Below are 57,671 nucleotides of genomic sequence, written 5' to 3'. Positions count from 1 at the left end.
CATACTAATGCGGTAATCTTTGCGTTTGGTACCAGTGCTCTGTTTGCAACGTCTTATTATGTTGTGCAGCGTACGTGTCAAACGAGATTATTTGGGGGCCCTCTTGTCGCATTCACCTTTTGGGGATGGCAAGCAATTATTTTAGCCGCTGCAATTACTTTACCGTTGGGTTTCACCTCTGGTAAAGAATATGCAGAATTAGAATGGCCAATCGATATCGCTATTGCAGTGGTATGGGTATCTTACGCGATTGTGTTCTTTGGAACACTTATCAAGCGAAAGACATCGCATATCTACGTAGCGAACTGGTTCTTTGGAGCGTTCATCATTACCGTCGCGGTACTTCATATCGTGAACAGTATGGCAATTCCAGTATCAATGGGTAAATCTTACTCTGTGTACTCTGGTGCCGTAGATGCGATGGTTCAATGGTGGTATGGTCACAACGCGGTAGGTTTCCTTCTTACGGCAGGTTTCTTGGGTATGATGTACTACTTCGTACCAAAGCAAGCTGAACGTCCTGTTTACTCTTACCGTCTATCGATCGTTCACTTCTGGGCGCTTGTTTCTCTGTATATCTGGGCTGGTCCTCACCACCTACACTATACAGCTCTACCTGACTGGACTCAGTCTTTGGGTATGGTGATGTCTTTGGTTCTATTCGCGCCTTCATGGGGTGGTATGATCAACGGTATCATGACGCTGTCTGGTGCTTGGCATAAGCTGCGTTACGACCCAATTCTTCGTTTCTTGATCGTTTCTCTATCGTTCTACGGTATGTCAACGTTCGAAGGCCCGATGATGTCTATTAAGACAGTTAACGCATTGTCTCACTACACAGACTGGACTATCGGTCACGTACACTCTGGTGCTCTAGGTTGGGTTGCGATGGTATCTATCGGTTCGGTATACCACCTAATCCCTCGCCTATTCGGCCAAGAGCGCATGTACTCTGTAGGTCTTATTAATGCTCACTTCTGGTTGGCTACAATTGGTACGGTGCTCTACATCGTAGCAATGTGGATCTCAGGTGTAATGCAAGGTCTAATGTGGCGTGCAGTTAACTCAGACGGTACGCTGACTTACAGCTTCGTAGAATCTGTACAAGCGTCTTACCCATTCTATACCGTTCGTTTCATTGGTGGTTTCATCTTCCTAGCAGGTATGTTCCTAATGGCATACAACGCTTATAAGACAATCACTGCAACGAAAGGTAGCTTGAAAGCTATCCCTCAACCGGCTTAAGGAGATTAAAAATGAGCTCAAACTCTAACAATCGCCATGAAGTCGTTGAACGTAACGTTGGCTTACTGGCTATCCTAATCGTATTCGCAATCAGCTTGGGCGCACTTGTTGAAATCACACCACTGATTTTCCAAAAGCAAACGACTGAACCTGTGAAAAACCTACGTGCGTACAGTGCACTAGAAATGGAAGGTCGCGATATCTATATTCGTGAAGGTTGTAACGTTTGTCACAGCCAAATGATTCGCCCATTCCGTTCAGAGACTGAGCGTTACGGTCACTACTCTGTCGCTGGTGAAAGCGTTTGGGAACACCCATTCCTATGGGGTTCTAAGCGTACTGGCCCAGATCTAGCTCGTGTTGGTGGACGTTACTCAGATGAGTGGCATCGTGTTCACCTAATTGATCCTCGTGAATTGGTTCCAGAATCAAACATGCCAGGCTTCCCTTGGCTTGAGGAAAACGTACTGGATGGCAAATTGACGCAGAAGAAACTTGAGATCTTCCGCAATCAATTTGGTGTTCCATACACGGACGAGCAAATCGCAAATGCATCTAAAGACGTAGAAGGTAAAACAGAGATGGACGCCATCATTGCTTATCTTCAATCTTTAGGCCATGCGATGAAATAAGGAGGGGCTTATGGATATCGGTACTATTCACAGTATTTGGACCATAGTTTTGTTCGCGAGCTTTATCGGTGTTGTGTGGTGGGCTTTCGGTAAAAGTCGTAAATCACGATTCGAAGAAGATGCAAACCTAGTATTCGCTGACGAGCAAAAACCCACCTCCGAAGAAAAAGGAGTGACTAAGTAATGACTACATTCTGGAGTCTATGGATTATTGTCATCACTGTCGGCACGTTGCTTGGTTGCGCAGCTATCCTGTATTGGTGTGTTCGCGACAAAATGGGTGTCGAAGAAGGCGAAGATATGGGACACGAGTACGATGGTATTCGTGAACTAAACAACCCACTGCCTAAGTGGTGGACTTATTTGTTCGTCGGTACGTTCGTATTTGCAGCAATCTACCTTGCGCTATATCCGGGTCTAGGTAGTTATAAAGGCCTTCTAGGCTGGCAAAGTTCGGACCAAACAGTACGTTCGATTGAAGAGTCAAAAGCATCGATTGCCGCTGCACAGAGCAACAAGTCTCTTGTACAGTATGCAAAAGAGCTAGATGACGCAGAAACTCACTTTGGTGAGGCATTCAACCGTCTAGCGAAGTCTTCGGATGGTGCGTTGCGCCCTATCCCAGAAATCGCAGCAGACAGTGAAGCAATCAAAGTAGGTCAACGTTTGTTCCTACAAAACTGCTCTCAATGTCACGGCTCAGATGCGCGTGGTCAAACTGGCTTCCCTAATCTAACGGACGATGCGTGGCTATATGGTGGTGAACCAGAAGCTATCGTAACTACTGTTATGCAAGGTCGTATCGGTCAAATGCCAGCGTGGAAAGATGCGTTGGGCGAAGATGGCGTTCGTGAAGTAGTCAGCTACACACTAAGCCTATCAGGTCGTAAAGTTAACGCACGTGAAGCAGAAGCAGGCAAAGCTCGTTTTGTAGTCTGTGCTGCGTGTCACGGTACAGACGGTAAAGGTAACCCTGCTGTAGGTGCTCCTGATCTGACTGACCAAGTTTGGCTATTTGGCGACTCTCGTGCTGCTGTGACTGAAACAGTCATGAATGGTCGTTCGGGTGTTATGCCAGCATGGAAAGACATTCTAGGTGAAGAAAAAGTACAGCTGGTTTCAGCGTACGTTTGGAGCCTAAGTAATTCCGACAAATAAGTAACATTTCAATAACAGCCCCTTGTAAGGGGCTGTCTTTTCTAGATAAATTATAATTTCTTTCTTAGTTAGCTGTTGAGAACTTTTTTATGGTAAAGCCTTGGTATAAACAATTCTGGCCGTGGTTTCTAATCGCGTTGCCGCTTATCGTTGTGATTGCAACTGTCTACAGAATTTCACTGTTATTAGACAACAAAGTCAATCTGGTTGCCGAGGATTACTATAAAAAAGGCAAGGGAATTAACGTTGATCTAACCAAGATTAATGTCGCTAAAGAATTGGGGCTAAATGCTACGGTTTCGTCTGCTGGAGACACTATTCTGATTACGCTTCAGAAAGGTCAACTGCCCCACTTTCCAGCTCTCACTGCCACTTTTACTCACCGTACTCTGCCGGATAGAGACTTTGAAAAACTCTTAACTGCCGATGCTAAAGGCACTTATCGCCTTGTATTGGACCATGATGTGCAAGGGCCTTGGTTCGTTGAACTACAGCCACATGACCAAGCGTGGATGGTTCAAGGTCGAGTCACTTTTCCAACTGAAACTGATGTAGTGTTGTTAGATTAGATTATGTGTAAGACGTGTTATCACTGCGGTGAAGATGTACCAGCCAACACGAACTTCAGCGTAGACATATTAGGTGCAGAACGGGACATGTGTTGTCCCGGCTGTGAAAGCGTGGCTCAAACCATCGTGGATAGCGGATTAGTCTCCTACTATCAATATCGAACAGCGCCGGCAGAGAAAGCCGATCTCGTCCCAGAACAATTGCGGTCGCTAATTCATTATGACAATGAAGATGTACAAGCTGAATTTGTACGGAACAACGAAGACACCAAAGAGGTGACATTGTCACTTGACGGTGTATCCTGCGCGGCTTGTGCGTGGTTAATAGAAAAACGTATGGCTGTCGAGCCTGGTGTGCTGTCTATTCGCGTTAATACAACCACCAATCGTGCTCTGCTTAAGTGGGACAAAACCAAAACACAACTCAGCCAACTGCTCTCTTCTATCCATTCTTTAGGCTACAAAGCAGCACCTTTTGAGGCCGATAAACAAGAGGCTGCTTACCACGCTACCATGAAGCAGTATCTATATCGCCTGGGTATTGCTGGCCTCGCTACCATGCAAGTTATGATGCTTGCAGTGGCATTGTATCTAGAGGTGTTTGGTGATTTAGAACCGGAATTTAAAAACTATTTCCGATGGGTCAGTTTGATATTCGCAACGCCTGTTCTTCTATATTCCGCCCTACCTTTTTATATCAATGCTTGGAAAAGTATTAGAGGTCGAACACTAGGGATGGATGTCCCTGTCTCCATCGCTCTCATTCTTGCATACGTGGCCAGTTTAGTTGCTACCGTGGCAGAAAAAGGTGAGGTGTTCTTTGAATCGATCTCTATGTTCACCTTCTTCTTGCTCGTTGGACGGTATCTAGAGATGCGTGCTCGTCGTAAGGCAGCTGCAGCAAGCGGTAACCTGCTTAAACTTGTTCCTGCGATAGCCAACAAATTAGATGGCGATCAAGTACCAGTAAAATCGCTACAAATCGGTGACCAGATCAAAGTACTACCAGGTGAACATATCCCAGCAGATGGGATCGTGCTAAGTGGTCGTATTCATATCGATGAGTCGATGCTGACTGGTGAATCTCTGCCTGTCGTTAAAAGCAAAGACGACTTTGTGTATGCAGGTACGTTGAATGGCGATGAAGCTTTCGACTTAGAAGTGCGCTCGACCAAAGCTGACTCCATGATCTCAAGCATTGTGAGGTTGCAAGATGAAGCGCAGTTAACTAAGCCCAAGATAGCTGAAATAGCCGATATCGTTGCACGCTATTTTGTGGCAATTATATTAATTATCGCTGCAGGAACATGGTTCTATTGGCATCAGACTAAGCCAGACGACGCATTCTGGATTATGTTGTCTGTCCTTGTTGCAACCTGCCCTTGTGCTCTTTCGCTGGCGACTCCTACAGCGATTACTTGCTCTAGTTCAAGAATGGGCACACTCGGTATTTTGTCTCGTAGAGGTCATGTCTTTGAGACCTTATGTAAGGTAAATCATCTTGTTGTCGATAAAACGGGAACGTTGACACATGGCGACATCGAAATTGCTAAAACCAATTTGTTTGGTGATTTATCAGAGCAGCAAGCGTTGGAGTTAGCTGCCGCTCTTGAAATTCATGCCAACCATCCTATTGCTCGCGCGTTTAAACCATACTTAAACCGTGAAATAGCGCTGAATAGCGTCGAAAACGTTATAGGTTCTGGGCTGACGGGGTATTTCGGTGATTCCTTAGTTAAAATTGGCAATGCTCCTTTTGTACTTGGTAGAACCGATAATGCTCGTAACAGCGTATACATGTCTATTAATGGTAAACATGTAGCGACATTCATCTACCGAGATCAGATTCGAAAAGAAGCTGCTGAGTTCATTGATAAGATGCGTGCGGCAGGTATAAAAACCACATTGTTAACTGGCGATACGATGGCAAATGCCGAAGTAGTTGCAAAAGAAGTGGGCATCGATGACGTGGTCGCCAGTGCTTCACCAAGTGATAAGCTGGACTATCTTAAATCTTTGGGTAGTAACGATGTATCTATGATGATCGGCGATGGTATTAATGATGCTCCAACTCTGGCGGGCGCTCACCTTTCTATTGCTATGGGTGGCGGTACAGACGTTGCTAAAGCTTCGGCAGATTTAGTGTTGCTAGGAGACCGACTTGATAAGATCTTGACTGCTCGAGAGTTAGCGATAAGAACAAGAAAGATTATTAGAGAGAACCTAGCTTGGTCTTTAGGGTATAATCTTCTCATCCTACCTCTCGCGGTTGCCGGTCTTGTCGCGCCTTACATCGCAGTAGTAGGGATGTCAGCGAGTTCTATCATCGTAGTTTCAAACTCGCTGCGCTTGCTCAAAGAAGAAGGTAAGTAACATGGAAAGCATCTACATATTGATCCCAATTGCCATTGTCTTAGTTTGTGTCGCAGTTGGTATCTTCCTATGGGCAGTAAAGAGTGAGCAGTTTGAAGATCTTGAAAGACAAGGTCACAATATTCTGTTTGATGAAGATGTAGAGCAGAAAAAGGATACCAAGAAGGATTCAAAAGAGTGACATTGGATCTATTAGGCGCCTTTACTATCGGCTTACTCGGCGCCGGCCACTGCATGGGAATGTGTGGTGGCATAGCCTCCCTCCTTTCTATCGGACAACCGAATAAAACCCCTACCACTCTTATCGTCAATTACAATCTTGGCCGTTTGATCAGTTATGCATTGATAGGTAGTGTTGTAGGTGGAACGATTGCAGGGATTGCGTCGCTTTCCCAGTTTAATCATGCACTTGCTATTTTGCGCATCATTGCAGCCGCCTTTATGGTGTTGCTTGCCTTCTACGTAGGGCGTTGGTGGAATGGCTTGTTAATTGTTGAAAAGCTGGGTCAGTCGTTATGGAAACGAATTTCACCTTTCGCAAACCAATTACTTCCTTTAAAGCACAGCAGCTATGCTATCCCCTTTGGTTTTCTTTGGGGCTGGTTGCCTTGTGGACTTGTTTATTCAACATTAACGTGGGCAGCGGTTTCTGGAAGCGCATTGGGCGGCGCCGCCACCATGTTAGCGTTTGGACTAGGTACACTGCCAGCGATGCTACTTGTTGGAACGAGCGCAACAAAATTAAAAAGCCTGCAAAATTCGCTCATATTCCGTAATATCGCAGCGATTTCTATACTTGTATATGGCCTGTATACAGGTTATGAATCGGTGATGATTTTTAACGCAAACTAATAGATGATTGTTTTATCATTGATTTTTTAGCTACCCTTAAGGGGTAATGAATGATAAAATCTTGATGTACATCAAATAGTGAAAGGTTGTTATGATTTCTGAAAAACCTGTAGCAAAACGTATTCAGTCCGGTGGCTGTGCCATCCATTGTCAAGATTGTAGTATTAGTCAGCTGTGTATCCCCTTTACTTTGAATGAATCTGAGCTCGATCAACTCGACCAAATCATTGAACGTAAAAAGCCAATTCAAAAAGGCCAAGAGCTTTTTAAAGCGGGTGATGAACTTAAGTCTCTCTATGCTATTCGCTCTGGCACAATCAAGAGCTATACCATCACAGAACAAGGTGACGAGCAAATTACAGCATTCCACCTTGCTGGTGATCTTGTAGGTTTTGACGCAATTACGGGTGATGAACACCCTAGTTTTGCACAAGCACTTGAAACATCAATGGTTTGCGAGATTCCTTACGAAATTCTAGATGATTTGTCAGGAAAAATGCCTAAGCTTCGTCAACAAATTATGCGTTTGATGTCGAACGAGATTAAAGGCGACCAAGAAATGATTCTACTGCTTTCTAAAAAGAACGCAGAGGAGCGTTTAGCCGCTTTCTTATATAATTTGTCGACACGCTTTTCTCAACGAGGCTTTAGTCCTAGAGAATTCCGTCTCACTATGACTCGTGGTGACATTGGTAACTACCTTGGTCTGACTGTCGAAACAATCAGTCGCCTATTGGGTCGCTTCCAAAAATCTGAAGTATTAAGTGTAAAGGGTAAATACATTACCATTATCGATCACGACGCTTTGATGGAAATGGCTGGCGTTACTAAAGAGTAAACTGACGTTTTTATCAGAACTCTACAACCTTTCAAAAAGTGGCTCTATGATGAGCCACTTCAAATTTCTACCTACCTGTTCTCCAATTTTTCTAAAAAAATTCATAGATTTGCGCTAAAGTTAATTTAGGTTATAGCCCAAATAGGTAGGGAGTATCTATGAGCATTTACAGTAAAATCCTCGTCGTTGCGAACCTCAATAGCGATGAGCAACCTGCCCTTGCTCGTGCGGTTCAACTTGCTAAGAAGAGTAAATCCAGAAGCCATATTTCGTTCTTCTTATCTATCTACGACTTTTCCTACGATATGACATCCATGTTATCTCATGAAGAGCGTGATGCAATGAGACGCGGTGTGATTCAGCAGCGCGAAGAATGGATGCGCAATGTTGCCAAACCGTTTATCGATGACAGTTTTGATTTCGATGTGAAAGTGGTTTGGCACAATCGCCCTTATGTCGCCATCGTAGAAGAAGTGTTTGAAGGAAAGCACGATATCGTCATTAAAGCGACGCGCAAGCACGACATCTTAGAGTCTGTCATTTTCACCCCGACAGATTGGCATTTGTTAAGAAAATGCCCAGTGCCTGTATTACTGGTTAAAAATTCAGACTGGCCAGAACACGCTAACATTATTGCATCAGTGCATGTTGGCTCTGAAAACCCAACCCACATCGATCTTAATGACTGTATGGTCAAACAGCTTGATAGTTTAACTGAACGCCTTGGCGCAACGGGTTATTTGGTTAACGCCTACCCTGTCACCCCAGCAAATATTACTATTGAGCTTCCTGAGTTCGATCCTGCAACCTATACCGATGCAGTTCGTGGCCATCATTTGACAGCGATGAAAGCTCTAAGACAAAAACACGGTTATTCAGAAGAGCATACTATTGTTGAACAAGGCTTGCCGGAAGATATCATCCCTGATGTATCACGTCAGCTTGATGCAGGTATGGTCATACTTGGTACTACTGGACGTACGGGCTTATCGGCGGTGTTCATCGGCAATACGGCTGAACATGTGATTGATAAGATAAACTGTGACGTAATGGCATTGAAACCTGAAGGTTACATCAGCCCATTAGACCCAAGCCAAGCCTGATAAGTACGTTTCCCCTATGCAGGCAGGAATAGACTTGAACAGGACATTGAATCCTTAACATGATTCTGGATTGGGAATGTATAAAGATATAAATTCAGAATGCCTACTACAGAAAAGAAAGCGCCCCTATAACGAGGGGCGCTATTTTGATTAGATTTCGTAACTAAACATTGGTCACATCAATAAACATCGATTCATCGATATTAGTTGAAGAAACTGTCGCTTCGCTAAAGTCATAAGCTTCTCGTTCCCCTTCACGATCAAGTGGGAGGTTGACGAAGTCAAATAATTCACGATCAGCTAACTGGCTTGGGCTAACGTTTTGAATCGATTTGAAGATGCTCTCTACACGCCCTGGAGTTTTCTTATCCCAATCGATCAGCATGGCCTTGATTGATTGACGCTGTAAGTTTTCTTGCGACCCACATAGGTTACAAGGAATAATAGGGAACTCTTTATGCTCTGCGTAGCGAATCAGATCTTTCTCACGGCAGTACGTCAACGGACGAATAACAACGTTACGACCGTCGTCTGAACGCAGTTTTGGTGGCATTGCTTTGAGACGGGAACCATGGAACATATTTAGGAACATGGTTTCTACAATGTCATCTAAATGGTGACCCAATGCTATTTTCGTTGCGCCAATCTTCTCAGCGAAAGAGTATAGCGTGCCGCGACGTAATCGAGAGCATAAACCACATGTTGTTTTGCCTTCAGGGATCTTCTCTTTCACTACTGAGTAAGTGTCTTTATCCACAATGTAATATGGAATGTTTAGTGTCTCAAAGTAGTCAGGCAAAATATGCTCAGGAAACCCTGGCTGTTTTTGATCTAAGTTTACGGCCACAACATCAAACTTGATAGGCGCTGCTTTTTGAAGATTTAGCAGGATATCGAGCATCGCAAATGAGTCTTTGCCACCACTAATACACGCCATTACAACATCGTTCTCTTCTATCATGTTGTAATCTATGATCGCGTTTCCAACATTTCTTCTAAGGCGCTTTTGAAGTTTGTTGAATTCTAGGGTTTCTTTTCTTGTATCTAATTGGGTCATCGCGGGCTCTCACATTGCCGACAGATGTCGACGGTTGGATTTCCTATCAAGGGTTTATCTGGGGCGTGGATTATACGAGCTTTTTTGCCATTATTAAATGGTTGTTTCAAGTTGAGTTGTACTGAGCGGATTTACAAGTGGGTTTGTAGCATAAAGAAGGATTCAATCCTCTCAGGTAAAGAGGATTGAATATTTAGAAGCTTATTTAGCTGCTGGTAGATATGGCAGTACACGCAGTGTCTGTGCTGGAAGCGTGATATAGCCATTTTCACCAATATCCGCTAGTTTGACTTGTGCTTTCCCATTCTCAATCGGTTGTACTTTACCATTAGAAAAAGCGATTGATCCAGATACGTCAGATGCAAACTCAAGTGTCACTCCTTCTACGTCAGGAGTAAACCAACTTGCAAACATGCCACCTAAGTCTTCTAACATAGTCTGCATTTGAGGCAGTAAGTTATTTATTTCACTGTAAGAGACTTCTCCCGATAAAGGCTGTTTGGTCAGTACTACCATAGAGAAATCACATCGCTTGTCCTGCGGCGTATGCACAAACACCAACGGGTTGGCTTGCTTTAGATTACTGTCTAGAGGAACGAGTAATTCATTCGCAGCGCTCGTTTGAAGATCTTCATAATGTTCTTCTTTCTCCATCCAGGCTTTTTCGATTGTACAAAGTGATTTGTTGTCTGCATCAACAAAGAAAAAACCGACTTTCACGTCTTCATGGCCTTCTTTGGCATTATTCTTCATTTGCGAATAAAGCTTTGAGTAGGTAAACATGTATTCTTGAGCTAACGTAGGCAGCGTAAATGTACTCGCCGCCAATCCCAAAAGGGCTAGATTTATTACTTTCATAAGTTATTGTTTTTGTGTCCAGAATTCTTCATTATGACGAATCATTGCTTGCAGGTCTTTGACGTATGCCTCACCTCGCTCTGAGTAACGCAATAATCCGTTCGTCATTTCCAATGCGGCTACTTCCGTTCGCGGATCTTGTCCTTTGTCTCTTATGTTGGCACGAATCTCTCTCAGTTCTTGGTAAGCACGATTACGGTTAACGTTCATAAAGTAACCATGAATTGACCCTTGCGGGGAATCAAACTTTGCAACTTCGTGTGTTTTACCTTCACTTCTTTGTAAAGGAACCAGCCCACAACCTTTGCTATAGCACCACTGACCAAAGTAATTATTGGCCTCTTTAGCAAATCGAGAAGTGCCCCAAGCTGATTCATTTGCCGCTTGAGTAAGTACAAGAGCTTCAGGAAGGACATCGACCCTGTGCAACATATCTTCAAGCCATTCTAAAGTCACTTCTGTGGGTTCGAGCGAATACAGCCTTCCTAATCGTTTAGCGGTCTCAATTTGTTCTGAGCTTAGTGAATTCTCTTGTTGTAGAGCCGTTTTCATATCCAATAATCGTTTGCGCTCTTTTTGTACACGTGCATTTTCTATTTCGACACCCGGACGCAAGTAATCAAAGAAGGTTTTCTTTTTGGTGCGCGTATCGGTAATCGTAGCTGTGTCAGGTTTGGATTCAGAAATCGGCGTTAACGTCGAGTCTAATAGCTCAGTGTCATCCTGTTTTTCATAGAAAAATAAAAAAGCGCTCCCCGACAGGAGAGCGATAATAGAAAGAATTTTGCGTGACTTACGCATCAAATACCTCTGGATTCTTATTTGGCTTGCCATCGTTTCTCGGAGGTGGTGGCGTATTGTCATCGTTATCACGATGATCCGAGTCGTCATTTGAGCCGCTGTCATCTTGAGACGCCACAATTTTCAGTTTGATGCCAAACATCTCTCGGTAAAGGATTCCCTTTACATGGAAGAAGAATGGCAAAACAAAAATTAGACCGATTCCGTAGAACATGGCCCCTGCAATAAACATCAATACTAACAGAATGTAAATTCCTGCTAGTACGAATATCTTTTTATTGACTGCTCGTAATGAAAGTAAAAGCGACTGCAATGGCGGAACTTTCTTTTCACAAATAAGCAGAATCGATTGGCTGAAAGCTAACGATAAATACATAGACAAGAACGGCAGGATCATACTAACCATCCCTTGCAGTACTAGGCTAAACAGAGTTGCAATGATCACTGGGACAGTAAACTGCAGACCTTTTGCTATATGCCGTGGCTTTGTAGTGAGTCCCGCAGCGTGGCTCATTGCCATTAACGAGATACCTGCGTAAACCGGTGCACTCACTACTTCGTAACTAAAGTTGGCGACAAATATGGCTTGAAAAATTTGTTCGTTCAAAAGAGATGGATCTTGGAACGCTTGTAAGATCACTGACGGGTCGCCAAGTTGCAATTGCAGCGCTATATAGAAGATTCCTAACTGCACAAAAATCAGTGCGATAATAGCAGGAGAGAAAGACATAAAATGCTTGGTGGTTTGCTTCCAAGCTTCTTGAAACACCGCTCCGGCTTTAAGTTCATACTGGCCGGACACCGCGCGCTCAATGCTTCCACCTAGATTGAAGTCTCTTTCAAAATCGTTTTTCATAGTATTTCCAAGTTACATCCACATCGCGAATGTGTAATTTCTTCGTTGAAAAGGCTGCGCCATTATAGCGGGAACAACAATGTATTATCACTGCTATAACCTTGCTTTCTTGTCTTTTTGGATGATAATTAACCACTTGATAAGGCGAAAATTTCGACTCAGTAAGTTCTTAACTTAGTATGGTAAATAATCTTTAGTTTTACCTGCAAAATTTTTTCTGTTTCGAGGTAAGAAAATGCTTTGAATTCACTCAATTGGTGATTATGATGCGCGCCTTAAATGTGTATAGCAACCGGCCAATTATAAAATTTCGGCCAAGGTGGAGAAAAACAGACGTTGAACGCTAAACATTCAGTAGGAACACCAGTAGTACAGCTATCAGGTGTAAGTAAAAGTTTCGATGGTAAGGAAATCATCGCGAATCTTAACTTAAACGTTAATCATGGTGAGTTTCTCACTATTTTGGGTCCTTCGGGCTGTGGTAAAACTACCGTACTTCGAATGATTGCTGGTTTTGAAACGGTTGATAATGGCCGAATTACCCTAGCTGACCAAGATGTAACGGACGTCCCTGCTGAACAGAGGCATGTAAACACCGTTTTTCAGAGCTATGCCCTATTCCCTCATATGACCGTGTTTGAAAACGTGGCATTTGGTTTGCGCATGCAGAAAGTACCTAACGCAGAAGTTGAACCACGTGTTCTCGAAGCGCTAAAAATGGTACGTCTTGAAAAGATGGCACAACGTAAGCCGCATCAGCTATCTGGTGGACAGCAACAGCGTATCGCTATAGCTCGAGCAGTTGTTAACAAACCAAAAGTATTGCTTCTCGACGAATCGTTATCTGCTCTTGATTACAAACTGCGTAAGCAAATGCAGATCGAGCTTAAGCAGCTACAACGTCAATTAGGTATTACCTTTATTTTCGTTACCCACGACCAAGAAGAAGCGTTGTCAATGTCTGACCGTATTATCGTAATGCGTGATGGTGTGATTGAACAAGACGGTTCGCCTCGCGAAATCTATGAAGAGCCTAAAAACCTGTTCGTAGCGCGCTTCATTGGCGAAATTAACGTATTTAACGCTATTGCTCGCGAGAGAATTGATGACAAGCGCATCAAAGCAGAGATCGAAGGTCAAGAGAGCATCGTCTATTACGACAAAGCGTTTGAAGCAGGAGAAAAGCTTCAAGTTCTTTTGCGTCCTGAAGATTTGCGCATTGAAGAGATCAAAGAATCTGAGAATAAAGGTATCGTTGGTCACGTTGCAGAGCGTACTTATAAAGGTATGACTTTAGATTCAGTTATCGAACTAGAATCAGGTATGCGTGTCATGGTCAGCGAATTCTTTAACGAAGATGATCCTGATGTTGACCACTCGTTAGGTCAAAAAGTGGCGGTAACTTGGGTAGAGAGCTGGGAAGTGGTGCTAAAAGATGAGCAAGAGATTTAATTTACAAAACGCCATCATCACTCTGATCGTTAGCTGGTTGGTACTGTTTGTACTCATTCCTAACGTGATGATCATTGGCACCAGTTTCTTAACCCGAGACGAAGCCAACCTCATTGAGATGACGTTTACGTTAGACAACTACGCAAGACTGTTGGACCCACTTTATGCCAAGGTGTTGTTCCATTCGTTCTACATGGCGATAGTTGCAACTTTGATTTGCTTAGTCATTGGCTATCCGTTCGCGTATATCGTCGCAAAGATGCCTGAGAAATGGCGTCCGTTTATGTTGTTCCTGGTCATCGTACCTTTTTGGACTAACTCTTTGATCCGTACTTACGGCTTGAAGATTGTGCTCGGTACACAAGGTATCTTGAACAAAAGCTTATTGGCATTAGATATTATCGACAAACCGCTACGCATCATGTACACCGAAACAGCAGTGATGATCGGCCTAGTATATATTCTGTTGCCATTTATGATTTTGCCGCTCTACTCCGCAATCGAAAAACTCGATGGTACATACATTGAGGCTGCAAAAGATTTAGGTGCTAACAAATGGCAAACGCTAACGAAAGTTATTTTGCCGCTCACTATGCCTGGCATTATTGGTGGCTGCTTGCTAGTTCTGTTGCCAGCACTTGGTATGTTCTATATCGCTGACCTACTTGGCGGTGCGAAGAACTTACTAATTGGTAACGTTATTAAGAGTCAGATTTTGAATGCACGTGATTGGCCGTTTGGTGCTGCGACGAGTATCGCTCTTACCGCTGCGATGGCAGTAATGTTGTATGCCTACTACCGAGCAGGCAAGCTCTTGAATCGTAAAGTGGAGCTAGAATAATGGGACGCGTAGTTAGATTTAGTTTTATGTCGGTAGTTTATGCGTTCTTATATCTACCGATCATCGTATTGATTGCCAACTCGTTCAATGCCAATAAATTTGGTATGAAATGGGGAGGTTGGACAACAAAGTGGTATCACGCTTTAGTCAACAACGACAGCTTAATGCAGGCAGCATGGCATTCACTTAATGTGGCTGTGTTTTCTGCAACTGCAGCTACGATAATTGGTAGCTTAACCGCAGTTGCCCTCTTCCGTTACCAGTTTAAAGGTAAAGGTGCGGTTAGCGGACTGCTGTTCATTGTCATGATGTCTCCTGACATTGTTATGGCAATCTCATTGTTGGCTATTTTCCTAGTATTGGGGGCACAACTTGGCTTCTTTAGCTTGTTAATTGCGCATATTACATTCTGTCTTCCTTTTGTTGTTGTCACTGTTTACAGCCGACTAAAGGGATTCGATGTAAAAATGCTTGAAGCTGCGAAAGACTTAGGTGCGGGTGAATGGACAATCCTGAAACAGATAATCCTGCCTCTTGCTAAACCTGCTGTTGCCGCTGGTTGGCTGTTGTCATTTACGCTTTCATTGGATGACGTTATTGTCAGCTCGTTTGTAACAGGCCCGACATACGAAATCCTACCGTTAAAGATCTACTCAATGGTAAAAGTGGGTATTTCGCCAGAGGTGAATGCACTGGCCACCATTATGTTAATTGTCTCTCTAATTCTTGTTGTTGCCTCGCAACTGCTTGCTAGAGAGAAAGTGAAATAAATCAGTAAAATCGCTATTTTATTTGCGGGAGCAGAATGGCGTCGACATTCTGCTCTTTTTCTATCTATGCCTTCGGGCAGCGTTTGTTTTGGAGCTAACGTCAATGAAAAAATGGGCTACTTTATTAGCTGGTAGTGCATGTGCACTCTCTCTACTTTCAGGAGCAGCGAGTGCTAAAGATGATCAAGAATTAGTATTTATGAACTGGGGGCCGTATATCAATAGCAGCATCCTAGAACAATTTACTAAAGAAACTGGCATTAAAGTGATCTACTCAACTTATGAGTCGAACGAAACTTTATATGCAAAGCTAAAAACGCATAACAAGGGTTACGACTTAGTTGTTCCTTCAACCTACTTCGTAGCGAAAATGCGCGATGAAGGTATGCTACAGAAAATTGACAAATCAAAGCTGTCGAATTTCAGCAACCTAGATTCTAACTACTTGGATAAGCCATACGACCCTAACAATGACTACTCTATTCCACACGTAGTTGCGATTACAGGTTTAGCCGTCAATACAGACATGTATGACCCAGAAGAGTTTACTAGCTGGGCTGACCTTTGGAAACCAGAGCTAGAAGGTCAATTGATGCTTATGGATGATACTCGTGAAGTATTCCATATTGCTTTACGTAAACTTGGTTACTCGGGTAACACCACGGATAAAGCACAGATCGACGAGGCGTACACCGAATTACAAAAACTGATGCCAAACGTATTGGTATTTAACTCTGATAACCCAGGTGCACCATACATGTCTGGCGAAGTTGGTGTTGGTATGCTTTGGAACGGTTCAGCCGCTGCAGCGCAAAACGAAGGACTTCCAATCAAGCTTGTATTCCCTAAAGAAGGTGGCATTGGTTGGGTAGACAATTTCGCAATTAGCTCTGGAGCGAGAAACGTCGAAGCGGCTCATAAGATGATAGATTTCTTGCTGCGTCCTGAAATTGCTGAACAAATTTCTCGAGATACTGGTTACTTAACAGCCGTTAAAGCATCAAATGAAAAGTTCAAGGACAGCCCTGCTCTATTCCCTTCTCAAGAAGACTTAGATCGCGTTGAATGGCAAGACGCTGTTGGTGATAAAACTGTGGTTTATGAAGATTATTTCTTGAAGCTCAAAGCTGGTCAGTAACTCATAGCGAAATTGACAAAAAGGTGGCATTTGCCACCTTTTTTCATGATTGAGCTGCTATATCATTCTAAACGTTTAATTTTTGTAAATTCCTACATAGAGTATTCAATCATTGACTGATATAATGTTGTGATGCACATCAAATAATGATGGCGTGCAAAGTAATATAGGAACCCCTACTTTCCTATATTGTCATGTCTCCTAGAGACTCTTTGTCTACCAATACAAACGGAAAAGTAATGAAAAGCAAATTGTATGCAGGCGCACTTTGTGCGGCGACTCTTCTCACTACCCCGGCGTTTGCAGCCAACGAAGAACTTTACTTCTACAACTGGTCTGAATACATTCCTAGCGAAGTACTAGAAGACTTTACCAAAGAAACTGGTATCAAAGTCATCTACTCTACTTATGAATCCAACGAAAGCATGTACGCTAAGCTAAAGACCCAAGGTTCAGGTTACGATCTTGTCGTACCATCGACCTACTTCGTGTCTAAGATGCGTAAAGAAGGCATGCTTCAAGAGATTGATAAAGAAAAACTTACTCACTTTAAAGATTTGGATCCTAATTATTTAGACAAACCTTTTGATCCAGATAACAAATACTCAATCCCTTATATCTGGGGTGCAACCGGTATTGGTATCAATACTGACATGCTTGATAAATCAGCAGTAAGCTCTTGGGATGACCTTTGGGATCCTCAGTGGGAAGGCCAGTTGATGATGATGGATGACTCTCGTGAAGTATTCCATATTGCATTGACTAAATTAGGTTATTCACCGAATACTACAAATCCAGACGAAATCAAAGCAGCGTATGAAGAACTAAGAAAGCTAGTACCAAACGTTTTGGTGTTTAACTCTGATTTCCCTGCTAACCCGTACCTTGCTGGTGAAGTGTCACTTGGCATGCTATGGAACGGTTCAGCGTACATGGCCCGTCAAGAAGGTGCGTCAATTGATATTGTTTGGCCTGAGAAAGGTGCAATTTTCTGGATGGACAGTCTTGCTATCCCTTCAGGCGCCAAAAACGTTGATGCTGCACACAAGATGATCGACTTCTTATTGCGTCCAGAAAATGCAGCGAAAATTGCTTTAGAGATTGGCTATCCGACTCCAGTTAAGACGGCTTATCCTCTACTTCCAAAAGAGTTTGCTAACGATCCAAACGTGTTCCCACCACAAGAAGTGATGGATTCAGGTACATGGCAAGATGAAGTTGGCGAAGCTGGTGCGCTGTACGAAGAGTACTTCCAAAAGCTAAAAGTAGACAACTAAGCACAGTTTTTTCAATGAATAATAAAATAGCCCTCAAGTACGAGGGCTATTTTTATTTAAGTCGACAATCGATGACCTTATGAAGCTGCCTTATCTTCGGTCTGTAACGCTAAAATCTCTCTGACCAGTTTTGGCACTTCTATGCTTGCCTTGCCATAGCGCTTCTCTTCAAACTCACTTTGAACCGCACTAGGTTCTAAGTTAATTTCAATCGTATGCGCGCCATGCATTTTTGCGTCATGGACAAAACCTGCTGCAGGATAAACTACCCCAGAGGTACCTATAGATATGAACAAGTCTGCTTTTTCTAATGCCGCATAGATATCACCCATTTTTAACGGCATTTCGCCAAACCAAACTATATGAGGGCGCATTTGTGATGGAATCTGGCAACAATGGCACAAATCACCCGTTTCGATGTCATTCACCATTTCGACGACCTGCCCTGACTCAGAGCAGCGAGCACGAAGCAACTCTCCGTGCATATGGATGATATTCTCACTACCGCCACGCTCATGAAGGTTATCGATGTTTTGTGTGATAACCGTTACTGTCCCCTCTAACTGCCTTTCTAGGTCCCCAAGAGCAATATGAGCCGCATTAGGTCGGATATCGGTTTGTTGAAGCTTCTGACGTCGTTGATTGTAGAAGCTTTGGACTAACTCTGGGTTTCTCGCAAATCCTTCAGGGGTCGCTACATCTTCGATGCGATGATTTTCCCAAAGTCCATCTTGTGCACGAAAAGTCTGTATTCCTGATTCTGCCGAAATACCTGCCCCGGTTAAAACGACAACATTTTTATAGGGAAACTTCATAAACACTCCTTGTGCTGACTTATCGTTGTTTTAATAAGAGTAACACGGAAGCAATAACAACAGTAGTTTTGGGGATTAGACCATAGTCTAAATTTACTTAGATTCAGTAAGTTAGATAGTGGGAATATGATGAGCACCCAAGTATTTCTTCGGGTGCTCTTATGTACTTAGTCTTCGTTAGTGGCGGATATTCTATGGATCGCCAGATCCGCTCCGTTAAATTCATCTTCTTCAGAGAGTCGTAATCCGGCTACTTTATCCAGAATGCCATATACTATCCCTGCACCGATTACCGCAACGACCACGCCCGTGACCGTGCCAATAAGCTGAGAAGCGAAACTAACGCCCCCTAACCCGCCCAAAGCTTGCTGTCCAAATATCCCGGCAGCAATACCACCCCATACGCCGCAAAGCCCATGCAAAGGCCACACGCCTAATACATCGTCGATCTTAGTTTTATTCTGTAAGTAGGTGAACACCCAAACAAACAATGCTCCAGCAACTGAACCAGTAACTAGTGCGCCAATTGGATGCATCAAATCGGAACCTGCACAAATAGCCACTAAACCAGCTAACGGACCATTATGGATAAAGCCAGGGTCATTTCTTCCGACAATTAGCGACGCCAAGATACCGCCCACCATCGCCATCAGCGAATTCATTGCAACAAGGCCACTGATGCCTTCCAAAGTTTGCGCTGACATCACGTTAAAGCCAAACCAGCCGACACTAAGTATCCAAGCACCTAATGCTAAGAAAGGAATGTTAGAAGGTGCAAAGTTAGTATGCTTGCCCGCACGAACTCGTCCTTTGCGCATTCCTAAAAAGATAACCGCGACTAGCGCGATCCAACCGCCAACGCCATGTACAACGACTGAACCAGCAAAGTCATGAAATCCGGCGCCGAAGCTCTGTTCTAACCAGTTTTGGAATCCGAAGTTACCGTTCCAAATCATACCTTCGAATAATGGATAGACGATACCAACCGTAAAAAAAGTGGCAAGAAGAATTGGGTAAAAACGAGCTCGCTCAGCAATACCACCAGAAACAATGGCGGGGATTGCTGCGGCAAATGTCAGTAAGAAAAAGAACTTCACTAGCTCATATCCGTTGCCTTGTGACAATGTCTCCGCATCTGCAAAGAAAGTGCCCCCGTATGCAACCCAATAACCGATAAAAAAGTAAGCGATTGCCGAGACACCAAAATCGGCGAGTATCTTTACCAAAGCGTTTACTTGGTTTTTATGGCGAACGGTTCCCACTTCTAGGAACGCAAAGCCTGCGTGCATTAAAAACACCATGATGGCGCCCAATAGTAAAAATAGTGTGTCTGAGCTTTGCGTTAGTGTTTGTACGGCTCCATGTACCTGCTCTACCGAAGTGGTCATGTACTAATTACTCCTTTGCAACGATTCAATCCATGTAATGCACAATATCTGTGCTTCTTATTCTTTAAGCACACCAAAATAGGGAGCGCTAAAATCGAACGTTGTATAAGGCAATTAGCATTCCACTTATTGTCCAAACACAAGATAATCACTAAGTTATTGAATATTTGGATAAATACATGTTTGCTAATCAGTAAGGTAGGACGCGCGGGCTTTAAAATCGCACCAATATAGTGAAACAGCACCAAAATGGTACGCACTAATATGTAGCAATGTTGTTATAGCGAGAAATGGGGGATAAAAGAAAAGCTCCTTAAAAGGAGCTTTTCGACGCTATGGTAAGTGTTGTATAGGTTGTTCGGTATTACCAAATGTCATCGCGATATTTTGATTCAGCTTGCTCATTCCCATGAACATGCGAATGATCCACATAACAATCGCGACAGCAGCAAATAACATCCCAATGTAAGGAATAATATTTGCAATTTGGTCTATCCAACTGGCTTTGTACCAGTAGTTAGTCACACCTTTTAATAGCCCGTTCGATGTTGCTACCGTTACGATTAAAACAACAAAGAAAGTTAGGTTTAAAAAGAACGTGCGAATTAAACCATAATAGTGAGAGTTTACTACTTCGCTATCTTCACCTTTGTCTAAACGGTAACCTGCATAGATGATGGCAATCACGCCAGACAGTAACAAAGTAAACGGCGTAAACAAACTTAAGATATACGCCACCCAAATACCTTTATGATGTTGGTGCATAAAGTCCTCTACCCCTTTACGTTAATTTCTGCTCTGGTTTGACGGAATCAGGTTTGGCTTCGTTTGTCGTCGCTGTACCTTCACCACTTTGACCTTGCTTCATTTCCTCGTACCAAAGATCATGGTGTTCTTTTGCCCAAGTTTCGTCAACGTCACCAGTAACCATACCTTCTAACGCCCCTTCCATACCGAATAGACCGATATAGATATGGAATACGAATCCACAAATCAGTATAAGAGCTGAGAACATGTGAACTAAGTTAGATAGCTCCATATCTTTTCTCGTTTGTCCAAAGATAGGGAAATCGAGAATAAGGCCACTCACTGCCGCGATAGCTCCAAAGAAGATAAGCAACCAGTAAATCGCTTTTTCACCACCATTGGAGAATCCAGCAGATGGGTGCGAACCTTTATGTTTACCAACCATCCCACCAAGTTTCATGAACCATTGCATGTCTGTCTTATTAAAGATGGACTTTCTCCACCATTTAAATAGAACAGCAAATAGCAGAATAAAGAATATTGGTCCCATGTAGTTGTGATACTGCTTAGCAAGATACACCGTCCAACCCCAAAGCTCGGTCGGTACATAAGGCTTCATAAAGTGTTTGCCATAAACAAGCATTAAGCCACTAAATGCCAACGTAAGAAAGGTAAACGCCATACTCCAGTGGAGAGCACGGTCCATTCTTGACCAACGACGTAGCTTTTTGCCGGTACGAGCCCCGCTTAGTTTCAAAGGGCCAACTAAGAAGTACATCAATACCACCATACTGATGCTGCCAAAGATTGCGACAGCTGCAGCAGGTGACATCCATTTCTCTTTGAGGATAAACCACGTTTCCCCTGGTGTACTGATTAACACACCATGTTCAGGAGAAGCAGACGTTGTTGTACCTTCCACCCCTTCTTTCACATGACGCCAATAATCCGCACCCGCGAGTTGCGTCATCTCACCTCTAACGACTTGATTGCTTTTACTCTCTTCTGCTCTTACTCCAAACGACAGTACAAGCATCACTGCTGCCAATAAAGGCAGCAGTGAGAGAGCCAATTTTCTAAGCAAACCTTGTTCTTTAAACAAAATAGGCATAGAGCTCTCCATTAGCTTTTCGTTGCGTCGTAAGCCAGATCATTGCCGTCAGTCCAGCCAGCATTCTTAGCACCGCGCTCTACAACACGTTGACGGAAGATATCAGACACTTTTTCCGCATCACCCGCTAACAATGCTTTTGTTGAGCACAATTCAGCACACATTGGTAGCTTGCCCTCTGCTATACGGTTAGCTCCGTATTTTGCGCGTTCCTCTTCAGAGTTGTCTTCTGTTTCAGGACCGCCAGCGCAGAATGTACATTTGTCCATCTTACCGCGTTCGCCAAATGCTGCTTGTTTCGGGAATTGCGGAGCACCAAATGGACATGCAAATAAGCAATAGCCACAACCGATACAAAGGTCTTTGTTGTGAAGCACGATGCCATCTTCAGTATGCTCAAAACAGTCTGCTGGACACACCGCCATACATGGCGCGTCTGTACAGTGCATACAAGCAACCGAAATTGAGTTTTCACCAGGTAGGCCGTCGTTTAATGTTACAACACGTCTACGTTGGATGCCCCACTCAAGCGCATCATCGTTTTCGTTTTTACATGCAGTGACACAGCCGTTACATTCAATACAACGCTTGGTGTCACATAGGAATTTCATTCTAGCCATTTTATGACTCCTTACGCTTTCGTGATGTTACAGAGAGTGACTTTAGTTTCTTGCATCTGAGTCACCGGATCATAACCATAGGTTGTTGCAGTATTCGCTGCTTCACCTATGACGTAAGGGTCACAACCCTCTGGGTATTTAGAACGAAGATCTTCACCTTGGAACTTACCGCCGAAGTGGAAAGGAATAAACGCCAAGCCTGGTTTCACACGAGGTGTCACCATCGCCTTGACTTTGATTCGTCCTTTCTCTGCACCTTCAACCCATACCATGTCACCATCTTTAAAACCGATGTCATTGGCATCTTTAGGGTTAACTTCAACAAACATTTCACGTTGTAGTTCAGCTAGCCAAGGGTTTGAACGTGTTTCTTCACCACCACCTTCGTATTCAACCAGACGCCCAGAAGTCAGTACGATTGGATACTCTTCCGATTTGTCCTGATCCTGAATCGACTTATACATGGTTGGTAGACGGTAAATTGATTCGCTGTCATCCCATGTTGGGTAGTCAACAACAAGATCACGTCTTGGCGTATAAAGCGGCTCACGGTGTAAAGGAACACGGTCAGGGAACGTCCAGACAATTGTACGAGCTTTAGCATTACCAAATGGCATGCAACCATGCTTAATCGCGACGCGCTGGATACCACCTGATAGGTCGGTCTTCCAGTTCTTGCCTTCTGCAGCTGCTTGCTCTTCTGGTGTTAGATCGCCCCACCAACCCAATTGTTTAATGAGCTTGTCGCTGAACTCTGGATAGCCATCCTCAAGTTCACAGCCTAGCGAGTAGCTGTCTTCTGCAAGCAAGCTCTTACCTTCGAATTCCACACCAAAGCGAGCACGGAAGTTACCACCACCTTGCGCCACAGGTTTCGAAGTATCATAAAGAATATGAGTACCTGGGTGTTTCATCTCAGGTGTACCCCAACATGGCCATGGAAGACCGTAGGTTTCACCATTGATAGGACCGCCCTCGGCTTCCAGTGAAGTTTTGTGGAACGTATGCCAGTTTTGTTGATGCAGTTTCAAACGCTCTGGGCTTTGACCGGTATAGCCAATGGTCCACATGCCTTTATTGAATTCACGAGTAATGTCTTCAATGTTTGGCTGGTTATTTTCGACTTTAATGTTCTTGAACAACTGCTGTTCAAAACCAAGCTTCTTAGTCAGAAGGTACATGATCTCGTGGTCAGGTTTTGAGTCGAACAAAGGTTCAATGACTTGGTCACGCCACTGAAGTGAACGGTTTGAAGCTGTTACAGAGCCGTGAGTTTCAAACTGAGTCGTTGCTGGCAGAAGATACACACCATCAGTACGGTTGTTCATAACCGCAGCGTGTGTTGGATATGGGTCAACAATAACCATCATGTCGAGCTTTTGCATTGCTTTTTGCATCTCAACACCACGAGTTTGCGAGTTAACCGCATGACCCCAGTAGAACATTGCGCGAATATTATCGTTTTGCTCGATGTTGTCTTTATTTTCAAGAACACCATCAATCCAACGAGAAACAGGAATACCCATGTTGTTCATCGGTTTCTTGCCGCGATACTCGTTTTGGTCAAAACGTTCTTTGATCCATTCGTAATCAACGTCCCATACTTTAGCCCAGTGTTTCCATGAGCCGTCTGCTAGACCGTAATAGCCTGGTAGCGTATGAGATAGCACACCAAGGTCTGTTGCACCTTGAACGTTATCGTGACCACGGAAGATATTAGCACCACCGCCAGAACGGCCAATATTACCTAACGCTAACTCCAGAACACAGTAAGCACGAGTATTGTTGTTACCCGTCGTATGTTGAGTACCACCCATACACCAAATGATGCTTCCTGGACGGTTTTCAGACAGGATCTTCGCAGCTTTGTAGACATCTGCTTCACTCACACCTGTTACACGCTCGACTTCTTTCGGATTCCATTTCGCGACTTCCGTACGGATTTCGTCCATACCGAATACACGTTGGCGAATAAACTCTTTGTCTTCCCAGTTGTTCTCAAAGACATGCCACAAAATACCCCAGATGAACGCTACGTCAGTACCCGGACGCAGTGAGCAAAAATGATCAGATTTTGCAGCTGTGCGGGTTCGACGAGGGTCCGCAACAACAATCTTACATCCATTCTTTTCTTTAGCGATCAGAATGTGCTGCATTGCAACAGGGTGCGCTTCTGCTGGGTTAGAACCAATGAACAGCATGGATTTACAGTTATGCATGTCATTGAAAGAGTTCGTCATCGCACCGTAACCCCAAGTGTTTGCAACACCTGATACGGTTGTAGAGTGACAAATACGGGCTTGGTGGTCGACGTTATTCGTACCCCAAAGCGATGCCATCTTTCTGAACATATAGGCTTGTTCATTGTTGTGCTTGGCACTGCCCAACCAATAAACCGAATCAGGGCCCGACTCTTTGCGGATTTCAAGAACCTTGTTACCAATCTGTTCGATAGCTTCGTCCCAAGAGAGCTTTTTCCACTTACCACCTTCCAATACCATTGGGTATTTTAGACGACGTTCGCCATGTCCGTGCTCACGCAAAGCAGCGCCTTTCGCACAGTGACCGCCGGCGTTAAAAGGGTGATCAAAAGCGGGTTCTTGGCCGGTCCAAACGCCATTTTGAACTTCTGCGTATACACCGCAACCTACCGAGCAGTGAGAACAGATAGTACGTTTTACTTCTGTTTTCGCATCGATTGGCACTTCTTTCGCTTCGGCTTTTTTAATCATTCCTGGTGCAAACGTATAGGCACCTGCCGCTAAACCACCAGCGGCAATGGATGAATTACGCATGAAAGCTCGGCGGCTTAGACCTAACTTGTTTTCATTTTTGCTGACGCTCTCGGAGCGTTTGGTCAATTTCATGAGATGCTCCTAGAGTGTGTCGTAATAGTCTTTGACGTGTTGCGTTTCACGATAACCACTTTTGTCTTGGTCATCCTGCTTAACATCAACAAGTTCAGTATTTGTTGCTGCTTTCGCAGTGCCAGAAATTACGGCTCCGGCTACAGCCGCTGTCGTTAACCCCTTTAAGAGATTTCTGCGACCTTCATTAAGTTGTGGCTGTTCGCCGTTTTGTTTTGCTTTGCTCATATATTGCTCCCTGAGTGGATGCCTATCCGTGAGATGGCATCTCTAGTTCGCGGACATTACTTTGTGGTTATGTTCTTAACGTCTATCTTCATTTTCGTCTGCGTAGAGCTTATGCTTTCAGCATATTTCACCTGCTCCACATCGAAAAACGCTTCCATAAGTGTAGAAACAGCTCGGTAAAACTGCGCACTTTTTGCGCAATCAATCTGTCTACACAAATCTTGATACCAAGGAGAAAGGTGTTTATTGAAAAACGCCTTCGCTTGCTCTTCTTGGTTTTGACTGATCAAATACGCCATCACTTCACTGATTGCTGAGATATGATCTTCCGGCTCTTTGACGGATTCATCTCGCTCCAAACCCAGTTGATTTAGGTCGTGTCTAATTAGTGCTAAAGGCTTCTCCATCAAAGAACCTGTCAGGTGCCAAGAAGCGAAAGGGACAACTTCACCTCTTCCTACTCCTATAAACAAATCTTGATATTCATCTTCTAAAGCACTGACTTCAGCTTTTTGAGCTGCTTTAGAAAGCAGTTCCCAAGCCGCCGTCATTTGATTGATCCCAACTTCGATTTCTAAGGACGATAGAAAATCGATCGTTTCACGTTCTGGTGCTCCACGACAAAGCGTTGAGATAAGCAAATAAATGTCACTTCTAAGCTCGTTGTATTCGTTATCCATTGACATTTCTTCCTAGTATTTCAGTTGCTCAGATGGGTTTTCTGTCATGCTTTCAAACACATCCACCACTCGACAGTCTTCACACATAGCGATACGTCTTAGTGACTCTTCATTATCAAAATGCGAGTGACCGCGTAACTTATCTTGTAGCATGGTTATCATGGATTGAGGAGCAAATGGTTTACCGCAGCGCAGGCATTCGGCCGCTTTTTCTTCATGAAGCGCCACCGCTGAGCGGCGGGATTCACTGTCCCAATTGATACGTTGGGTTAACGACAAAGCAGATTCAGGACAGGCTTTTTCACACATGCCACACTGAATACAATCTTGTTCTATAAAGTCTAAGGCTGGTCGATCACCATCGTTGTGTAATGCTTTGGTTGGGCACACGGCCACACAAGCCATACATAACGTACATTTGTCTGTGACACACTCTACTGTGCCGTATGGTGCGGTCGTTGGTAGTGGCAAGATGCTCTGTTCAACTTGGCGCTGTTCTACTAAGGCATCAAGAGCGTGGTACAAACGCGCCCTTTTATCACCTTGAATATCACCGAGTCTAAGACCAAGGTCTTCTTCAGTAAGAGTCGGAAGCCCTTCTCTTAAAGACTCAAGATAAAGAATGTCGATGGTTTCACGGGCCAAACCCAAACTATCAAGCAGCTGCTGAGCCATACCCACTTCGCGATTTAACACCGTTTGAATCGTTTCCGGCATATGTTTACTAGCAGCAAACAGTACTTGTGTTGCACCATTTACCAAGGCTGCAAACCAAGTATCTATACCCACAGAAGGTAATTCTTCGACAACAACGGGAATTACATTGTCAGGAAGGACATTCAAGGCCATAACGTTGTAAGATTCGTGGCGAGAGCTGCAGATAAGGACAATCGCTTTCTCCCCACCTTGGTTATGGTAGTTAGCGAGAGTTCGTTCGATAAACTTCTGCGTCTCCTGAGGGGTTGGCAGCGCATAGTGAATGGCTTCGGTTGGACAAGCGGTTGCACAAGTTCCAACGCCTTGGCATAGGTAAGGGTTAATTTCGATCTTATGGCCGATCTTATCATTACCTTCACTACTTAATGCACCTGCTGGACATGCATCCACGCAACGCTCGCAGCCTTTAACGCCTCGAGAGCTATGCGCGCACAAATCCGTATTAAGTCGAAAGAACTTTGGCTTATCGAACGTACCCATTAGCCCTGGTATTTCCTCCAGAGCATCAGCAAGTTTAGGATACCCGCGCCCCACTGGATAATAACCCGGGACAGGCACTTCTTCCGACATACAGCCATTCAGAGATAAGTCCAGAACCACATCAAACACATCACGGCCAATGGAGACTTCAGCAAGATTAACCGCTGATTGATTATTTTGAATGTGGACACTGAAGGTTCCGAGAAACCCGGAAATTTCGATACTATCGGCGTAATAGAGATTACCGTTGTCCGATGGTTCTCCATCTGTCGATAACAAAGTGACTGAATGCATAGTAGACAGCTGCTCAGCGGTACTTGTTATGATGGCAGTAGGACCAACGATTAATGTATCACCGTGACTTTCATAACTCACAGTGGGTGGTATGAGATTCGACAATTCAACGGTATTTTCAAACGCGAAACTTCTGGCGCGCCCATTTTGAGTCGTCGATTGTTGTAATAGTTGTTTTATCATTGCTTGCTTCCAGTGCAGGAGTCTTGACGCTCCATAGCTATTGGTTTTATATGAACCATATATCACTGTTTGCAATATCTGTTCCAACTCGTACAAAAGCCAAATTTACTGATTTATTAGTAAATTAGCTTAAATACCATTGTGAAGATTAGGGAGAAATGTCGCGTGAGACAAAATGTCTCATTTGGTGAGAAAATATTATGAGACAAAATGTACCTATATTTTGTGTGGTAAATTTTGTCTCATAATCAATTGATTACGAAGTCTTGTCATTTGGTTCGTGGTCATCAAAACCTTGGTTGTCGAAATAATCTGCATCCGCCTCAGACTTCTCTATATCATCCTGCCCTTCAGTTTCTGTGTGTAGAGTTTCGATGTCTTTGTGGTCTTGTTCAGGTTGAGCTGAAGCAACTGGTTCTTGAGGCTCTGTCTCATCCGCCACATTTTTTATCCAGCCACGCAATGTTTCAGCCACATCAGACGCCAACGGTTTTACCGCTGAATAATCATGGTCATAATCGTTGAGTCCATCTACAACATTATATTCAGGACTCATGAACATCTTACGCAGTGCTGCCTTTTTGACAGCTTTATCTACCTCTGGATTAGCCAGTAATTGAGAGACTGAAAGCTCTTCGGGTTTCTCAGGAACCTCAGAATCGAGTGATTTTTCACCTTCCGAACTGCACTCTTCATGTTCTGCTTGCTCTCGCTCAACTTCTGACTCTACGTTACCCTCAGCGACCGCATCAGCTTCATTGCTTTCTGGCAATGCGTCGAGCTCTAATTCGTCTTTATTCTCGTCGAGCTTGCGCTGCGACCAACGTGATAGAAAACTACTGGCCACTTGAACGCCCCGCTCCTTTACGCTTTTTACGTCTCACTTCCAATAACTCTCCATGACGACCTATGAAAGCTTCCATCCAAGCTTGAATGGGTAATGGTATTGGTTTTGACAACACAAGATAATCACCGTCCATAAATGAGCCAGCAACTGCTTGTGAAGCCGTAACCATAATTGGCGTTAAACTGGTTTCCTCATGTGAATCTAAAACAACAAACAACATTGGATTTTGCGAGCTCAAGTTAAATCGGTAATCAGTACGCTCGTCGCGATAAAGCTCCAAAGTGGCATGAGGCTTGCTGATATCTGTAACTTCTAATTTAAATCCATCGAGTTCTCGCTGTGTTGTCGTCCAGCGACCCACTTGTTTTTCAACGATGGAAAGATCGATTTGTAGCGGCCATTGATGCTCGTTTTTCTCGACAATCAGACCGTCTACCAAAGAATCTTGGTTAGGAATGGATTCAGGTGATTCTGGATGCATTTCATGTCCCTAATTTTAGCGTTTGGTATTTGCTTACTTAATCAATCTTAGCAATAATCAAGCCAATAGCCTCATGCTAGCGACCAACAAAAAGGATAAACGCGTGGTTAAACCCAACATTATTAGAACAAGCGAAAATCCCCTACAGACCATTGAAGTCGATGTCTATGACGAATATGGAGAAAAGCTAACCAAACAGATTGCCTGTGAACGACCTCTTACCGTTATGCTGAACTGGAAAGAGATAGTCACTCTTATGACTCTTGGCTCGAGACCAGACTCATTAGTTCTAGGGTATCTGAAAAACCAAGGTTTCTTGTCTGACCCTGATGCCATTGAATCATTGATAATCGACTGGGAAACTCACTCTGCTGCCGTCATTACCAAAGAAAATACCGATTTCCTCGACGAAGCGTTGAAGAAAAAAACCGTCACTTCAGGTTGTGGTCAAGGCACAATGTACGGCAATGTGATGAAACAGCTCGAAGGTTATCAAGTTCCGCAAACGCCTCTAAAACAGTCACAAATCTATGCGACTTTAGAAGCACTAACGCACTACAACGACACCTACAAAAAAGCGGGGGCCGTTCACGGATGTGCTATTTGCCAACAAGATAAAGTACTGTCATTCGTGGAAGATGTTGGTCGACACAATGCCGTAGACACACTTGCCGGAGAAATGTGGATAAACCAAGAAACCGGTGAGGATAAGATTTTTTACACCACAGGACGTTTGACCTCAGAGATGGTTATCAAAGTGGCACAGATGGGTATTCCAGTCCTGTTATCTCGCTCTGGCGTTACTCAAATGGGCTTAGACCTTGCTAAACAATTTGGTATTACCACCATTGCTCGAGCTAAGGGATTACGCTTCCAAGTGTTTACTGGGGCGGAGAAGATTGAGTTTGATGTGAAAGGTGAGCAAGCATAATAAGTTGCTTGAGATATTAAAAAAGGAGTCCTAGGACTCCTTTTTGTTTGGTTCGAATGTCGCTATAAGAGGTTCCTGTTTTACTTAGGAATTGCGACTCTGAGGTCAGTACTCTAGATGATTAAACACCGCGAGCTTTTAAAAACTCTTCGTATGTGCCTTTGAAATCCGAGATCTTGTTGTCTTTGATTTCGAGAATACGTGTCGCGATTGACGATACAAACTGACGGTCATGTGATACGAAAAACAATGTACCTTTATAGTTTTCTAATGCCAAGTTTAAGGATTCGATAGATTCCATATCCATGTGGTTAGTTGGTTCATCCATCAACAACATGTTCGGCTTATGCATCATAAGTTTACCCAGAAGCATACGACCTTGCTCACCACCAGACAGCACTTTTACTGACTTTTTAATATCATCTTGGCCAAACAACATCCGTCCTAAGAAACTACGTACCACTTGCTCATCATCGCCTTCTTGGCGCCACTGACCCATCCAATCAGTCAGGTTCATGTCTTCTTCAAAATCATGAGCATGGTCTTGGGCGTAGTAACCGATATTGGCATTTTCTGACCATTTAAACTCACCCGTTTTCGGTTCAAGTTCACCGGCTAACGTGTTAAGTAGCGTTGTTTTACCTACACCATTCTCACCGATGATTGCAACACGCTCGCCAACTTCAAAGATAGCGTTAAAGTCAGACCACAATACCTCTTCAAAACCATTAGATAGGTTTTCCACGTTCAAAGCATTTCTGAACAGCTCTTTTTCTTGATCAAAGCGAATAAATGGGTTTTGACGGCTTGACGCTTTCACTTCTTCTAACTGAATCTTATCGATTTGCTTCGCACGAGAAGTTGCTTGCTTCGCTTTCGATGCGTTAGCTGAGAAACGAGAAACAAACGTTTGTAAATCAGCAATTTGAGCTTTCTTCTTAGCGTTATCAGCTAACAGACGTTCACGAGCTTGTGTAGCTGCAAACATGTATTCATCATAGTTACCCGGATAAACACGTAGCTCACCGTAATCCAAATCAGCCATATGTGTACACACGCTGTTTAAGAAGTGACGGTCGTGCGAAATGATAATCATGGTGCAATTACGTTGGTTAAGTACCTGCTCTAGCCAACGAATCGTATCCATATCCAAGTTATTGGTTGGTTCGTCAAGTAGCATGATGTGTGGGTCTGCAAACAGCACTTGCGCCAATAGAACACGCAACTTCCAACCTGGAGCAACTTCACTCATTAATCCAAAGTGTTGTTCTTCAGGAATACCAACCGCAAGTAGCAGTTCTCCTGCTTTTGCTTCCGCCATATAACCATCAAGCTCAGCAAACTGAACTTCAAGGTCCGCAACTTTCATCCCATCTTCTTCGCTCATTTCAGCCAAAGAATAAATACGGTCACGTTCTTGCTTGATGGCCCAAAGTTCTTTGTGACCCATAATAACAGTGTCTACAACCGTGAACTCTTCATAGGCGAATTGGTCCTGGTTTAGTTTTGCTACTCGCTCGTTAGGGTCGTAAGAAACGTTACCGCTTGTTGGCTCCAACTCGCCGCTCAAGATTTTCATGAATGTAGACTTACCACAGCCATTCGCGCCGATCAGACCATAACGGTTACCTTCGCCAAACTTGATAGAAATGTTTTCAAACAGTGGTTTAGCACCAAACTGTTGAGTGATATTTGCGGTTGATAGCACAAGCGTTACCTTTGAGATTAAACAAAACTGCGCAACCCTACAGTCTCTTGCCTTCAGATGCAAGTGACAACTGCATTCCCGCCCTATTGATGCGTAGGATTCTGGTGACTAGACGTGCATCTTTTTAGCTGTGAAGCAATATTCTCTATCTTTTTATCGGCTGTCACGTGCAGAGTGTGGCGACGCTAACTACACTAAATTAAGAATTTAAATAGTTACAACTAGTTACGAACAGTGGTGTGCTAATAATGATCAATAAATCTCTCTGGATAGCAGTGTTAACGCTTTGCCTTAGCTTTCCAGCCTCTGCACGATGGGATTACCAAGATGACGATAATCCTGTCCCCTCTGAAGACGCCCAATCACTGGCTACTGAAATCGCTGCGTTACCTGCGAAGTTATTCTTAACGCCTCAAGACAACAATAAGGTAAGACGTCTACTCGCTTATACGTTAGATCAACAAGATCGTGAAATCTTGTCTTACGATGAAGCACTTGCGGTGTTTCGCGATGATGTAACTGACGAACATTGGTTTGACGTTGAAACGCAATATCTCACACTTAACAGTTTGAGCCATAGTAAACAAACTTTGTTAGAACTCGCCTCAGACAAGACATTCGATCAACTCACCGGGTTCGGTCCAGATGGCGTAACTCAGTTTAAACAAGAGTGGCGTATTACCACTCTGAACGCCGAATACTTTATCTTCTTTCAGTTAAGAAGTTTGAAGACCCTGGTGACGGAGATATTTATCTCCCCTGTCCCCGTTATTTGGGTAGGTATCAAGGTATTCTTTATTTATTGCGTTCTAATGTGGTGGCTGACTAATCAAAGGCGATTATTTGATCAACTAAAATCACATGTTGCATCTGTGGTAGGCAAGCCACCGATTTGGGTTCGATTTATCTGGTATCTTGGTCGTGCAAGTATAGCAATTGCTTGGTTGATCGCTATTACCGTCTCTTTACGTGTTCTTAGTAGCATCGAAGCGTTATCTCAACTGTCATATCTAGAGTTATTTACTTGGTGGATACTTGGAGGCTCTATTGCGATCTCCTTTATTTTGGAGTTTGTTCATCGCAATAGCTTCGCGACCAGTAAAGAGATCGTCGCACTACGACTTTCCACTGTTAGACGTTACGTTTGGAGCTTTATCGTTGCGGGTCTTGTATTGCAAATAGCGGCTCAAACTCTTGGCAAAGGAACAATTTATTACTGGATATCGAGCTTTTTTTCTTTGTGGTTCGCGTTGATTACCATCACGGTAATCGTAATGTGGAAAGATACTGTTTTTAGTTCGTTAGAGAAGATCTCCGAGAAGCCACTATGGGTGACATGGGCGACAAGTAAAAAAGATATATTTATAGTCGGCCTCATCGCCACCTCACTCGCGACGTTATGGATTGCACTGCATCACCTTAAAAACCGCCTTATTGGGCTCTTATCTCAATATACGGTATTCAATCAGGGACTCACCTACCTATTTAAAATAGAGGTCGCAAAACAAACCGGTAGCAGTGCAGACAGTAACCTAGTTCGAATTAAAGGAGATTCTGCGTTTGATTATGTCCTACCCGGCGATGATTTCAGTCCTTTAGTAGAATATGCCAAAGATGAATTTCAACAACTGTCAAAATACCTGCTCACCAATAGCCCTGCTATATGCGTCATCACTGGCGAACGAGGTGTTGGGGCAACTAGGCTTCTGAAGCAGGTATTGCATAAAGTAAAAAATGCTGAGCCAGTTTATGTAAACTGCCCTCTAGCAGGTTATAACCAGCTATTAATTCACTTTGCTGTAAGCATTGGATTGGAAGAAGACGCAAGCGAAATGAAAATCCTCAGTCATTTGCGTAAAAGCAATACCAATTATCTTATCGCAATTGATAACTGCCAAAGACTCGTAAAGCCCAAGGTGGGCGGACTCAACGATCTCATCCGCTTTACCAATTTACTGCGTCGTTCCAAAAAGAGCCATAGAGCGGTGTTTTCCATTGAGAAGGCTAGTTGGCGATTTGTTGATAGAGCCAGAGGTGAGCGTCTGCTTTTCGATTGGGTTGCATTTCTTCCTAAATGGTCAGAAGAGCAAATTGGCGCTTTGTTAGATAGCCGAATTAACCAAGGCCCCGAGCATAAGGTTGGCTTTGAAGGTCTTGTTGTGCCTAAGCAATGGGATAACGATAGTGAGTCTGAAGAAGATCGAGCGAAACAAGGTTTCTACCGTATTTTGTGGCATTACTCCGATGGCAACCCGACGGTTGCTTTGCGTTTCTTTAGGTTCTCACTACGACGAAATAAAGACACCGATGCCGTAGTAGTCCGCCTCTTTCATGCTCCTGAATCCGAAGAACTCGATAAAATGCCAAAACCGATGTTGGCCATACTACGCTCCATCGTTCAACTGGAAGCAGCTTCTCCTGAGGATGTGTCCGACTGCACCCAACTTACTATCTCTGAAGTTATTGGCACATTGCGTTATTTTCAAAGCCGAGGTTACATAGAGTGGAAAGAGGACAAGGCTCGTATTTCCGATCACTGGTTTAGACACATTACTAACGTGTTGGATCGCCAACATTTGCTGGTTAAATAGGAGGTTACATGAAACAACTTATCTACATCATTGTTTTGTTATTACTGCCTTCTGTCAGCTTTGCCAATGAAGAAGTAGCTTCTGTGGACAGTATTACTCAATTTGCCACCTTGATTCGTTGGTCCGGCGTCGTTCTCAGTGTCATCATCATAATGGCAACTTGGTTGCTGATTAAGTTTATGAACTCCTTGGTGGACAGCATTGGTAGTCAGTTCGTGCAATATCGAATGCTATTGCAAAAGCTACAGTCCTTCTTACAATTCTTCATCTACATGACCGCTGGTATCGTAGTTTTCATGTTGAGCTTTAGAATTAACGACCACATTCTTGCCCTTATAGGTGGTACGCTTGCCGTTTCGGTAGGTTTCGCGATGAAAGACCTTGCAGCCTCCTTTATTGCAGGCCTAACAGTGATGATTGACCGACCTTTCCAAGTAGGTGACCGCGTCACATTCGAAGGTAACTATGGCGACATTTTGACTATAGGGCTGCGTTCTGTGCGTATGAGAACCTTAAATGATGACATCATTACCATTCCAAACAACAAGTTCCTTAATGAGGTGACGGTTAGCGGAAACTACGGTGCACTCGATATGCAAGTTGTGATTCCGTTCTATATTGGAATGAATGAAGATATCGTCTTGGCGAGAAACTTGATTCAAGAAGCGGCCTCCTCTAGTCGTTACATTCACCTGCCTAAACCTGTTACAGTTCTGGTGAAACAGACCATCACTGACAATTATCTAGCGATTCAGTTGACTTGTAAGGCGTATGTTGTTGATACCGCCTACGAGAAACTATTTGAAACTGATATTACTCTGAGAGTTATGGAAGAATTTAAAAAGCATGGTATTAACCCACCACAAATCGCTGTCAGATCAAGCTAACAACGTCCGCACGATCATACTAAGCAAATGAAATTTGTCGTTTAGATAAAAACTGCAAGTTGATGTGCCACAACGACCTATCTACTATTCCGGGCAGTTACGGTAGTAGGCGTGATAACGCTTACTACCTATCTGAAACCTTTGGAGTAATTGTCGTGAACAAATTTCAGAATCTGAATTACGATAAAATGGGTAAAGAACGCATCAAGCGTGAACATGATTTATTAAAGCTGAACTGTGTTAGTGACAGTGAGTTTGAATCAAGAATGGCGGTATGGGACCGCATGGCACTTTCTTCTGCACCACTGGGAGAAGCAAAGAATTTTATTGAAGCGACGTTTAACAAATTGCAAAACGACGTTGTAAACGCAAGCCGTGACTTTCAAGTTAGCTTTAGTGATTTCGAAGCAATGGCAAAAGACGAAATTAACTACATTCGAATCAATGTAGCGGATCAGAAAACACAATTTGTGTGGTACGCCATTATCACTTTAATGGTTGCTGGAACTGTCGCTATCTGCATGTAGCTTCAAGCCACATTAACATCGACCGTATGCAAAGATATCTCGATATACGTCGAGATATCTATTGTGAATAGTTACAAGCATCTCTCATATTACAGAGCGTCAAACTCACGCTTCTTTTCTTCATACCACGCTTTCATTTCCTCAGGATTTTGCATCATCGCTTGAATCTTATTCATTGCATCAAGGTGTGCTGGCTCTTGTTTCTGATACATTTTCATCCCGTGCTGCTTACTTAACTCAGCAATTTGTTCGAATGTTTCTGCTTCAAACACCACATCGCATGCCCCACCAAGTTGTCTACAAGTCATTGATTTCATTTTGTTCCCTCTTCATATAAACCAAGTGCTCATCCTCTCTAATGGTAGTGAAAGAATGACGTTTATACAGATGATGAACTTTACTTCCTTGTAAGTGGTATAGCGTAAACAGCTTAAATTACTCCCTTGTGATGCAAGAACGTCTAATCTGGGAACCAATCCCTTAGCTTTGGAACTTAAGCAATCGTTAGGAACGTCCTTGGTGGTAATACGCTTTATATACTCCACTCATATTTATTACGTTAAGCACTAACCAGTAAATGATGATCTGCTTTTTGCGGCAAATAGAGTGTAAACTGGCTACCCTCGCCAACTTTCGACTTCACACGGATCTCACCTCCCGTTTGACTCAGAATACTCTGAGATACAGAAAGACCTAATCCGGTACCATCTCGCTTAGTGGTGAAAAATGGATCGAAAATTCGTTTGATATTGGCATCAGAAATGCCACAGCCTTCATCGATAACATGAATAAGCGAACCGATGCTTTGCCCTGCTTCTACCCAATCTTCCGTTAAGACGGTTAAACGCCCCTTACCTTGCATAGCATGAATGGCGTTCATTTGTAGGTTGACTAGTATTTGCAGGAGTTGATGTCTATTCACTTCAACTGGCGTTTTCGCATTAAGGTCGACGATGAATTCCACGTCGCGTTTCTTCGCTCCAGTTCTTACCAAGGTGACGCTTTCATCCACAATTGGATTCACGTGCTGCCATGTTACTTCATCTTGCACACCACCTTGGCGACTGTATTGCAGTAGACTTCGAGTAATGTTTCGAATACGGTCGATTTGCGCCAATATGACATCAATTTCTTCTTCAACGCGAGATACATCGGATCCCAATTCGAAGCGCATAAGCTCAACATTACCCAGAATAACTGCCGTTGGGTTGTTAATCTCATGGGCAATGCCCGCAGTTAGCTCCCCTAAAGCGGCCAGCTTTTCATTGGTAACCAGTTTATTTCGAGTTTGGTTTAACAGCTTGATATGTAACTCAAGCTGCTCTGTTTTCTCTTTTAGGCTAGCGGTACGAGAATGCACTTTACCTTCAAGTTCATGGGCCGCTTCTTGAATCTGCTCATTACGGAATTGTAGTTGATTAAGCATGTTGTCAAACTGCTTAGCGAGTTGACTTAGTTCGTGTTTATCATCCAGCCCTAACTCACCAATGCGTTCTTCATCTTTGCCTAACTGAACCATTTTCACCACACGGTGGATCTGTTCTATGGGTCTAAATAGATCGCGAGCACCACGATAAACAATAAAGCCCGAAACCAATAGCAAGCCAATGATGATGACGCTTACCTCACCAATATTAGTGATATAAGTTTTAATCAATGGCCAAACTAGATATCCAGTGTAAGCAATGCCCACAATGTTATTATCGATATCACGAATAGGCTTATAACCAGCGATGTACCACGTGTCGTAAACGTACGCTTTATCTATCCAACTCTCTCCCTTGATTAACACTGCATTGCTAACCTCTTGGGACACTAAGGTACCAAGTGCTCGTCTACCCGTGTATGACTCATCCATCGGTACATTAGTCGCAATTCGTAAATCGTCCAAGAACAAGGTCACCGTCCCTTGTATATGACGTTCAAGATTGCTCACTGGATAAATAGTGTCACGAATTCGATCCACCAACGCCAAGTTGTTGTTCATCAGCACGCCACCATCCAAATAGCCTAACAGGTGACTGTTGTCGTCAAACACAGCGATGATAGAACGGCTCACCAAAGAGCGCTCCTCAAGCACGTGATTTTCTTGCTGCCAAACTTCTGAGTGTTCCGCCAGTGACGGTTCCATTTCAAAAGCAGCAGATCTCGACAACACATCAAAGAAAGAGCGTTGTTGTGCCATTTTTCGGTATTCTGACTGACTAATTTTGTTGGCCGGCATCCAACGCAAGAAGTCCAGTTGATAACGCTCGCGTTGGGAACTCACCCACACATCAAATTCGTTATTGGTTTGAATATGATTCAAGCGAGTCCGAAATTCATACGATTCAGAGAAAGCTTGGATGTGGTCGAATTGTTCATCTTGCAAGCTATCGATTTTGTCGCCAACGATGCTCAAGCGCTCAGATACGTCGATCAGCGCACTCTGCCATGTATAGTGAATAGACCAGTATGCCGTTATTCCAAATAGTGCGATTAGAGTGAGGAAAATAGGCGCTGACGTTAAAAACAATAGGCGGTATCGAACCATTGATTTGGTTCTGTAGCGCCATTTGCTCCATAGGCGCATCAATTTATTCATCTACGCAGCCTTCGTCCCACTCTTTGTACTTACGCTCCAACGTCTTTCGTGCTACACCTAGATCTCGCGATGCTGCCGATTTATTGCCGGAATGTGCTTCTACCACTTGTTGAATGTGAGATTTTTCGACATCTTTTAGAGACCATGAATTAGGGTAGCCAAACTGACCATCTTGAATCATCGAATTCGCGGGCATCGTGGTCAAATCGTTGACAGACATGGTGATAGAAGTGTTAACCGGTGCTCCTTTTAACTCATTAAAGTAGTGAGCTGGCGGTTTATTGAGAAGAATGCAGCGCTCTAACAAGTTCTTAAGTTCACGCACATTACCCGGCCAATCGTAATCTTGCATAGAATGCATATCTTCATGAGCCCATTTGGGTTCTGGAACACCTAACTCCTTGGCAAGTGACCGAGTAAAGAAAGGTACCAAATCTGATAAGTCAGCAAGGCGTTCTCTTAACGCTGGCACTTCTATTTTTAAAACATTTAAACGGTAGTAAAGATCTTGTCTAAACTTTCCTTGATCGACTTCTTCTTGTAGGTTGCGATTAGTTGCGGCAACGACTCGAACATCAATACTGATCTCTTTTTCTGTACCCACAGGCCTAACCGTTCTCTGCTCCAGTACACGCAGTAGCGATGCCTGCATAGCTAGAGGCATTTCACCTATTTCGTCTAGAAATAATGTTCCACCGCTGGCTACCCGAAAAAGCCCTTCTCGATTCTTTTTAGCACCTGTAAAAGCACCTGCGGCGTGACCAAACAATTCACTTTCCAAAAGCTCTGGAGCTAGCGCACCGCAATTTATGGCAACAAACGGCCCTTGGCGTTTACTGGCTGTATGAATACCTCTAGCTACCAACTCTTTGCCCGTTCCCGACTCACCTTCTATCAACACTGACGCTCTAGATGGTGCAAATTGGCCAATGAGTTGTTTTAAGTTCTTGGTCTTTTCAGAAAGACCGATAATTTCTTTACTAACACGTCGGCTAATGTCATGACTCAAAGCGACATTAATTCTTTCAGCCAATCGCTTATCCATACAGCGTTTAACGGCTTGTAGCATTTGGTCTAGGTTGAAGGGCTTTAAGATAAAATCAGACGCTCCTAATTTTAACGCACTGATTGCGACCTCCAAGTCGGCGTAACCAGTCATAAATATCACGTCGGCTTTACGATCTAAATCGTTAAACGCTTCTTCCCACTCAATACCAGACCTACCAGGTAGGTTAATATCCAGAATAATCAGATCATAGTGATGGTTGATCCTAAGCTGTTCGGCTTCTTCAACACTTCCTGCAGTGTCGACTTGTCCAAACCCTTTACTCAATGCTTTTTTAAGAATGGCTTGCATGCCGACTTCATCATCAACGACAAGTACAGAGAATGCGAGATATGGTGACGTCAATTGGTTGGTAATTTCAGAGGTTTGAAAAAAAGTCATAAATATATGTATTCGTTCCTATTTGAGACAGAGTGTACCAATCTGCTACAAAACATCATGGGTTAAGTTGCGACATTTTGTCCCAGCTCAAACTAATTGTAGTTTAACTGCGAGAAATATTAGCAAAATGTCGCACTTTGCCGCTTTTTTTCTAAGGAAATTATGGCATTGTCTTTGCTTATGGGTACCACGCATATAGAAACAGGTACCATAAACATAACGAAGGGTATCTAGTGCATGCATCGTGCTGGTGGCGTTGTTCTTCACCAAACTATCATGCGTTTACGTAGATTAATGATAAAAATAACCAAAATGGACAATACTATGACATTCTCAAGATTAATGGTTTCTGCTGTGTCTCTAGCAGCACTATCTGCAACGGCTTATGCAGATAATACAGATACCGACCAATCTCGCATCCGCCTCGCAACTACAACCAGTACCTATCATTCAGGTCTTCTAGACTACTTGCTCCCAGAATTTACTACTGATACTGGCTATCAAGTTGATATTATTGCAGCTGGTACAGGTAAATCTCTAAAAATGGGAGAAAATGGAGATGTTGATGTTGTAATGACACACGCTCCAAAAGCGGAACAGAACTTTGTCGATGCTGGCTATGGCATAGAACCACGTAGCGTCATGTATAACGATTTCGTTATCGTAGGACCAGAGAAAGACAGCGCTGACGTTCATGATCAGAAAACCATAGAAGAAGTGTTTTCCCACATCGCTAAAACTAACGCCATTTTTGTATCTCGAGGTGATGACTCTGGTACTCACAAAAAAGAACTGCAAATCTGGAAACAAACCAAGATTGAACCTAACTTCGGCGGCTATCGTTCGGTAGGTCAAGGTATGGGGCCAACACTTAATATGGCTTCAGAAATGCAAGGCTACACAATGACAGACAGAGGGACGTGGCTTGCCTATCAAGCTAAGCTAGACCTTGAAATCTTATTCCAAGGCGACAAGCAACTCTTCAACCCGTACCAAGTCATTATTGTAAACCCTGAACGTTACCCTACCCTTAATACCAAAGGCGCTCGCGTACTGAGTGATTGGTTGGTATCAGATAAGGGACAATCTATGATCAATAGCTATCGTAAAATGGGCGAACAATTGTTTGTCGCTGATGCGAAGAAAACGAACAGTTAATGAGCATCACTGAAACCACTATGGAGGCGTTAAGCCTCCTATTTAGCCTCGATAAAGACCTATGGCGTATCGTAGCCGTTTCGTTTAGCGTCTCTATATCAGCTGTGTCACTGGTTGTTTTGCCCGCTATTATTGCCTCATATCTTCTGGCCTACAGCAATTTCCCCGGCAAGTGGTTTCTACTTTCATTAGTAAACACCATGCAAGCGATTCCCACCGTTGTGATTGGCTTGCTTTTGTATATGCTGCTATCACGCTCTGGACCTTTAGGTGACTGGGAAATGCTGTTTACTCAACGAGCCATGATTGTGGGTCAAATACTGATCTGTTTTCCAGTTTTGGTGTCAATGATGCATGGCGCGTTACAAAGCACCGACCGAAGAGCAATGGAAACCTCTGTAACACTAGGTGTCTCTCGGTTTAGAACACTTATGACACTCATTTGGGAATCGCGTTTTCCGTTAATGGCTGCTGTGATTGCAGGCTTTTCTCGAATCGTAACTGAAGTGGGCTGCTCAATGATGGTTGGTGGCAATATCATGGGCCTTACCAGAAATATCCCTACCGCCATTGCTATGGAAAGTCACAAAGGAGCTTTCGCACAAGGTGTCGCCTTAGGAATCGTCTTGTTGGTGTTGGCATTAGTGCTCAACTTTATGCTGTCATCAATGCGAGGTAAAGGCGTTCTAAGAACTTAACTTGCTCAACGTTTTTTGTTTCAAACACTATAATTAATTCAAGACTCTGCTTGAGGGACAATAATGACAATACAGCTTAAGGCAAAGCAGGTTTCCATGCGGTTCAAAGACCGTGTCTTATTCCATATACCATCGTTAACGATCGGACCAAACGAAGCCGTCTACTTAAAAGGCGATAATGGCGTCGGTAAGACTACACTACTGAAGATATTGGCTGGCTTATTAAAACCTACGTCAGGTGAGGTGTTTCCTAGTTGCCAAAGTATAATGTCACGCTTGTTTGGTGGTTCTGGTCGCAAAGACGTTATCTATCTTCACCAATCCCCTTACCTTTTTGATGGCTCGGTCTATCAAAATGTCGCGTATGGCATTAAGCATAAGAGACTTGAAGCCCATGATAAGCGCGCAGAAGTAATTGCGGCGTTGCGATTAGTCGGGCTTGAAACGCTCGCTGACGAGCATGTATCAGTGTTATCTGGTGGTGAAAAACAGCGAGTCGCTATGGCTCGCGCTTGGGTTCTGAAACCTTCTATTTTGTTAATGGACGAACCAAGCGCTTCACTTGACCAAGAGTCAATAGAACGTTTGGTTTTCATGGCTGAGGATCTGTTAAAGCACGGTTCTAGTATTGTAGTTACGAGCCATCAATCCAATGCGTTAACTAAATTGTGTCGAAAACAATGGTGGATAAAAGATTGCACCTTGATAGAATCTCCACTGCTACAAATTATTGATAAAAAACAAACCGATCAAGAGAGTGATTATGTTGCATCCAACTCAGACTAGTTGGGTTATCCTCGCCGGAGGCCAAGCGTCTCGTATGGGCGGAAATGACAAGGGCTTAGTAGATTTTAATGGTAAGCCCTTAATCGAGTATGTTTTACAACGGCTCAACACACAAACTTCATCCATTACCATTAATGCCAACCGTAATATAGACCTATATAGTCAATATGCTCCCGTTATTAGCGATACGTATAAAGATTATCCGGGACCTCTTGGTGGGATGCACGCTGGCTTAGCCGCTTCGTCAACCGAATGGGTTGGCTTTGTCCCATGTGATAGTCCATTTATCGATGAAAGTATTGTTGAGCGTTTTTGTCATGCTGTCGAAGACTCGACCGACATTCTTGTGGCACATGATGGCGATTTTCATCAGCCTGTTTTCACCATGTTTCACAAGCGAGTTCTACCTAAATTGGAAGCATTTTTAGAGCGTGGCGATAGAAAAATCATTTTGTTATACAAAGAGTGCAATACCAAGTACGTTGATTTTTCAGATAATCCCGATTGTTTTGTTAATCTAAATACACCAGAAGAGCTGTCGAAACTATCAGCAACCATTGAGCATTCACAGAAGAGCACTCTATGACCATCAAATCCATTAATAATGTCCCGCTTCTGGGTTTCGCTGCTTATAGCGGTACTGGTAAAACAACATTATTGGAAGCCTTACTTCCAAAACTAACCGATACCGGACTAAGAATTGGTGTGTTAAAGCATGCGCATCATAACTTTGATGTAGATAAACCAGGAAAAGACAGCTATCGCCTTCGTAAAGCTGGTGCGAGCCAAATGTTGATCTCTTCTCGATATCGACATGCATTGATGACGGAAACTCCTGAGGCTGAAGCAAATTTTGAATACTTGTTGACGCGCTTTGATCATCAAGCGCTGGATTTGATTTTAGTTGAAGGTTGCAAGAACATCGCTTTCCCTAAGATTGAGCTCAACCGTAAAGAAGTGGGCAAACCTTGGCTACACCCAAGTGATGAGAATATTATTGCTATCGCTAGTGATAGTGAGTTGGATGTGTCCCTACCGACAATGAGCATCAATGATTTAGACGCCATCACAAGGTTCATCCTAAATTATGTTAGCCCAGATACCTCTAGCCCTAAGAAAGAAGCAGCGTGCTGCGATACGCTATCACCCGCTTTCTTATCAGTGAAACAAGGCCAAGAGCAAATTCTTAACGCCGTAAATGCTTTGTCTGCATCTGAAACTATCCCACTAACCAATGCTTATGGCCGCACGCTAGCAGAGAATATTTCGTCCCCTATTAATGTGCCAGCGTTTACCAACTCAGCAATGGACGGTTATGCCATCATTGGTGCCGATGCTGGACTAAAACAATTCAATGTCGTCGCGAGTGTGATGGCAGGTTATGGCTACGACCAAGAACTTCGCTCTGGTGAGTCAGTACAAATCATGACTGGAGCACCAATGCCAGCTGGTGCTGATACCGTTATAATGCGTGAACAGGCTAACGTTGATGGCGATAGAGTGAGTTTTGGTGATGCCGGTATTAAAACCGGACAGAATGTTCGTCAAGCTGGAGAAGATCTTGCGATCAACCAATCGGTATTTGATACCGGCACATTGTTGCAGGCACCAGAGATGGGCATGATCGCCTCACTTGGACTAGATAGCGTAAAAGTGAATCGTAGCCTAAAAGTCGCGGTATTTTCTACAGGTGATGAAGTTCAAGCCCCTGGAACGCCTCTGCGTGCTCACTCTATTTATGATTCTAATCGTTTTACCATCATGGCGATGTTGCAGAAATTAGGTTGTGAAATTATAGATCTTGGCATTCTTGAAGATGATGAGTCCATTATGGAGAATGCGATCACTGAAGCGAGTCGCAGCGCGGATTTGGTTATTACCTCAGGTGGTGTCTCTGTCGGTGATGCTGACTTTATTAAGAACGTTCTTGAAAAGCACGGTAACGTTGATTTTTGGCGTATTAATATGCGCCCGGGACGCCCTCTCGCTTTTGGTGACATTAATGGAACACCCTTCTTTGGACTTCCTGGAAATCCAGTCGCCGTAATGGTGTCGTTTATTAACTTTGTTGAACCCGCGATTAAGAAGATGCAAGGTGTTGGACAGTTTGTACCACACAAAGCCGTCGCCATTGCCTCTGAGCCACTGCGCTCTCGTCAGGGAAGAACAGAGTTTAGCCGAGGATTCTACGAGCTTGATGAAGAATCAGGACAATTAATGGTTCGCACGACGGGGAAACAAGGCTCGGGTATTCTACGTTCGATGAGTGAAGCAAACTGCCTAATAGAGATTGCACCACATATCGATACAGTAAAAGCAGGCGAAAGCGTGACAATTATCCCGCTACAAGGCAGAATCTAGCGCTAAATTATCAGCAGGTAGAAAATCATGGCTCGTACCATCATTTACGAATACAAGAATGAAGAGAAAACACTGACGTTTTCTTACCAACAGCATCGCAATATTCATGAGGCTGTCGCTGAAGCAGAGGGCATCGACCTTTCTGATTTCTTAAGAATGGAACAGCAAATCGAAGCCGTTTCGGATACCAAGGCTGTTCGCAATTATCGCGATAATCATTTTAAGAAATTGGGCTTTGGAAAAATAACTCTCATGCCTAAAGAGAACTTCGGAGTCGGCAAAAAGCCGATATAGTTACTGAATTCGATAACCAGGACACCGAGTCGATTGACTCGGTGTTTTTTTATTCACCCGACCAGAAACCAAACGTTTACCATATAAAAATTTTATTGTTCAGTGGAACTAATGGCATGAAATGGTAACTAACTCTATCAGCAGACTCGTAATATTCATTACAACAAAAACAGCGATAGAGCGAATATGATTAAGGTAATTTCTTTAGTAGCAACTTTGATGATTTTAGGTGGGTGCGCCTCGTACAACGAGTTTGCGAGCGAAACTCAACTATACAACCACAATCTAGAAGCTCGTAATTACTGCAAGCAAATAAGTGACTCCAAAGCATACTATCAGTGTTTCGATAAATTTCTATTGAAGTCCCCTACCGTCACACTAAATCAATTCTATACCGCGCAACGTTCATTGGAAAAAGCTAAGAACTCATCGGCGGCTCTTCAACCAACAGTTTAATACCGAGAATGATCAGTACTGCACCGGTCGTACCTTCCATCCAACGAACAAAATTTCCATTGTTAAGAAGTGATTTAGCGGAATTAAGCATGCCCGATAGTCCACACTGCCACACCATAGCGATGACAAAGTGAATCGCGGCCATTAACAATGATTGCAAAAATGGCGAGTACTCTGGGTTAATAAACTGAGGTAAAAACGCTAAGTAGAATACGGCCGTTTTTGGGTTCAACACATTAGACAAGAATCCTTCTCTTAGTGAACGCGATGCTGCTACGGTATTCACCTCTCCTTTCTCTAGTACTATGGCCTGATTTGATTTTAACGCTCGTAAACTTGAGATACCCAACCAAATTAGATAAGCAGCCCCCAACGTCTTTACAAACGCAAACAATTCCGCTGACTGCGTAAGTATCACCGATATACCCAGAGCTGAGAATGTTGCGTGAACAAATAGCCCCAAGCAGATGCCAAAACTGGTTATTGCACCATCATTGAAGCCGCCTCTAGAGGTGTTACGAATCACCAGCGCCGTATCTAGTCCCGGCGTTAGTGTAAGAATAGTAATAGCAATAAGGAAGGCTTCAAGGTTAAGAATATGCATAACGTCCACTGTCATCTTTCTAAAACATCAGAGTTCGAATTCTGAGGTAACTCCGATTAAAAATCCATGGTTAATTTGGATTTCCTCTCCAGATTTTATCGGCTACTTTCCGTAACTCCTTGTTAGTGTTAAGTTAGGACAATCGTTCACGCAAAAGGTCATAAGACATGGAAAACTACAACAAACTGGTTGAACACTATAAAACAATTTCTAATTTCAGCCATTTATCCGCTATATGTGGTTGGGATGCAGCGGCAATGATGCCATCTGGAGGTAACCAAGCCCGCTCAGAAGCGATGGCTCAACTGTCACTTCATATCCATCAACTATCGACCGCGCCGCAGCTAGCAGAATGGTTCGAACAAGCTCAGAGTGATGAACTCGACCCTTCACAACGAGCCAGCTTAGGGGAAATGAAACGACAATGGCAGCTTACCACTGTCGTTCCAGAAGAATTAGTGAAAGCAAAGTCTCTTGCTGGATCCAAGTGCGAGCACGCTTGGCGTACACAGCGTGGTGACAATGATTGGGATGGCTTTTGTAAAAACTTCGAAGAGGTAGTGAAACTATCGCAAGAAGAGGCCCAAATTAGAGCGGAACAATCAGGCTTAACTCCTTATGATGCGATGCTGGATATCTATGAACCGGGGGTAAACTCACAGCAACTCGATTCAATCTTTGGTGACTTGGTATCTTGGTTGCCAGAATTAACTCAACAGGTCATTGAAAAGCAAAAAACAGAGTCGGTTTATACCACTGAAGAGTCATACAGTACCAAAGATCAAAATGCGCTTGGATTGGAAGTGATGAAACTTCTTCAGTTCGACTTTGACCATGGTCGTCTGGATATCAGTTCGCATCCTTTCTGTGGTGGTGTGCCTCAAGATGTCAGGATCACAACACGCTACGATGAATCTGACTTTGTTCAATCTTTAATGGGAATTGTCCACGAAACCGGTCATGCTCGTTATGAGCAAGGCTTACCAAAACAGTGGGCAGGACTACCAGTTGGCCAAGCACGTTCAATGGGTATTCATGAATCTCAATCTTTGTTCTTCGAAATGCAATTAGGCAGAAGTCAACCTTTTATCGCCAACTTAGCGCCACTGGCTCAAAAACACTTCTCAACTAATGACGCGAAAGTATTCGAAGCAAACAATCTACAGAAAATCTATACCCGAGTGCAACCAGGGTATATTCGCGTTGATGCGGATGAGCTTACTTACCCTGCCCATGTCATTCTTCGTTATGAGATCGAACGAGATTTGATGAATGGTAAGATCTCCTATAAGGATATTCCTGAACTGTGGAATCTGAAGATGCAGCAGTACCTCGGTCTTTCCACACAAGGTAACTTTAAAGACGGTTGCATGCAGGACATTCACTGGACAGATGGTGCCTTTGGTTATTTCCCTTCTTACACTTTAGGGGCAATGTATGCAGCGCAGTTTATGGCGGCGATGAGAAAAGAGGTGGATGTGGACAACGCAATCTCTTCATTAGAATTGGCTCCGATCTTTGATTGGTTAAGTGACAATATTTGGAGTCAGGCAAGTACGCTTGCTACTGGAGAGTTGGTTAAAGAAGCGACTGGCTCAGAACTTAACGCTCAATTCTTTAGAACACATTTAGAAAAACGTTACTTATAGTTTCGGTCATGACTCGCGAAGTTAGACGACTTGGCGAGTCAACACTTTCCAGTCTGTGGCGCAAAGTGATAAGTAATTCAACGGTAACCGTTTTAACATTGCCTATTAATAGTTAGTCAATAAAGGCAATAGAAATGAAACTGTCCACACTATCGGTATTATTAATTCCGAGCTTGTTCATCGCTACAAGTGTGCAAGCGAACTCCTCAGAAGGTCCTAAGCTAATTTACTCCGCACACATTGATAAAACGTGTGGTGTACAAGTTGACAGCGAGGCGACCGGCACCTTAGGTTTTGGAAACCAAGTTCCTGAAGATGGTGCAACGTTTAAAGTTATTTCTAATCATAACGAAAATCATATGAACCCAAAGCTCCAAGTCACTCACTTCGAGGCTGACGATGACAAAATTACAGCACAAAATACTACGTTGGAAATTGATGGGACTGCACACAAAGTAGAAGACTTACAGAACGCTCCTGTCGAAGTTCAAGTCGGTGAGAACACAGCTCACGGTTACACAAGTGTTGGAGAATTTGAGTTTGAGGAAAATGGAGATAAAACGGCAACGGTAACCTATACCATTACCTGTACGCATGACATTGTGAAGGCTCAAGGTTAAATATCGACACAACATATAATGATTCGGGGGAGACCTATTCTATCCCCCGCCATTACTTCTGCTGAAAATTATCTTTTTGAGTCGTATTCAATCACTGAAATAACCGCGCCACATGGATCCTCTATCACCGCTATCTTACCGACACGCTCAATAGTCGTCACTGGAACCAATACTAAACCGCCGACTAATTCTGTTTAGTTCACAATAACTTCAACTTCGTCAACGGTTACGTAGGTGCGCCAATGTGCTCGAATATCCTTATCATCGACAGTAAGTATGCCAGCAAAAGGTTCCGTAGCGTTATCACTTGTAACCAGTGCGTAGCGACTACCATTTCGACCCGCTACCTCTTTTAACTTCCAACCAAGCATTGATTCATAGAACCGGCATGCTTGTTCAAAATCCGGGGTTATCAACTCTGACCAACTAAATAATCCATGGTCTTCAAACGGTTTATCCACTTACATACCTTCCACTTTTGACAGCCATTTCTCTCTCTTTACTAGGCAAATATCCATGATTAAACGAGCAATTTCCTCTGAACTTTGGTCTGGGTTTTGCTCATGCAGTGCTCTCCAAGCGACGTCGATAGCGCAGTTAATAACATCGCACGCTTCACCTACAACACCATCACTTCCACCTTTTTCAGTAGGAGTGATGCCATCTTTAATCTGTAGTTCTACTGATAGCTCGCCGACTTCTTCTACAAGTTTTTGTAAAAAGAACGGATAGGTTCTGTGTGGTTTTTCGGTGCCAAGTTCCTCGGATACCTTAACGAGTTGTTCAAACATTCAATTTTCCCCTATTCAATCGCCTTAGCACCTTAAAGATGGGAGTATTCTTAGTCGTTTTTAACATCATTGAAAAAGCGACCAATTGAGTCGCTTTTATCAGAACCATGATGGTAGTTTTATCGGATTTATTGATTATTAATTGCGGGCTGCACGCTTTGTGTAATATCTTCAAATTCAAACTTTCCATCATCTAACGCTTTCTTAATCTCGCTTTTTGCAGAAAAATCTAACGCAGCAAGATCCACTTTCTTAATTCGGCTGTCGTTCATCGTTTTGTAGTAGAGAACGCCATTGGTTTGGTCAACCACTGAAGTCCACTGAGTCGCGCTTGGTAGATCTGGGATATGCTCTCGATATTGCGGGCCAAACTCAGAGCCAATTGGAATATCGAAGTTATTCAATATATGAAAGGCTTGAGAAACTGCCTGTGCCGAGGTTTTGAGTTCAGGTGCAGTGGTGACATAAAATGCCGCTCGTACGAACCTAGAAGGCGGCGTAATGTCTCCAGGTAAGCCTAAGAACCCTGAACCGATACCGAATGATTTTGCCTCGACCTTTCCAAACTGCCGAGGAGCACTGGTTCCAGGTTGTAAGTGTAGGTAGTTGTTTAAGTTGGTCACCTGCCAAGGAAACGTTGGAGAGTTAGTCAGAACGCCTACTTCATTTTCGTAAATATGCACCTCTCCTTGGTTCATAATTTCAATCACAACACTTCGACCTGTTTTGTCCGTTACACGCCAATGCCCTGTTGGTGAAGGCTGTTCTTTAGCATCTAGATATACTGGCACGATATCTATAGATTTCATCGCGGTTATTACTTCATCGACAGTTTTAAATTGCGACAACATCCAACGTACAAAATCCATATCGGTAATGCTTTTCTGTCTTGCTTGCTCGTTGTACGGTTTTAGCGAACCGTACCCTTTGAAATAGAATAGTCCGGCACTCAACCCAGCCTCATTAACCCCTTCCCCAATAAACCGGTCATCACTTACTGATATACCAACAAAACCTAGACGACTACCCCAACTGAATCCTTGTTTATGATCGGGCATAATCGACGTGAACTGGTGCTTTCTCGGAGAGATGATCAGTTTACTATTTAGATTACTCTCACCCCATTCAATAGTGCGAGCTTGTATGAAGTCGTTTCCGACCGTAGAAAGAGAAATGCCAGTACAAGCACTAGCAGGTACGATAACGCTAGCTGAAAGCACTATCGCAATTAACGTTTTTCTGAACATTTCAAACAACCTAAAAGTAAGGCTACACATTGTAGTGCTATGAGTGTAGACCTAGTTCTCTTAGTTGAAAATGGAAATTGCAATACGATGAAAAGAATTATCTTTTCAGTTACTTAATTGATATTTTAATCCACCAAAAGACTCTCTATTCGTACAATTTTAGATCACCAGGTACGAAAAAGGCGACCCAAGGTCGCCTTTTTACACACTTACACAGTTTTAGAAGATGTGAAGTGTAGCATTGATGGTAAAGCTATCTAGATCTTTGTCATCAAATTTGGTTTTAACGCCGTTAAAACGTTGCCAACTCGCACCAACAGAAAGCATATCAGTCACGAAGTACTCTGCACCTACACCGTACATAAAGTCTGTACCGCTGTCGCTGCCACTTAGACCATCTTTATAATCAGCGTTGTAGTAGTGTAAACCACCTTTAGCGTAAAGCTGTACTGGACCAATATCGATACTTGGTTTAAGTGCTGCGTACCAAGAACCTAGTTCTGCGTAACCTTTCTTGCCCTCGCTAGTACCGTCGAAGTTACCGTGTTTCCAGTAACCACCTTCAATACCGATGATAGGCAGAATACCAGTACCAACGTGGAAACCCATTGGGGTATCGCTGTTACCATTGTAGTCTGCACGACCAGCAGAAACACCACCATACAACCACGCATCAGCAAACGCTGACGTCGACGCACCAACAAGCGCAAGCGCTAAAAGTGTCTTTTTCATTTGTAACCTTCTTGTTTAATAAAATGCGGCGAGTCCAATGAAAGCCACCGCGGAGCTTTATATATCACACACTATATCGTAGGAGAATCCTTCTAGTTTTAATTTTCGGTAAAACTTTCTGAATTCTCATACGCTTAGAAGTTATATCTATCACATTTTTGCATAGAATCTATTTAGTTGGACACTTAGCAAGCGTCTATCGCATTCAATACGCGTTTATCGGACACTGGGTATGGCGTACCGAGCTGCTGAGCAAAATAACTCACGCGTAGCTCTTCTAGCATCCAGCGAATCTCTTTAACATTTTCTGGTATTTTCATGCCTTTTGGAATCTTGTTAAGTAACTCTTTGTAGTCTTGAGTGACGGATTCCACTTTTAGCATGTGCATGCGATCTCGATTTGGGTCAATCGGTAACTTCTCCATACGTTTCTCAATTGCTTTCAAGTAACGCAGAATATCCGGCAGTCGTTTCCAGCCACATTCGGTTGCGAAGCCTTTGAAAATCAATCCTTCGATTTGCGCTTTTATATCCGATAATGCGAATGCCATAGTCAAGTCTACGCGACCTTTTAGCTTTTTATTAATGTTGAACGCAGTCGTCAGGATTGTTTCCACTTGCTGTGCAATGTCTACAACTGTATCGCCCAACTCTCCACGCACATACTCTTTAAGTTGCTCAAATTTGTCTGCATCCCAAACTAAGCCACCTTGACCTTCGATAAGCTTATCGATACCGCACGCTATACAGTCATCAATTAAGTCTAACACTTTGCCATAAGGGTTGAAATAGAGACCCAGCTTAGATTTGTTCGGAAGATTGGTGTGCAGATATTTAATTGGAGACGGCACATTCAGTAGCAGCAAACGACGTTGCCCTTCTTTCATGACCTGCTCTTGTTCGACTTCCGTTTCAAACAACTTAATTTCAACGCTGTCTTTATTGTCCACCAGAGCAGGATAAGCTTTCACATCAAATCCACCGCGCTTTTGCGAATAGACTTTTGGCAGTTCACCAAAGCTCCAGGTATGCAAACCTTGCTGCTCAATGTCATCATCAGCAACTTTAGACAAAGTTTGTTGCACTTTGTCTTTCAGGCTCTCTTTTAACTCATAGAGATTGCGATTCTCTTTAAGCTTTCTATTGCGATGATCCACAGCACGGAAAGTAATTTTCAGGTGATCAGGAAGTTGTTCTAGATTCCAGTCGTCCCTTAATACTTCCACACCGGTCATGCGGCGAAGTTCTTTTTCCAATGCATCTAAAAGCGGTACTTCCATCGGTGTGACACGAGCCAAGAATGCGTCTGCGTAGTTTGGCGCTGGAACAAAGTTCTTACGTAGTGTCTTTGGCAATGCTTTGATTAAGCTCACCACCAGTTCGTGTCGCAACCCTGGAATTTGCCAATCGAACCCTTCACTATCAATTTGGTTAAGGATAGGTAATGGGATATGCACTGTTACACCGTCACTATCTTCTCCAGGTTCAAACTGATAACTTAGCTTGAGTTTAAATCCACCTTGATGCCAGAAATTAGGATAATCAAGATCGGTGACATGACTAGCGTCGCCCTTAAACAGCATCTCTTTTTCAAAATTAAGAAGCTCTTTGTTCTTCTGGCTTGCTTTCTTCCACCACGTATCAAAATGGCGCCCAGAAACAACTTCCGTACCTACACGTTGATCGTAGAAATCAAACAGCTCATCGTCGTCAACCAGAATATCCCGACGACGCGACTTGTGCTCAAGCTCTTCTACTTCTTGTAGTAGCTTTCTGTTTTGTTTGAAAAATGCGTGCTTGGTTTCCCAATCCCCTTCAACTAAGGCACTGCGCACAAACAGTTCGCGACTTAAAACTGGGTCAATCGCACCATAGTTAACCAATCGCTTCGGAACAATTGGTACTCCGTACAACATCACTTTTTCGTGTGCCATTACGGCTGCGCGTTTCTTAGACCAATGGGGTTCACTGTAGCTACGTTTGATTAGGTGTTTTGCTAGAGGCTCAATCCACTCTGGTTGAATTTTGGCGATAATACGTCCCCAGAGCTTAGAGGTTTCCACCAGCTCTGCCGACATAATCCACTTAGGTTGCTTCTTAAACAGACCTGAAGCCGGGAAGATATGGAATCGTGCGTTTCGAGCCCCTTGGTACTCATTTTTCTCTTGGTCTTTCACACCAATATGAGACAACAAGCCAACCAGTAAGGCAGTATGGACCGATTGGTAACTGCCTGGTTCTTGGTTGAGCTTTTCATCCATCTCACGCATGGCTTGATGTATTTGGAAGTAAACATCTTGCCACTCACGTACACGTAAGTAATTTAAATAGTCTTGCTTGCATTGCTTGCGGAATTGGTTTCCAGACAACGCTTTTTGTTGTTTTTGAATGTAATCCCATAGGTTTACAAACGTCAGGAAATCAGACTCTTTATCGAAAAAGCGCTTGTGTTTGTCGTCAGACGATTGCTGCTTGTCACTAGGACGTTCTCTTGGGTCTTGAATAGACAATGCAGAAGCGATAACCATGACTTCTTTTAAACATCCAAGTCTTGGTGCTTCTATCACCATTCGAGCCAAACGAGGGTCGATTGGCAGGCGAGCCAACTTACGACCAATTGGAGTTAAACGTTTCTTAGGATCTTTTGCTTTATCATTGATAGCACCTAACTCTTCAAGCAGACGTACACCGTCTTGGATATTGCGTTTATCAGGTGCTTCAACAAATGGGAAAGCTTCGATATCGCCCAACCCCAAAGCCGTCATTTGCAGAATGACCGACGCTAGGTTGGTTCTAAGAATTTCAGGATCAGTGAATTCTGGGCGTGATTCGAAATCTTCTTCCGAATACAGACGAATACAGATCCCCTCTTCTACACGGCCGCATCGACCTTTACGCTGGTTTGCACTTGCCTGAGAAACTGGCTCAATAGGAAGACGCTGAACCTTTGTGCGATAACTGTATCGACTAATGCGAGCGGTACCTGGATCAATGACGTACTTAATTCCCGGAACAGTCAGAGATGTTTCAGCAACGTTAGTGGCGAGTACAATTCGTCGACCTGCATGTGGTTGGAAGATCTTATTCTGTTCGCCAGCGGATAATCGAGCGTACAATGGAACAATCTCAGTATCACGAAGGTTACGTTTTGCTAATGCATCCGCCGTATCACGAATCTCACGCTCACCGTTCATGAAAATCAGAATGTCACCAAGACCTTCATCACACAGTTCATCTACCGCTTCGAAAATGCCTTCTAGCTGATCTCTATCGCCATCATCGTCCCCAGACAGAGGGCGATAGCGAGTTTCAACTGGGTATGTTCGTCCCGAAACCTCAATAATCGGCGCGTCATTGAAATGTTTTGAGAAACGCTCTGGATCGATGGTCGCTGAAGTGATGATGATTTTTAAATCAGGGCGTTTCGGGAGTAACTCACGTAAGTACCCCAGAATAAAGTCGATATTCAAACTACGCTCATGCGCTTCATCAATAATGATGGTGTCATATTGATTAAGAAAACGATCGTGTTGAATTTCAGCCAGTAAGATACCGTCAGTCATCAACTTCACTTGAGTATTCTCAGAAATCTGATCGTTAAATCGGACTTTATACCCAACGAACTCGCCGAGTGACGTCTCCATCTCTTCGGCAATACGATTTGCCACTGAGCGCGCAGCAAGTCGTCTAGGCTGTGTATGACCAATTAAGCCAAATTGTCCTCGACCTAATTCTGAGCAAATTTTTGGTAGCTGAGTCGTCTTACCTGAACCTGTTTCACCCGCCACAATAACCACTTGATTGTTCTCAATGGCTTCGGCAATTTCATCTTTCTTCTGACTAACCGGCAGCTGCTCTGGGTAGTTGATGGTGGGTTTTGTAGCTGCGCGCTGTTGAGCAACCATCATCGATCGCGCAATATCGATAGCAATCTCGTCGAATACTGCAGATTGAGCTTCTGGTTTTTTAATTCTTGTTGCGCCTGCGATACGCTTACTCAAACGAAAGCGGTCGCGAATCATACAGTCTTTTAATGCTTTTTTAAGTGACTCTGGATTATTCGCTCGCACTTGCGACTGTTGATTGGAATTTTGAGAGGAAGTCAAAACGTTCCCTACTTAACTTTTTACTATTAAAAACTGGCCGGATTGTAGCACAGGTAGGAAATTCGCGTTAAGCGAGAAGGATACAAAAAAGCTCCGCAATGCGGAGCTTTCTGATTAGAAGTGGTATTGAAGATAGAAGGTGCTGTAGTTACTACCACCTTTGATTCGACCAAACTGGGACGAAGCTTCGAATATCGCACTGCGGTGATGCAGAGCATAACCCAACCATAACTCTTCAAGCTCTGGTTTACCGATAATAGAGCCTATGCTGATATCATAAGAAATATCAATGTAGTTCATAAGGTGACTCGCACGCTTCTCTTTTTTATCCATCTCTTGTTGTTCGATATAGGTAATGTTGTCGATATATGACAGGCCGTTACCCACACCTAAACGCATCTTCACTGGCCAGTTAAATGTGTAATATGCTTTGATAAGCGTGATAAATTCTGTACCAGAGCCTTGAACCTCAGAACTCCAGTGGTGAGCAATACCCGGACTCAAATAGATATCCAACGGCATACCAAACAACTCATCCGTTAATGGATGGCCATAAAATACTGATGTTACTTGGTTATTATACGGATCGCGCTTACCATTAAAGGTCAGGATATCACCCATGTCCGATGGTGACGCATAACCATGAGCTACACGCACATAAGGTTTAGCTCCGATATCACGACGTACTTGCTTCGCTTTTGATGTTGATTTTTTCTTCTCGTTGAAGAAACCAACACCGAAATACACTTCGCCTTCAAAACGTTCTTTAATCACTGATGAATGATACGCTTGGTTATCTAGCATGCGAATATTAGTCGCACCTACAAGGTATAGGTTTGATACGACGTGGTATTTAGCATCAACGCCCATCGCATAGTCCATACCGCCACTTAGGCTATCTGTAGTGCCTCGGTATGTACCATAGTATTCGGTGTTAAAGTCAGCATCTTTATAACGTAGTGTAACGTTAGGACGTAATTCAAGGTCACCATAATCAAGCATACCTTGAAGTCTAAAGTTTGCATGATAACGGTTATGTCCGTCTGTCATTAGCTCAGTGTCGAAGTGCCAAGCGTCATCAAAGTTGTAACGCATTTGCAAACCATAATCCGCAGTGTCTCCCCCAACGGCATTTTGCTCGTCTGCTGGTATGTCGATAAAACGCATACGCGCAATGGCGTTAAGCTCTAACTCTTTGTCATCCGTTTTATAGAGGTGGGCGCCTGCCATAGTACCGTCTAGAAAGACATAGTCATTCTTAAAGAACATCATCGGAATAAAGGTACTAACGGAGGTATCACTTCCTTTGGTATCAAAAGGAATGTTCGCTGTACGCCACACTGCTGCAATGCCCCAATCCGCTTCTTGCGCTGACTCTTCTGCCAATACCACTGGTGCTGTACAAAGTGATGCTGCGGTCGCGAGCGCGAGATTTCTCTTTATCATGTCTTGCAGTTTCTCCAACTGGAATATGTTTACAATTAATAAGCTAAGGAGCACGTAATCACTATTTTGACTGATAGCCAAAATTCACACGCCATTTATCAAATAACCTAACAACAGCTACCTCAGTGAAGTAGAGTTGTATATTATGGGGTTAACGCATATTTTTATGTCACCACACTGTTATTTGCCTTATGGCTCAATAAATAACCAACAGTGATGGGTGTCATAGTTTCCACTATTTAGACGAATCGTGAAAGTAGAAAAGTTAAAAAAAATTCTCCAATCTTTGCCAAACGATCAACATATTGATGTCGTCACAGGTGAGACATGGCTTCCAGAACGACTTTTGAGTGCCAAAGTCGATAATGACTTGTTATTCTTAGAGTTCGACAACGCTCCTGACGAAGCGGAAGATACATTTGAAGGTCGAGGATTTGTTGAGCATGAAATAGAGCTAGTTCGTGAGCGATTAGCTCAGATGATCGACCAAAGCAACAATAAAGAGCATCTTTTGGATGCTTTGACTGCTTTTTTCCTAATCGGTCATGAAACGAGTAGCTCAGAGTTTGTCGAATTGCTTGAGCAAATGAATGAAGCTACGACACCATCAGAGCACCCAGCACTGGAACATTCCTAGAAAGTAAGTAGAAAGAACGCCTCATGAAAAAGCTCAATCCTGTGTTGGCAGGACCAATATTACGTCGCACTAACCCTCAGCATATCACCCTATGGTTGGCGACCTCATTGTGTCCTTCAAACCTTCAACTTGC

Annotated in this window: 55 protein-coding genes (2 of these 55 cut by a window edge); 29 read left to right on the top strand and 26 right to left on the bottom strand. The window is 43.4% G+C overall.

What is annotated here, in order from left to right; translation table 11 throughout:
• From ccoN to uspE, 10 genes are all read left to right on the top strand, one after another.
• Positions 1 to 1,245, top strand: the 3' portion of a protein-coding gene (gene ccoN / locus L2W36_RS16645) for a cytochrome-c oxidase, cbb3-type subunit I (RefSeq protein WP_006074498.1). The gene continues 183 nt to the left of window position 1, outside the view; the window shows 1,245 of its 1,428 coding nt (coding positions 184–1,428); its start codon lies off the left edge, out of view; the stop codon is at positions 1,243 to 1,245.
• A gap of 11 nt (positions 1,246 to 1,256) precedes the next feature.
• Positions 1,257 to 1,877: a cytochrome-c oxidase, cbb3-type subunit II gene (gene ccoO, locus L2W36_RS16640; RefSeq protein ID WP_006074497.1), complete on the top strand. Its 621-nt coding sequence runs from the start codon at positions 1,257 to 1,259 to the stop codon at positions 1,875 to 1,877.
• Between the two features lie 10 nt (positions 1,878 to 1,887).
• Positions 1,888 to 2,061, top strand: a complete 174-nt coding sequence (locus tag L2W36_RS16635) for a cbb3-type cytochrome oxidase subunit 3 (RefSeq protein WP_006074494.1) — start codon at positions 1,888 to 1,890, stop codon at positions 2,059 to 2,061.
• The gene (gene ccoP, locus L2W36_RS16630; RefSeq protein WP_006074493.1) at positions 2,061 to 3,035 is read left to right on the top strand and encodes a cytochrome-c oxidase, cbb3-type subunit III; all 975 of its coding nucleotides are present in this window, start codon (positions 2,061 to 2,063) and stop codon (positions 3,033 to 3,035) included. Before L2W36_RS16635 ends, ccoP begins: the two co-directional genes overlap by 1 nt.
• Before the next feature lie 89 nt (positions 3,036 to 3,124).
• Complete coding sequence (locus tag L2W36_RS16625) at positions 3,125 to 3,604, top strand: FixH family protein (protein ID WP_062460436.1); 480 nt, start codon at positions 3,125 to 3,127, stop codon at positions 3,602 to 3,604.
• Between the two features lie 3 nt (positions 3,605 to 3,607).
• Positions 3,608 to 5,977 (top strand): heavy metal translocating P-type ATPase, encoded by a 2,370-nt coding sequence (locus L2W36_RS16620; RefSeq protein WP_236110654.1) that lies wholly within the window; start codon positions 3,608 to 3,610, stop codon positions 5,975 to 5,977.
• 1 nt (position 5,978) lies between these two features.
• Positions 5,979 to 6,158 carry a cbb3-type cytochrome oxidase assembly protein CcoS gene (ccoS, locus tag L2W36_RS16615; protein WP_006074487.1) on the top strand — a complete coding sequence of 60 codons (180 nt, stop codon included), beginning with the start codon at positions 5,979 to 5,981 and terminating at the stop codon, positions 6,156 to 6,158.
• Positions 6,155 to 6,829: a sulfite exporter TauE/SafE family protein gene (locus L2W36_RS16610; RefSeq protein WP_236110653.1), complete on the top strand. Its 675-nt coding sequence runs from the start codon at positions 6,155 to 6,157 to the stop codon at positions 6,827 to 6,829. Before ccoS ends, L2W36_RS16610 begins: the two co-directional genes overlap by 4 nt.
• A gap of 91 nt (positions 6,830 to 6,920) precedes the next feature.
• On the top strand, positions 6,921 to 7,667 hold the full coding sequence (locus L2W36_RS16605) for an FNR family transcription factor (protein ID WP_006074485.1): 747 nt from the start codon (positions 6,921 to 6,923) through the stop codon (positions 7,665 to 7,667).
• A 158-nt stretch (positions 7,668 to 7,825) separates the two neighbouring features.
• The gene (uspE, locus tag L2W36_RS16600; protein ID WP_006074483.1) at positions 7,826 to 8,770 is read left to right on the top strand and encodes a universal stress protein UspE; all 945 of its coding nucleotides are present in this window, start codon (positions 7,826 to 7,828) and stop codon (positions 8,768 to 8,770) included.
• Between the two features lie 163 nt (positions 8,771 to 8,933).
• On the opposite strand, the gene ttcA is transcribed toward uspE, so the two are convergent.
• The 4 genes from ttcA to L2W36_RS16580 form a co-directional block, all read right to left on the bottom strand.
• Positions 8,934 to 9,827: a tRNA 2-thiocytidine(32) synthetase TtcA gene (gene ttcA, locus L2W36_RS16595; protein WP_038230545.1), complete on the bottom strand. Its 894-nt coding sequence runs from the start codon at positions 9,825 to 9,827 to the stop codon at positions 8,934 to 8,936.
• 201 nt (positions 9,828 to 10,028) lie between these two features.
• A complete protein-coding gene (locus tag L2W36_RS16590) occupies positions 10,029 to 10,685 on the bottom strand; it encodes a DUF2987 domain-containing protein (RefSeq protein ID WP_236110652.1) in 657 nt (218 codons plus the stop codon).
• A gap of 3 nt (positions 10,686 to 10,688) precedes the next feature.
• Complete coding sequence (locus L2W36_RS16585) at positions 10,689 to 11,486, bottom strand: glucosaminidase domain-containing protein (RefSeq protein WP_236110650.1); 798 nt, start codon at positions 11,484 to 11,486, stop codon at positions 10,689 to 10,691.
• Positions 11,479 to 12,342, bottom strand: a complete 864-nt coding sequence (locus tag L2W36_RS16580; protein ID WP_088877325.1) for a hypothetical protein — start codon at positions 12,340 to 12,342, stop codon at positions 11,479 to 11,481. The genes L2W36_RS16585 and L2W36_RS16580 overlap by 8 nt, the downstream gene beginning before the upstream one ends.
• A gap of 336 nt (positions 12,343 to 12,678) precedes the next feature.
• Here L2W36_RS16580 and potA point away from each other — a divergent pair, with 336 nt between their 5' ends.
• From potA to L2W36_RS16555, 5 genes are all read left to right on the top strand, one after another.
• Positions 12,679 to 13,794, top strand: coding sequence for a spermidine/putrescine ABC transporter ATP-binding protein PotA (gene potA / locus L2W36_RS16575; protein WP_038230549.1), 1,116 nt, complete (start codon positions 12,679 to 12,681; stop codon positions 13,792 to 13,794).
• Complete coding sequence (gene potB, locus L2W36_RS16570) at positions 13,778 to 14,635, top strand: spermidine/putrescine ABC transporter permease PotB (RefSeq protein ID WP_006075155.1); 858 nt, start codon at positions 13,778 to 13,780, stop codon at positions 14,633 to 14,635. Before potA ends, potB begins: the two co-directional genes overlap by 17 nt.
• Complete coding sequence (gene potC / locus L2W36_RS16565; protein WP_006075154.1) at positions 14,635 to 15,405, top strand: spermidine/putrescine ABC transporter permease PotC; 771 nt, start codon at positions 14,635 to 14,637, stop codon at positions 15,403 to 15,405. Before potB ends, potC begins: the two co-directional genes overlap by 1 nt.
• A 103-nt stretch (positions 15,406 to 15,508) precedes the next feature.
• On the top strand, positions 15,509 to 16,543 hold the full coding sequence (locus L2W36_RS16560; protein ID WP_006075153.1) for an extracellular solute-binding protein: 1,035 nt from the start codon (positions 15,509 to 15,511) through the stop codon (positions 16,541 to 16,543).
• Positions 16,544 to 16,782: 239 nt separating this feature from the next.
• Entirely contained in the window at positions 16,783 to 17,820 is a 1,038-nt protein-coding gene (locus L2W36_RS16555) for an extracellular solute-binding protein (protein ID WP_006075152.1), read from the top strand.
• Between the two features lie 77 nt (positions 17,821 to 17,897).
• Here L2W36_RS16555 and cobB read toward each other — a convergent pair whose 3' ends face one another.
• From cobB to L2W36_RS16500, 11 genes are all read right to left on the bottom strand, one after another.
• On the bottom strand, positions 17,898 to 18,635 hold the full coding sequence (gene cobB, locus L2W36_RS16550; RefSeq protein WP_006075151.1) for a Sir2 family NAD+-dependent deacetylase: 738 nt from the start codon (positions 18,633 to 18,635) through the stop codon (positions 17,898 to 17,900).
• A 167-nt stretch (positions 18,636 to 18,802) separates the two neighbouring features.
• A complete protein-coding gene (locus L2W36_RS16545; protein WP_096444206.1) occupies positions 18,803 to 20,023 on the bottom strand; it encodes an ammonium transporter in 1,221 nt (406 codons plus the stop codon).
• Between the two features lie 333 nt (positions 20,024 to 20,356).
• Complete coding sequence (locus L2W36_RS16540) at positions 20,357 to 20,788, bottom strand: hypothetical protein (RefSeq protein WP_006075149.1); 432 nt, start codon at positions 20,786 to 20,788, stop codon at positions 20,357 to 20,359.
• A 16-nt stretch (positions 20,789 to 20,804) separates the two neighbouring features.
• A complete protein-coding gene (locus tag L2W36_RS16535) occupies positions 20,805 to 21,806 on the bottom strand; it encodes a formate dehydrogenase subunit gamma (protein WP_370736779.1) in 1,002 nt (333 codons plus the stop codon).
• A gap of 86 nt (positions 21,807 to 21,892) precedes the next feature.
• Entirely contained in the window at positions 21,893 to 22,501 is a 609-nt protein-coding gene (gene fdh3B, locus L2W36_RS16530; RefSeq protein WP_006075147.1) for a formate dehydrogenase FDH3 subunit beta, read from the bottom strand.
• 11 nt (positions 22,502 to 22,512) lie between these two features.
• Positions 22,513 to 25,368 carry a formate dehydrogenase subunit alpha gene (locus L2W36_RS16525; RefSeq protein WP_006075146.1) on the bottom strand — a complete coding sequence of 952 codons (2,856 nt, stop codon included), beginning with the start codon at positions 25,366 to 25,368 and terminating at the stop codon, positions 22,513 to 22,515.
• Between the two features lie 9 nt (positions 25,369 to 25,377).
• Positions 25,378 to 25,596, bottom strand: a complete 219-nt coding sequence (locus tag L2W36_RS16520) for a transcriptional initiation protein Tat (RefSeq protein WP_006075145.1) — start codon at positions 25,594 to 25,596, stop codon at positions 25,378 to 25,380.
• A 56-nt stretch (positions 25,597 to 25,652) separates the two neighbouring features.
• Positions 25,653 to 26,276, bottom strand: coding sequence for a TorD/DmsD family molecular chaperone (locus L2W36_RS16515; RefSeq protein ID WP_006075144.1), 624 nt, complete (start codon positions 26,274 to 26,276; stop codon positions 25,653 to 25,655).
• Between the two features lie 12 nt (positions 26,277 to 26,288).
• On the bottom strand, positions 26,289 to 27,950 hold the full coding sequence (locus tag L2W36_RS16510; protein WP_236110648.1) for a 4Fe-4S dicluster domain-containing protein: 1,662 nt from the start codon (positions 27,948 to 27,950) through the stop codon (positions 26,289 to 26,291).
• 256 nt (positions 27,951 to 28,206) lie between these two features.
• On the bottom strand, positions 28,207 to 28,797 hold the full coding sequence (locus L2W36_RS16505) for a DUF3306 domain-containing protein (protein ID WP_096444208.1): 591 nt from the start codon (positions 28,795 to 28,797) through the stop codon (positions 28,207 to 28,209).
• Positions 28,787 to 29,278 carry a DUF3305 domain-containing protein gene (locus L2W36_RS16500; RefSeq protein ID WP_006075141.1) on the bottom strand — a complete coding sequence of 164 codons (492 nt, stop codon included), beginning with the start codon at positions 29,276 to 29,278 and terminating at the stop codon, positions 28,787 to 28,789. The genes L2W36_RS16505 and L2W36_RS16500 overlap by 11 nt, the downstream gene beginning before the upstream one ends.
• A 103-nt stretch (positions 29,279 to 29,381) precedes the next feature.
• Between L2W36_RS16500 and L2W36_RS16495 the strand changes: the two genes are divergently transcribed.
• Positions 29,382 to 30,209: a formate dehydrogenase accessory sulfurtransferase FdhD gene (locus L2W36_RS16495; protein ID WP_038223221.1), complete on the top strand. Its 828-nt coding sequence runs from the start codon at positions 29,382 to 29,384 to the stop codon at positions 30,207 to 30,209.
• A 121-nt stretch (positions 30,210 to 30,330) separates the two neighbouring features.
• On the opposite strand, the gene L2W36_RS16490 is transcribed toward L2W36_RS16495, so the two are convergent.
• The gene (locus L2W36_RS16490; RefSeq protein WP_038230565.1) at positions 30,331 to 31,917 is read right to left on the bottom strand and encodes an ABC-F family ATPase; all 1,587 of its coding nucleotides are present in this window, start codon (positions 31,915 to 31,917) and stop codon (positions 30,331 to 30,333) included.
• Between the two features lie 248 nt (positions 31,918 to 32,165).
• On the opposite strand from L2W36_RS16490, the gene L2W36_RS16485 reads away from it, so the two are divergent.
• The 3 genes from L2W36_RS16485 (at position 32,166) to L2W36_RS16475 (ending at position 35,922) form a co-directional block, all read left to right on the top strand.
• A complete protein-coding gene (locus tag L2W36_RS16485; RefSeq protein ID WP_236110647.1) occupies positions 32,166 to 34,508 on the top strand; it encodes an ATP-binding protein in 2,343 nt (780 codons plus the stop codon).
• Positions 34,509 to 34,516: 8 nt separating this feature from the next.
• Positions 34,517 to 35,395, top strand: coding sequence for a mechanosensitive ion channel family protein (locus L2W36_RS16480; protein WP_062460461.1), 879 nt, complete (start codon positions 34,517 to 34,519; stop codon positions 35,393 to 35,395).
• A 188-nt stretch (positions 35,396 to 35,583) separates the two neighbouring features.
• Positions 35,584 to 35,922, top strand: coding sequence for a hypothetical protein (locus L2W36_RS16475; protein WP_038222382.1), 339 nt, complete (start codon positions 35,584 to 35,586; stop codon positions 35,920 to 35,922).
• An 89-nt stretch (positions 35,923 to 36,011) separates the two neighbouring features.
• Here the strand turns inward: L2W36_RS16475 and L2W36_RS16470 are convergent, their stop codons facing one another.
• From L2W36_RS16470 to L2W36_RS16460, 3 genes are all read right to left on the bottom strand, one after another.
• Positions 36,012 to 36,239 (bottom strand): DUF1059 domain-containing protein, encoded by a 228-nt coding sequence (locus tag L2W36_RS16470; protein ID WP_236110646.1) that lies wholly within the window; start codon positions 36,237 to 36,239, stop codon positions 36,012 to 36,014.
• A gap of 242 nt (positions 36,240 to 36,481) precedes the next feature.
• Entirely contained in the window at positions 36,482 to 38,506 is a 2,025-nt protein-coding gene (locus L2W36_RS16465; RefSeq protein ID WP_236110645.1) for a sensor histidine kinase, read from the bottom strand.
• Positions 38,499 to 39,953 (bottom strand): sigma-54-dependent transcriptional regulator, encoded by a 1,455-nt coding sequence (locus L2W36_RS16460; RefSeq protein ID WP_062460470.1) that lies wholly within the window; start codon positions 39,951 to 39,953, stop codon positions 38,499 to 38,501. The genes L2W36_RS16465 and L2W36_RS16460 overlap by 8 nt, the downstream gene beginning before the upstream one ends.
• Before the next feature lie 324 nt (positions 39,954 to 40,277).
• Here L2W36_RS16460 and L2W36_RS16455 point away from each other — a divergent pair, with 324 nt between their 5' ends.
• The 6 genes from L2W36_RS16455 to L2W36_RS16430 all read left to right on the top strand — a co-directional run bounded on the left by L2W36_RS16455 (position 40,278) and on the right by L2W36_RS16430 (position 45,250).
• Positions 40,278 to 41,111 (top strand): substrate-binding domain-containing protein, encoded by an 834-nt coding sequence (locus tag L2W36_RS16455; RefSeq protein ID WP_268668056.1) that lies wholly within the window; start codon positions 40,278 to 40,280, stop codon positions 41,109 to 41,111.
• A complete protein-coding gene (locus tag L2W36_RS16450; protein WP_006071480.1) occupies positions 41,111 to 41,809 on the top strand; it encodes an ABC transporter permease in 699 nt (232 codons plus the stop codon). Before L2W36_RS16455 ends, L2W36_RS16450 begins: the two co-directional genes overlap by 1 nt.
• 63 nt (positions 41,810 to 41,872) lie before the next feature.
• Positions 41,873 to 42,595, top strand: coding sequence for an energy-coupling factor ABC transporter ATP-binding protein (locus L2W36_RS16445; RefSeq protein ID WP_031494333.1), 723 nt, complete (start codon positions 41,873 to 41,875; stop codon positions 42,593 to 42,595).
• Entirely contained in the window at positions 42,573 to 43,181 is a 609-nt protein-coding gene (gene mobA, locus L2W36_RS16440) for a molybdenum cofactor guanylyltransferase MobA (protein WP_107306879.1), read from the top strand. The genes L2W36_RS16445 and mobA overlap by 23 nt, the downstream gene beginning before the upstream one ends.
• Positions 43,182 to 43,183: 2 nt before the next feature.
• Positions 43,184 to 44,956 (top strand): bifunctional molybdopterin-guanine dinucleotide biosynthesis adaptor protein MobB/molybdopterin molybdotransferase MoeA, encoded by a 1,773-nt coding sequence (locus L2W36_RS16435; protein ID WP_181359038.1) that lies wholly within the window; start codon positions 43,184 to 43,186, stop codon positions 44,954 to 44,956.
• Positions 44,957 to 44,983: 27 nt separating this feature from the next.
• A complete protein-coding gene (locus L2W36_RS16430; protein WP_038230574.1) occupies positions 44,984 to 45,250 on the top strand; it encodes a DUF2960 domain-containing protein in 267 nt (88 codons plus the stop codon).
• Between the two features lie 418 nt (positions 45,251 to 45,668).
• Here the strand turns inward: L2W36_RS16430 and L2W36_RS16425 are convergent, their stop codons facing one another.
• The gene (locus tag L2W36_RS16425) at positions 45,669 to 46,310 is read right to left on the bottom strand and encodes a LysE family translocator (RefSeq protein ID WP_236110644.1); all 642 of its coding nucleotides are present in this window, start codon (positions 46,308 to 46,310) and stop codon (positions 45,669 to 45,671) included.
• A gap of 167 nt (positions 46,311 to 46,477) precedes the next feature.
• On the opposite strand from L2W36_RS16425, the gene L2W36_RS16420 reads away from it, so the two are divergent.
• A complete protein-coding gene (locus L2W36_RS16420; RefSeq protein ID WP_236110643.1) occupies positions 46,478 to 47,959 on the top strand; it encodes a carboxypeptidase M32 in 1,482 nt (493 codons plus the stop codon).
• Positions 47,960 to 48,093: 134 nt separating this feature from the next.
• Complete coding sequence (locus L2W36_RS16415) at positions 48,094 to 48,579, top strand: hypothetical protein (protein ID WP_006071439.1); 486 nt, start codon at positions 48,094 to 48,096, stop codon at positions 48,577 to 48,579.
• Positions 48,580 to 48,773: 194 nt separating this feature from the next.
• Here L2W36_RS16415 and L2W36_RS16410 read toward each other — a convergent pair whose 3' ends face one another.
• From L2W36_RS16410 to L2W36_RS16385, 6 genes are all read right to left on the bottom strand, one after another.
• On the bottom strand, positions 48,774 to 49,040 hold the full coding sequence (locus tag L2W36_RS16410) for a VOC family protein (RefSeq protein WP_236110642.1): 267 nt from the start codon (positions 49,038 to 49,040) through the stop codon (positions 48,774 to 48,776).
• On the bottom strand, positions 49,041 to 49,370 hold the full coding sequence (locus tag L2W36_RS16405; RefSeq protein WP_006071437.1) for a hypothetical protein: 330 nt from the start codon (positions 49,368 to 49,370) through the stop codon (positions 49,041 to 49,043).
• 128 nt (positions 49,371 to 49,498) lie between these two features.
• A complete protein-coding gene (locus L2W36_RS16400) occupies positions 49,499 to 50,617 on the bottom strand; it encodes a linear amide C-N hydrolase (RefSeq protein WP_236110641.1) in 1,119 nt (372 codons plus the stop codon).
• A 219-nt stretch (positions 50,618 to 50,836) separates the two neighbouring features.
• Complete coding sequence (locus tag L2W36_RS16395) at positions 50,837 to 51,349, bottom strand: porin family protein (protein WP_006071435.1); 513 nt, start codon at positions 51,347 to 51,349, stop codon at positions 50,837 to 50,839.
• Positions 51,350 to 51,534: 185 nt separating this feature from the next.
• Positions 51,535 to 55,455, bottom strand: coding sequence for an ATP-dependent RNA helicase HrpA (gene hrpA, locus L2W36_RS16390; RefSeq protein ID WP_268980760.1), 3,921 nt, complete (start codon positions 55,453 to 55,455; stop codon positions 51,535 to 51,537).
• A gap of 114 nt (positions 55,456 to 55,569) precedes the next feature.
• Positions 55,570 to 56,901, bottom strand: coding sequence for a MipA/OmpV family protein (locus tag L2W36_RS16385; protein ID WP_236110639.1), 1,332 nt, complete (start codon positions 56,899 to 56,901; stop codon positions 55,570 to 55,572).
• A gap of 250 nt (positions 56,902 to 57,151) precedes the next feature.
• On the opposite strand from L2W36_RS16385, the gene L2W36_RS16380 reads away from it, so the two are divergent.
• Both L2W36_RS16380 and L2W36_RS16375 read left to right on the top strand, forming a co-directional pair.
• Positions 57,152 to 57,538, top strand: coding sequence for a hypothetical protein (locus L2W36_RS16380; protein WP_031494491.1), 387 nt, complete (start codon positions 57,152 to 57,154; stop codon positions 57,536 to 57,538).
• A 23-nt stretch (positions 57,539 to 57,561) separates the two neighbouring features.
• Positions 57,562 to 57,671, top strand: partial view of an alkaline phosphatase D family protein gene (locus L2W36_RS16375; protein WP_236110637.1) — the start only. 1,813 nt of this gene lie beyond the right edge of the window; only the first 110 of its 1,923 coding nucleotides appear in the window; it begins with the start codon at positions 57,562 to 57,564; its stop codon lies beyond the right edge, outside the window.

The sequence above is a fragment of the Vibrio sp. McD22-P3 genome (assembly GCF_021568915.1).
GTDB classification, from domain to species: Bacteria; Pseudomonadota; Gammaproteobacteria; order Enterobacterales; family Vibrionaceae; genus Vibrio; species Vibrio mediterranei.
The sequence above is the reverse complement of the archived record's forward strand: the minus strand, read 5'-3'. Positions and strand labels throughout refer to the sequence as shown.

Excerpts from the sequence above, each read along its gene's own strand:
- L2W36_RS16535 (WP_370736779.1), bottom strand. The coding sequence starts at position 21,806 with ATGCTTGTACTGTCGTTTGGAGTAAGAGCAGAAGAGAGTAAAAGCAAT.
- ccoO (WP_006074497.1), top strand. The coding sequence starts at position 1,257 with ATGAGCTCAAACTCTAACAATCGCCATGAAGTCGTTGAACGTAACGTT.
- L2W36_RS16590 (WP_236110652.1), bottom strand. The coding sequence starts at position 10,685 with ATGAAAGTAATAAATCTAGCCCTTTTGGGATTGGCGGCGAGTACATTT.
- L2W36_RS16420 (WP_236110643.1), top strand. The coding sequence starts at position 46,478 with ATGGAAAACTACAACAAACTGGTTGAACACTATAAAACAATTTCTAAT.
- L2W36_RS16425 (WP_236110644.1), bottom strand. The coding sequence starts at position 46,310 with ATGCATATTCTTAACCTTGAAGCCTTCCTTATTGCTATTACTATTCTT.
- L2W36_RS16520 (WP_006075145.1), bottom strand. The coding sequence starts at position 25,596 with ATGAGCAAAGCAAAACAAAACGGCGAACAGCCACAACTTAATGAAGGT.
- L2W36_RS16485 (WP_236110647.1), top strand. The coding sequence starts at position 32,166 with ATGATCAATAAATCTCTCTGGATAGCAGTGTTAACGCTTTGCCTTAGC.
- L2W36_RS16500 (WP_006075141.1), bottom strand. The coding sequence starts at position 29,278 with ATGCATCCAGAATCACCTGAATCCATTCCTAACCAAGATTCTTTGGTA.
- L2W36_RS16415 (WP_006071439.1), top strand. The coding sequence starts at position 48,094 with ATGAAACTGTCCACACTATCGGTATTATTAATTCCGAGCTTGTTCATC.
- L2W36_RS16560 (WP_006075153.1), top strand. The coding sequence starts at position 15,509 with ATGAAAAAATGGGCTACTTTATTAGCTGGTAGTGCATGTGCACTCTCT.
- L2W36_RS16430 (WP_038230574.1), top strand. The coding sequence starts at position 44,984 with ATGGCTCGTACCATCATTTACGAATACAAGAATGAAGAGAAAACACTG.
- fdh3B (WP_006075147.1), bottom strand. The coding sequence starts at position 22,501 with ATGGCTAGAATGAAATTCCTATGTGACACCAAGCGTTGTATTGAATGT.
- L2W36_RS16585 (WP_236110650.1), bottom strand. The coding sequence starts at position 11,486 with ATGCGTAAGTCACGCAAAATTCTTTCTATTATCGCTCTCCTGTCGGGG.
- ccoP (WP_006074493.1), top strand. The coding sequence starts at position 2,061 with ATGACTACATTCTGGAGTCTATGGATTATTGTCATCACTGTCGGCACG.
- L2W36_RS16470 (WP_236110646.1), bottom strand. The coding sequence starts at position 36,239 with ATGAAATCAATGACTTGTAGACAACTTGGTGGGGCATGCGATGTGGTG.
- L2W36_RS16625 (WP_062460436.1), top strand. The coding sequence starts at position 3,125 with ATGGTAAAGCCTTGGTATAAACAATTCTGGCCGTGGTTTCTAATCGCG.
- L2W36_RS16480 (WP_062460461.1), top strand. The coding sequence starts at position 34,517 with ATGAAACAACTTATCTACATCATTGTTTTGTTATTACTGCCTTCTGTC.
- L2W36_RS16385 (WP_236110639.1), bottom strand. The coding sequence starts at position 56,901 with ATGATAAAGAGAAATCTCGCGCTCGCGACCGCAGCATCACTTTGTACA.
- L2W36_RS16555 (WP_006075152.1), top strand. The coding sequence starts at position 16,783 with ATGAAAAGCAAATTGTATGCAGGCGCACTTTGTGCGGCGACTCTTCTC.
- L2W36_RS16405 (WP_006071437.1), bottom strand. The coding sequence starts at position 49,370 with ATGTTTGAACAACTCGTTAAGGTATCCGAGGAACTTGGCACCGAAAAA.
- L2W36_RS16515 (WP_006075144.1), bottom strand. The coding sequence starts at position 26,276 with ATGGATAACGAATACAACGAGCTTAGAAGTGACATTTATTTGCTTATC.
- L2W36_RS16580 (WP_088877325.1), bottom strand. The coding sequence starts at position 12,342 with ATGAAAAACGATTTTGAAAGAGACTTCAATCTAGGTGGAAGCATTGAG.
- potC (WP_006075154.1), top strand. The coding sequence starts at position 14,635 with ATGGGACGCGTAGTTAGATTTAGTTTTATGTCGGTAGTTTATGCGTTC.
- L2W36_RS16475 (WP_038222382.1), top strand. The coding sequence starts at position 35,584 with ATGGGTAAAGAACGCATCAAGCGTGAACATGATTTATTAAAGCTGAAC.
- L2W36_RS16450 (WP_006071480.1), top strand. The coding sequence starts at position 41,111 with ATGAGCATCACTGAAACCACTATGGAGGCGTTAAGCCTCCTATTTAGC.
- L2W36_RS16395 (WP_006071435.1), bottom strand. The coding sequence starts at position 51,349 with ATGAAAAAGACACTTTTAGCGCTTGCGCTTGTTGGTGCGTCGACGTCA.
- L2W36_RS16465 (WP_236110645.1), bottom strand. The coding sequence starts at position 38,506 with ATGAATAAATTGATGCGCCTATGGAGCAAATGGCGCTACAGAACCAAA.
- mobA (WP_107306879.1), top strand. The coding sequence starts at position 42,573 with ATGTTGCATCCAACTCAGACTAGTTGGGTTATCCTCGCCGGAGGCCAA.
- L2W36_RS16545 (WP_096444206.1), bottom strand. The coding sequence starts at position 20,023 with ATGACCACTTCGGTAGAGCAGGTACATGGAGCCGTACAAACACTAACG.
- L2W36_RS16620 (WP_236110654.1), top strand. The coding sequence starts at position 3,608 with ATGTGTAAGACGTGTTATCACTGCGGTGAAGATGTACCAGCCAACACG.
- L2W36_RS16460 (WP_062460470.1), bottom strand. The coding sequence starts at position 39,953 with ATGACTTTTTTTCAAACCTCTGAAATTACCAACCAATTGACGTCACCA.
- L2W36_RS16510 (WP_236110648.1), bottom strand. The coding sequence starts at position 27,950 with ATGATAAAACAACTATTACAACAATCGACGACTCAAAATGGGCGCGCC.
- cobB (WP_006075151.1), bottom strand. The coding sequence starts at position 18,635 with ATGAAGTTTCCCTATAAAAATGTTGTCGTTTTAACCGGGGCAGGTATT.
- uspE (WP_006074483.1), top strand. The coding sequence starts at position 7,826 with ATGAGCATTTACAGTAAAATCCTCGTCGTTGCGAACCTCAATAGCGAT.
- L2W36_RS16445 (WP_031494333.1), top strand. The coding sequence starts at position 41,873 with ATGACAATACAGCTTAAGGCAAAGCAGGTTTCCATGCGGTTCAAAGAC.
- potB (WP_006075155.1), top strand. The coding sequence starts at position 13,778 with ATGAGCAAGAGATTTAATTTACAAAACGCCATCATCACTCTGATCGTT.
- L2W36_RS16400 (WP_236110641.1), bottom strand. The coding sequence starts at position 50,617 with ATGTTCAGAAAAACGTTAATTGCGATAGTGCTTTCAGCTAGCGTTATC.
- L2W36_RS16540 (WP_006075149.1), bottom strand. The coding sequence starts at position 20,788 with ATGCACCAACATCATAAAGGTATTTGGGTGGCGTATATCTTAAGTTTG.
- L2W36_RS16605 (WP_006074485.1), top strand. The coding sequence starts at position 6,921 with ATGATTTCTGAAAAACCTGTAGCAAAACGTATTCAGTCCGGTGGCTGT.
- ccoS (WP_006074487.1), top strand. The coding sequence starts at position 5,979 with ATGGAAAGCATCTACATATTGATCCCAATTGCCATTGTCTTAGTTTGT.
- L2W36_RS16455 (WP_268668056.1), top strand. The coding sequence starts at position 40,278 with ATGACATTCTCAAGATTAATGGTTTCTGCTGTGTCTCTAGCAGCACTA.
- L2W36_RS16635 (WP_006074494.1), top strand. The coding sequence starts at position 1,888 with ATGGATATCGGTACTATTCACAGTATTTGGACCATAGTTTTGTTCGCG.
- L2W36_RS16525 (WP_006075146.1), bottom strand. The coding sequence starts at position 25,368 with ATGAAATTGACCAAACGCTCCGAGAGCGTCAGCAAAAATGAAAACAAG.
- ttcA (WP_038230545.1), bottom strand. The coding sequence starts at position 9,827 with ATGACCCAATTAGATACAAGAAAAGAAACCCTAGAATTCAACAAACTT.